The 56,652-nt window shown below is 67.9% G+C and carries 55 protein-coding genes, 1 tRNA gene and 1 pseudogene (1 of these 57 only partly in view); 26 read left to right on the top strand and 31 right to left on the bottom strand.

The features are described from left to right. The 7 genes from B0F77_RS29560 to B0F77_RS29530 all read right to left on the bottom strand — a co-directional run. Positions 1-24 carry the 5' portion of a hypothetical protein gene (locus B0F77_RS29560; RefSeq protein WP_086666271.1) on the bottom strand. The gene continues 432 nt to the left of window position 1, outside the view, so the window shows 24 of its 456 coding nt (coding positions 1-24); its start codon is at positions 22-24; the stop codon falls past the left edge of the window. Then, entirely contained in the window at positions 21-2,840 is a 2,820-nt protein-coding gene (locus B0F77_RS29555) for an FtsK/SpoIIIE domain-containing protein (RefSeq protein WP_086666270.1), read from the bottom strand. The genes B0F77_RS29560 and B0F77_RS29555 overlap by 4 nt, the downstream gene beginning before the upstream one ends. Then, positions 2,840-3,091, bottom strand: coding sequence for a hypothetical protein (locus B0F77_RS29550; protein ID WP_045311821.1), 252 nt, complete (start codon positions 3,089-3,091; stop codon positions 2,840-2,842). The genes B0F77_RS29555 and B0F77_RS29550 overlap by 1 nt, the downstream gene beginning before the upstream one ends. Further along, positions 3,091-3,351, bottom strand: a complete 261-nt coding sequence (locus tag B0F77_RS29545) for a hypothetical protein (RefSeq protein ID WP_030467713.1) — start codon at positions 3,349-3,351, stop codon at positions 3,091-3,093. Before B0F77_RS29545 ends, B0F77_RS29550 begins: the two co-directional genes overlap by 1 nt. A 240-nt stretch (positions 3,352-3,591) precedes the next feature. Then, on the bottom strand, positions 3,592-4,017 hold the full coding sequence (locus B0F77_RS29540) for a hypothetical protein (protein ID WP_086666269.1): 426 nt from the start codon (positions 4,015-4,017) through the stop codon (positions 3,592-3,594). A 13-nt stretch (positions 4,018-4,030) separates the two neighbouring features. Then, positions 4,031-4,507: an alpha/beta hydrolase gene (locus tag B0F77_RS29535; RefSeq protein WP_086666268.1), complete on the bottom strand. Its 477-nt coding sequence runs from the start codon at positions 4,505-4,507 to the stop codon at positions 4,031-4,033. Then, positions 4,508-5,092, bottom strand: coding sequence for a DUF4232 domain-containing protein (locus B0F77_RS29530; protein WP_086666267.1), 585 nt, complete (start codon positions 5,090-5,092; stop codon positions 4,508-4,510). Between the two features lie 168 nt (positions 5,093-5,260). Between B0F77_RS29530 and B0F77_RS29525 the strand changes: the two genes are divergently transcribed. After that, a complete protein-coding gene (locus B0F77_RS29525; protein WP_211294120.1) occupies positions 5,261-6,418 on the top strand; it encodes an RNA-guided endonuclease InsQ/TnpB family protein in 1,158 nt (385 codons plus the stop codon). A 66-nt stretch (positions 6,419-6,484) separates the two neighbouring features. Here the strand turns inward: B0F77_RS29525 and B0F77_RS29520 are convergent, their stop codons facing one another. Together B0F77_RS29520 and B0F77_RS29515 are read right to left on the bottom strand one after the other, a co-directional pair. Further along, the gene (locus tag B0F77_RS29520; protein WP_245848808.1) at positions 6,485-7,357 is read right to left on the bottom strand and encodes a gamma-glutamylcyclotransferase family protein; all 873 of its coding nucleotides are present in this window, start codon (positions 7,355-7,357) and stop codon (positions 6,485-6,487) included. Positions 7,358-7,712: 355 nt separating this feature from the next. Next, positions 7,713-8,057 (bottom strand): winged helix-turn-helix transcriptional regulator, encoded by a 345-nt coding sequence (locus B0F77_RS29515; protein ID WP_211294118.1) that lies wholly within the window; start codon positions 8,055-8,057, stop codon positions 7,713-7,715. A 75-nt stretch (positions 8,058-8,132) separates the two neighbouring features. Here B0F77_RS29515 and B0F77_RS29510 point away from each other — a divergent pair, with 75 nt between their 5' ends. Next, on the top strand, positions 8,133-8,903 hold the full coding sequence (locus B0F77_RS29510) for an SDR family oxidoreductase (RefSeq protein ID WP_086666264.1): 771 nt from the start codon (positions 8,133-8,135) through the stop codon (positions 8,901-8,903). On the opposite strand, the gene B0F77_RS29505 is transcribed toward B0F77_RS29510, so the two are convergent. The 5 genes from B0F77_RS29505 to B0F77_RS29485 all read right to left on the bottom strand — a co-directional run bounded on the left by B0F77_RS29505 (position 8,900) and on the right by B0F77_RS29485 (position 15,637). Beyond that, positions 8,900-9,850 (bottom strand): LysR family transcriptional regulator, encoded by a 951-nt coding sequence (locus tag B0F77_RS29505; protein WP_086666263.1) that lies wholly within the window; start codon positions 9,848-9,850, stop codon positions 8,900-8,902. The genes B0F77_RS29510 and B0F77_RS29505 overlap by 4 nt on opposite strands. Positions 9,851-10,059: 209 nt before the next feature. Continuing rightward, complete coding sequence (locus B0F77_RS50735) at positions 10,060-11,337, bottom strand: PhzF family phenazine biosynthesis isomerase (RefSeq protein WP_158102854.1); 1,278 nt, start codon at positions 11,335-11,337, stop codon at positions 10,060-10,062. 15 nt (positions 11,338-11,352) lie between these two features. Further along, the gene (locus B0F77_RS29495) at positions 11,353-12,747 is read right to left on the bottom strand and encodes a P-loop NTPase family protein (protein WP_086666261.1); all 1,395 of its coding nucleotides are present in this window, start codon (positions 12,745-12,747) and stop codon (positions 11,353-11,355) included. Further along, positions 12,744-14,555 (bottom strand): dynamin family protein, encoded by a 1,812-nt coding sequence (locus B0F77_RS29490; protein WP_245848807.1) that lies wholly within the window; start codon positions 14,553-14,555, stop codon positions 12,744-12,746. Before B0F77_RS29490 ends, B0F77_RS29495 begins: the two co-directional genes overlap by 4 nt. A gap of 176 nt (positions 14,556-14,731) precedes the next feature. Then, a complete protein-coding gene (locus B0F77_RS29485; protein WP_086666259.1) occupies positions 14,732-15,637 on the bottom strand; it encodes an IniB N-terminal domain-containing protein in 906 nt (301 codons plus the stop codon). A gap of 226 nt (positions 15,638-15,863) precedes the next feature. On the opposite strand from B0F77_RS29485, the gene B0F77_RS29480 reads away from it, so the two are divergent. The 3 genes from B0F77_RS29480 to B0F77_RS29470 all read left to right on the top strand — a co-directional run bounded on the left by B0F77_RS29480 (position 15,864) and on the right by B0F77_RS29470 (position 21,747). After that, the gene (locus B0F77_RS29480; RefSeq protein WP_143466961.1) at positions 15,864-17,072 is read left to right on the top strand and encodes an Hsp70 family protein; all 1,209 of its coding nucleotides are present in this window, start codon (positions 15,864-15,866) and stop codon (positions 17,070-17,072) included. 2 nt (positions 17,073-17,074) lie between these two features. Continuing rightward, positions 17,075-19,396: a helix-turn-helix transcriptional regulator gene (locus B0F77_RS29475; RefSeq protein WP_086666257.1), complete on the top strand. Its 2,322-nt coding sequence runs from the start codon at positions 17,075-17,077 to the stop codon at positions 19,394-19,396. 296 nt (positions 19,397-19,692) lie between these two features. Beyond that, entirely contained in the window at positions 19,693-21,747 is a 2,055-nt protein-coding gene (locus B0F77_RS29470) for a bifunctional diguanylate cyclase/phosphodiesterase (protein WP_143466960.1), read from the top strand. On the opposite strand, the gene B0F77_RS29465 is transcribed toward B0F77_RS29470, so the two are convergent. The 3 genes from B0F77_RS29465 to B0F77_RS29455 form a co-directional block, all read right to left on the bottom strand. Further along, positions 21,722-22,219 (bottom strand): DUF2165 domain-containing protein, encoded by a 498-nt coding sequence (locus tag B0F77_RS29465; RefSeq protein WP_086666255.1) that lies wholly within the window; start codon positions 22,217-22,219, stop codon positions 21,722-21,724. The genes B0F77_RS29470 and B0F77_RS29465 overlap by 26 nt on opposite strands. A 69-nt stretch (positions 22,220-22,288) precedes the next feature. Beyond that, positions 22,289-26,098, bottom strand: a complete 3,810-nt coding sequence (locus B0F77_RS29460) for an nSTAND1 domain-containing NTPase (protein ID WP_086666254.1) — start codon at positions 26,096-26,098, stop codon at positions 22,289-22,291. 251 nt (positions 26,099-26,349) lie between these two features. Next, positions 26,350-27,249 (bottom strand): LCP family protein, encoded by a 900-nt coding sequence (locus B0F77_RS29455; RefSeq protein ID WP_086666253.1) that lies wholly within the window; start codon positions 27,247-27,249, stop codon positions 26,350-26,352. Positions 27,250-27,401: 152 nt separating this feature from the next. On the opposite strand from B0F77_RS29455, the gene B0F77_RS29450 reads away from it, so the two are divergent. Continuing rightward, positions 27,402-27,884: a GNAT family N-acetyltransferase gene (locus B0F77_RS29450; protein ID WP_086666252.1), complete on the top strand. Its 483-nt coding sequence runs from the start codon at positions 27,402-27,404 to the stop codon at positions 27,882-27,884. Positions 27,885-27,948: 64 nt separating this feature from the next. On the opposite strand, the gene B0F77_RS29445 is transcribed toward B0F77_RS29450, so the two are convergent. After that, entirely contained in the window at positions 27,949-28,455 is a 507-nt protein-coding gene (locus B0F77_RS29445) for a hypothetical protein (protein ID WP_143466959.1), read from the bottom strand. 194 nt (positions 28,456-28,649) lie between these two features. On the opposite strand from B0F77_RS29445, the gene B0F77_RS29440 reads away from it, so the two are divergent. Continuing rightward, a complete protein-coding gene (locus tag B0F77_RS29440) occupies positions 28,650-29,129 on the top strand; it encodes a hypothetical protein (RefSeq protein WP_143466958.1) in 480 nt (159 codons plus the stop codon). Positions 29,130-29,192: 63 nt separating this feature from the next. On the opposite strand, the gene B0F77_RS29435 is transcribed toward B0F77_RS29440, so the two are convergent. Further along, positions 29,193-29,268, bottom strand: a tRNA-Arg gene (locus B0F77_RS29435). A gap of 241 nt (positions 29,269-29,509) precedes the next feature. Between B0F77_RS29435 and B0F77_RS29430 the strand changes: the two genes are divergently transcribed. Continuing rightward, positions 29,510-30,277 (top strand): hypothetical protein, encoded by a 768-nt coding sequence (locus B0F77_RS29430; protein WP_245848805.1) that lies wholly within the window; start codon positions 29,510-29,512, stop codon positions 30,275-30,277. Positions 30,278-30,287: 10 nt separating this feature from the next. Further along, positions 30,288-31,025, top strand: coding sequence for an FkbM family methyltransferase (locus tag B0F77_RS29425; protein WP_211294117.1), 738 nt, complete (start codon positions 30,288-30,290; stop codon positions 31,023-31,025). Between the two features lie 54 nt (positions 31,026-31,079). On the opposite strand, the gene B0F77_RS29420 is transcribed toward B0F77_RS29425, so the two are convergent. Further along, complete coding sequence (locus tag B0F77_RS29420; protein ID WP_086666248.1) at positions 31,080-34,277, bottom strand: penicillin acylase family protein; 3,198 nt, start codon at positions 34,275-34,277, stop codon at positions 31,080-31,082. Between the two features lie 406 nt (positions 34,278-34,683). Here B0F77_RS29420 and B0F77_RS29415 point away from each other — a divergent pair, with 406 nt between their 5' ends. Next, a complete protein-coding gene (locus B0F77_RS29415) occupies positions 34,684-35,331 on the top strand; it encodes a response regulator (RefSeq protein WP_030467690.1) in 648 nt (215 codons plus the stop codon). A 36-nt stretch (positions 35,332-35,367) separates the two neighbouring features. Here the strand turns inward: B0F77_RS29415 and B0F77_RS50605 are convergent, their stop codons facing one another. The 3 genes from B0F77_RS50605 to bluB are packed head-to-tail and all read right to left on the bottom strand — an operon-like array spanning position 35,368 to position 38,284. Then, positions 35,368-36,867: a GGDEF domain-containing protein gene (locus B0F77_RS50605; protein WP_086666247.1), complete on the bottom strand. Its 1,500-nt coding sequence runs from the start codon at positions 36,865-36,867 to the stop codon at positions 35,368-35,370. 44 nt (positions 36,868-36,911) lie between these two features. Continuing rightward, complete coding sequence (locus B0F77_RS29405) at positions 36,912-37,658, bottom strand: glycosyltransferase family 2 protein (protein WP_086666246.1); 747 nt, start codon at positions 37,656-37,658, stop codon at positions 36,912-36,914. Further along, positions 37,658-38,284, bottom strand: a complete 627-nt coding sequence (bluB, locus tag B0F77_RS29400) for a 5,6-dimethylbenzimidazole synthase (protein ID WP_086666245.1) — start codon at positions 38,282-38,284, stop codon at positions 37,658-37,660. The genes B0F77_RS29405 and bluB overlap by 1 nt, the downstream gene beginning before the upstream one ends. A gap of 84 nt (positions 38,285-38,368) precedes the next feature. Between bluB and B0F77_RS29395 the strand changes: the two genes are divergently transcribed. Then, positions 38,369-38,725, top strand: coding sequence for a hypothetical protein (locus tag B0F77_RS29395; RefSeq protein ID WP_143466957.1), 357 nt, complete (start codon positions 38,369-38,371; stop codon positions 38,723-38,725). Here B0F77_RS29395 and rpsR read toward each other — a convergent pair. From rpsR to rpmB, 4 genes are read right to left on the bottom strand one after another with little or no spacing between them, the layout of a single operon-like run. After that, a complete protein-coding gene (gene rpsR, locus B0F77_RS29390; protein ID WP_086666294.1) occupies positions 38,673-38,903 on the bottom strand; it encodes a 30S ribosomal protein S18 in 231 nt (76 codons plus the stop codon). The genes B0F77_RS29395 and rpsR overlap by 53 nt on opposite strands. Then, positions 38,903-39,196: a 30S ribosomal protein S14 gene (rpsN, locus tag B0F77_RS29385; protein WP_086666243.1), complete on the bottom strand. Its 294-nt coding sequence runs from the start codon at positions 39,194-39,196 to the stop codon at positions 38,903-38,905. Before rpsN ends, rpsR begins: the two co-directional genes overlap by 1 nt. A gap of 1 nt (position 39,197) precedes the next feature. Then, positions 39,198-39,365, bottom strand: coding sequence for a 50S ribosomal protein L33 (gene rpmG, locus B0F77_RS29380; protein WP_086666242.1), 168 nt, complete (start codon positions 39,363-39,365; stop codon positions 39,198-39,200). Beyond that, positions 39,365-39,595, bottom strand: a complete 231-nt coding sequence (rpmB, locus tag B0F77_RS29375) for a 50S ribosomal protein L28 (RefSeq protein WP_425435741.1) — start codon at positions 39,593-39,595, stop codon at positions 39,365-39,367. Before rpmB ends, rpmG begins: the two co-directional genes overlap by 1 nt. A 50-nt stretch (positions 39,596-39,645) precedes the next feature. Between rpmB and B0F77_RS29370 the strand changes: the two genes are divergently transcribed. The 3 genes from B0F77_RS29370 to rpmF are packed head-to-tail and all read left to right on the top strand — an operon-like array spanning position 39,646 to position 40,939. Next, positions 39,646-40,530 (top strand): GTP-binding protein, encoded by an 885-nt coding sequence (locus B0F77_RS29370; RefSeq protein ID WP_086666240.1) that lies wholly within the window; start codon positions 39,646-39,648, stop codon positions 40,528-40,530. Beyond that, a complete protein-coding gene (locus B0F77_RS29365) occupies positions 40,527-40,778 on the top strand; it encodes a type B 50S ribosomal protein L31 (protein ID WP_086666239.1) in 252 nt (83 codons plus the stop codon). The genes B0F77_RS29370 and B0F77_RS29365 overlap by 4 nt, the downstream gene beginning before the upstream one ends. Then, entirely contained in the window at positions 40,778-40,939 is a 162-nt protein-coding gene (gene rpmF, locus B0F77_RS29360; RefSeq protein WP_086666238.1) for a 50S ribosomal protein L32, read from the top strand. Before B0F77_RS29365 ends, rpmF begins: the two co-directional genes overlap by 1 nt. 26 nt (positions 40,940-40,965) lie before the next feature. Here the strand turns inward: rpmF and B0F77_RS29355 are convergent, their stop codons facing one another. Beyond that, positions 40,966-41,613 carry a histidine phosphatase family protein gene (locus tag B0F77_RS29355; RefSeq protein WP_086666237.1) on the bottom strand — a complete coding sequence of 216 codons (648 nt, stop codon included), beginning with the start codon at positions 41,611-41,613 and terminating at the stop codon, positions 40,966-40,968. 74 nt (positions 41,614-41,687) lie between these two features. Here B0F77_RS29355 and B0F77_RS29350 point away from each other — a divergent pair, with 74 nt between their 5' ends. The 8 genes from B0F77_RS29350 to lepB all read left to right on the top strand — a co-directional run bounded on the left by B0F77_RS29350 (position 41,688) and on the right by lepB (position 48,673). Next, entirely contained in the window at positions 41,688-42,005 is a 318-nt protein-coding gene (locus tag B0F77_RS29350; protein ID WP_086666236.1) for an EthD family reductase, read from the top strand. Continuing rightward, positions 42,002-42,817 carry a 3-hydroxyacyl-CoA dehydrogenase family protein gene (locus B0F77_RS29345; protein ID WP_086666235.1) on the top strand — a complete coding sequence of 272 codons (816 nt, stop codon included), beginning with the start codon at positions 42,002-42,004 and terminating at the stop codon, positions 42,815-42,817. Before B0F77_RS29350 ends, B0F77_RS29345 begins: the two co-directional genes overlap by 4 nt. Before the next feature lie 10 nt (positions 42,818-42,827). Next, complete coding sequence (locus B0F77_RS29340) at positions 42,828-43,985, top strand: GNAT family N-acetyltransferase (protein WP_086666293.1); 1,158 nt, start codon at positions 42,828-42,830, stop codon at positions 43,983-43,985. 111 nt (positions 43,986-44,096) lie between these two features. Beyond that, positions 44,097-45,035: a nucleotidyltransferase domain-containing protein gene (locus B0F77_RS29335; RefSeq protein ID WP_143466956.1), complete on the top strand. Its 939-nt coding sequence runs from the start codon at positions 44,097-44,099 to the stop codon at positions 45,033-45,035. A gap of 19 nt (positions 45,036-45,054) precedes the next feature. Beyond that, positions 45,055-45,666: a trimeric intracellular cation channel family protein gene (locus B0F77_RS29330; RefSeq protein WP_086666234.1), complete on the top strand. Its 612-nt coding sequence runs from the start codon at positions 45,055-45,057 to the stop codon at positions 45,664-45,666. Positions 45,667-45,745: 79 nt separating this feature from the next. Next, the gene (locus tag B0F77_RS29325) at positions 45,746-46,441 is read left to right on the top strand and encodes a response regulator transcription factor (RefSeq protein ID WP_086666233.1); all 696 of its coding nucleotides are present in this window, start codon (positions 45,746-45,748) and stop codon (positions 46,439-46,441) included. Beyond that, positions 46,438-47,823 carry a HAMP domain-containing sensor histidine kinase gene (locus B0F77_RS29320; protein ID WP_086666232.1) on the top strand — a complete coding sequence of 462 codons (1,386 nt, stop codon included), beginning with the start codon at positions 46,438-46,440 and terminating at the stop codon, positions 47,821-47,823. Before B0F77_RS29325 ends, B0F77_RS29320 begins: the two co-directional genes overlap by 4 nt. Before the next feature lie 22 nt (positions 47,824-47,845). Continuing rightward, positions 47,846-48,673 (top strand): signal peptidase I, encoded by an 828-nt coding sequence (gene lepB, locus B0F77_RS29315; RefSeq protein ID WP_245848803.1) that lies wholly within the window; start codon positions 47,846-47,848, stop codon positions 48,671-48,673. 177 nt (positions 48,674-48,850) lie between these two features. Here lepB and B0F77_RS29310 read toward each other — a convergent pair whose 3' ends face one another. From B0F77_RS29310 to B0F77_RS29300, 3 genes are read right to left on the bottom strand one after another with little or no spacing between them, the layout of a single operon-like run. Further along, positions 48,851-49,753, bottom strand: coding sequence for a carbohydrate ABC transporter permease (locus tag B0F77_RS29310; RefSeq protein ID WP_245848801.1), 903 nt, complete (start codon positions 49,751-49,753; stop codon positions 48,851-48,853). After that, positions 49,750-50,706: a carbohydrate ABC transporter permease gene (locus tag B0F77_RS29305; RefSeq protein ID WP_245848800.1), complete on the bottom strand. Its 957-nt coding sequence runs from the start codon at positions 50,704-50,706 to the stop codon at positions 49,750-49,752. Before B0F77_RS29305 ends, B0F77_RS29310 begins: the two co-directional genes overlap by 4 nt. Then, complete coding sequence (locus B0F77_RS29300; RefSeq protein WP_245848798.1) at positions 50,703-51,959, bottom strand: ABC transporter substrate-binding protein; 1,257 nt, start codon at positions 51,957-51,959, stop codon at positions 50,703-50,705. The genes B0F77_RS29305 and B0F77_RS29300 overlap by 4 nt, the downstream gene beginning before the upstream one ends. 315 nt (positions 51,960-52,274) lie before the next feature. On the opposite strand from B0F77_RS29300, the gene B0F77_RS29295 reads away from it, so the two are divergent. From B0F77_RS29295 to B0F77_RS29280, 4 genes and pseudogenes are all read left to right on the top strand, one after another. Further along, positions 52,275-54,257, top strand: coding sequence for a beta-galactosidase (locus B0F77_RS29295; RefSeq protein ID WP_211294114.1), 1,983 nt, complete (start codon positions 52,275-52,277; stop codon positions 54,255-54,257). A 1-nt stretch (position 54,258) separates the two neighbouring features. Continuing rightward, positions 54,259-55,056, top strand: a complete 798-nt coding sequence (locus B0F77_RS29290) for a DeoR/GlpR family DNA-binding transcription regulator (protein ID WP_086666230.1) — start codon at positions 54,259-54,261, stop codon at positions 55,054-55,056. Further along, entirely contained in the window at positions 55,053-56,141 is a 1,089-nt protein-coding gene (gene galT / locus B0F77_RS29285) for a galactose-1-phosphate uridylyltransferase (protein ID WP_086666229.1), read from the top strand. Before B0F77_RS29290 ends, galT begins: the two co-directional genes overlap by 4 nt. Positions 56,142-56,192: 51 nt before the next feature. Further along, positions 56,193-56,652: pseudogene (locus B0F77_RS29280) on the top strand (hypothetical protein); the annotation flags it as partial.

The following is a 56,652-nucleotide window of genomic DNA, read 5'->3' as shown; positions in this document are numbered from 1 at the left end:
CATCGTCGTCATCATCGGGTTCATGACGCTTCTCCAGTGTCGAACGGGATGATCACTTGCGGTCGCGAGTGCTCGAACCTGTCGAAGAACAGGCCGCGGCGGGGCCTCGGTGACCACGCCATCACCTGCTCCGGTCCGAGCGACAGCAGTTCCTTGCCCTGGACGTCGAACGCCACCCAGGCGCCGATGTCGTCGTAGACGCCAGGCGGGAGGCTCGCCTTGAGCCTCTGCACGCCGCGCCACCAGCCCAGTACGTGCGTGCGGTTCTCCGGGCCGTGCTTGAGCACCGTCCGCAGGCTGTCCACACCGGACATCCGCGTGGTCGGGTCCTTCTGCTCCAGCAACGTCTGTGCGGCGTCCACGCCGTACAGCACCAGGTAGTGCGGCGACGGCGGGGTGTCGGACGTGCCCGTGTTCAGCGACTGCAACCGGGCCGCGGTGCGGTCCAGCAGCTCGCGGATGCCGTCGATGCCGATCACCGAAGCATCATGACCGTCGGCGCTCAGGCGTTTTGCCAGATGCAACGCCGACGGCATCACCTCGTCGACCAGGCAGGCCAGCGTGAAGGCCGCCTCGTGCGGCTCGTGCTGCCTGCCCAGCGACGCGGCCGCTCCGCCGAGCACTGCGGCCGCGTCCTGGACCACGGAGCCGATCACCGCGATGTTGCGGCCCGGGGTCCGGGCGAAACGCACGCGGGCCGCGCTGCCCGCGACGTCGATGACCTGTCCTAGAAGAACGGTAGGTGATGCGTCGCCCGGCCGCAGATCGAGGAAGTCCGGCAGGGCGTCCAGGAACGGGATCTTGCTGCCGTCGAACAGGCCGGGCGCCTGGCCGGGTTCGCGGCGCCACAGCTCGTTCTGCAGGAAGTCCATGGTGCCCTTGGACGTCGAGTCCGGGATGCGGCAGATCTCGTTGCCGGGCTTCACACCCGACTCGTGGTTGATCACCGCGTGCCAGCGCGGCAGCTCCACCGCGGCGTCGTTCGCCGGCTCTGCCAGCACCCGGCGCGCCTTGGGCAGCGCGATCCGGACGGTGAACTGCTCGAAGATCGCCGACTTGCCCCAGAACCCCTCGATGCCCGAGACGTCCTGCGACGACAGCACGAGGTGGATGCCCTGCGAACGACCGCGCCGGGCCACGTCCTCCAGCAGCTGCGTCGCGGCGGCGGTGACCTGGTCGCGCTCGCCGAAGAGGTACTGGAACTCGTCGATCACCGCGACGATCCGCGGCCACCGCCCGGACGGATCCTCCGCGCGCAGGTGCTCCAGCTTGGTGACCTCGTGCTGCTTGGCCGCGTCCGCGCGCCGGCGCATCTCGTCGGACAGGAACCGGAGCAGGGCCACGCCGAACTCGCGGTCGGTGTTCACGTTCACGCCGACGAGGCGTGCGTGCGGCAGCCACGACGGGTCCTTGCGGCCCGGCGCGAACTGCGCGAACGACACGCCTTCCTTGAAGTCCAGCAGGTACAGCTCCAGCTCGGATGGCGAGTACCGCGCGCACAACGAACCGAGCATCGCGTACAGGAAGTTCGTCTTGCCGGAACCAGAAGGCCCGCCGATCAACGCGTGCGGCGAGGTGTCGCCGAGCTGCACGCAGACCGGTTCGCCGTCGTCGAACCCAACGGGCGCGATGACTCCGGCCGCCGAGTTCTCCGTCCACGGCCGTTCGGGCAGCAGATCGCCGAACGTGCCCATGCGCGAACGCCGTTCCTCGCGCTTCTCCGCGATGGCGGCACAAGCGCGCGGCACGAGAGTGCGCGGCAGAGCCGGATCCGGCGTCACCGTCACGTGCTTGCCGGTCATCGTGCAGAACGCCGTGCCGTCGCCGCGCAACGAGACGGTCTCCACCGGCGAGTTGATCGTGATCGGAATATCAACGATGAACAGCTGCACGCCACACGCCAAACCGTTGCGCGCCACGCGTTGCAGCTGCTGCTGGTGTTCTTCCCGCAACGCCTTGCGGTTGCCGAACAGCACCGCGATCCGCCACGGTTCGGTGCGACGGCCCTCACCGCTGACCGAACGCACGGTCAGGTGCCCGTCGACCAGAACCTTGGTGTGCACCTGACGAATGTGCTCGGACAGCTCATCGAGCAGCTCGTGCAGCCGCGCCGGGTCGTGCACCGTCAGCAAACCGGCACGGGTCAACGGATAGAGGCCCGGCAACGACCCGGTCAGCTGCCCGATGTCCCACACGTGCACGTGCACGAGACCCGGCTGGAAGTGCGAGAGCACCCGCAGCAACAGGTTCTCCACCAGCGTGTCCGCCAGCTGACGACTGTCCGAAGTGGACGAGATGTGCAGGTGTGCCTGGTCCAGCAACGGAACCGCGACGGGGAACGGCGTGGTCTCCGGCGCGGACGTCACCACGCCCGTGCCGATCCGCCACAGCTCCGGCACGCCCTCGCTGCCGTCGTGCGTGCCCGGCGTGCCGAGCCACGACTCGTGCGGCCACGACGCGGGGCCGGCCGCGACCGTGTTCACCAGCGCGGTCAGCTGGTCCGGACCCGACGTGGTCCACTCGTGGTACGACTGCTGCCAGTCGTGCTTGATCTGGGCGAGCCGCTCGGTGAACTCGGCCATCGAGAGCGGCGCCTGACGCGGGTTGTGCGGCCGCTTCTCGTCCACGGTCAGGAACGGGGTCACCTGGGCCAGCGCGACGTCCTGCAGAGCACGGTCGATGCCCATGCCGCGCACGGTGAACTCGAACATGTCCTTCGCGTGCTCGACCGCGAGCGCCCGGTGTTCGCGCGCCACGGAGCCCAGCGCGGCTGACACAGCGCGCTGGAACTCCGCGAAGGCCTCCTCGACCCTTCGCCGCCGATCGTCGCGCCTGCTCATCACAGCTCCACGGTGAGTCGTTGGATGCGCTCTAGGGTTCCCACCATCAGTTCCAGCTGATCAGGGAATCTTTCCTTCGCACGCACGAACTCCGGTGGAAGCAGCGACTCGTGGTGGTTCTCGCTCGACTCGGCGAGGATCGCCACCGCCTCGTCGAGCCCGTCCTGCGCGGACCGCACACTCCGGTACGACTCACGCAGGATCTCGCTCGCCTGCTCGAGCGCGGCACGAACCTCGGCGATGGATGCCATCAAAGCCTGCTGTTGATGCCCTCGGCGCCGGAAATGCCCGCCCCGAGGTAGTTCTGCAGCTCACTCACGCCGGAGACGACCTGGGCGAACTGGGCGTTCGTCGTTTCGACGTCCGCCTGCACAGAGCCCTGCGTGACCGATGTCAGCAGTTGCTGCGCGTCCTCGGCGAGCTCAGCCGCCTGTTGGAGGGCCGACTGGCTTTGGCTCGCCTTGTCGATCGCCTGGGCAATTGCGGCACGGACCTCTTCGATGCTGGCCATGTCGGCTCCCGAACCCTCCCGGAACAGGGCGGTCGTACAACCACCCTCAGTAGAGATTGTGGCGTGATTTTCACAGTTGAGAGCGAAGATCGGCTAACCGGGTGGATGCCTGAATCCACTCGAACGGGCCTTGATTTAATGATCAGTTGAGCGCGCCGCTGGCCCCTTGTGCACGCGTGTAGCAACTCTCACAATGCCGCCTACAGCCCGTTGTGTTGATCTGCCGACCAGCCGGGTGAATCAAGACGGCTTGTTGGGTGAGTTGTCACGCAAAGTGCCTGCACCGAACGGGTCATCTCCGGCCCACGCCTCCACCAGAACGCGCTCGGCACCCGGCACCAGTCCGCTGATCAGTTCGGGCTCGTCCAGCACGGTCCACGCGGTCGGGGGCGCGCAGGCCACCCTGGGCGTCGGGAAGCCGTCACCCAGCCCGCGCACGAAGGAGCGAACCGCCCGCGCCAGCGCCGCCGAGACGTTGTGGGTGGCCTTTTCCGGGCTCGGCAGGGTGATGACGACGGCCCAGCAGCCCGGTTCCTCGTCGGAGCAGTCACGGGCGTCCACGACCCGAGCGCCGGTAGCGCTGATGAGCGCGTCGCACGCGGCGAGCGCCTGTTGCTCGTCGGCAGCCTCGACCACGACGGTGATCAGCAGCACGAGGTCATCCACGTCCGAAATGGTGTCAGACGACCCGGCGGGCGAACTCCAGCACCCGAGTGACGGCCTCGGCGTCGGTCAGCAGTCCGTCGACGACGTGCTCCTCGAACGCGGACCCGCGAATCCGGTCGGTTCCCGCCCGAGTGTCCGAAATCGGCACGATCTCGTCGTGCGACCCGTGCAGCCACAACGTCGGCAGGTCGCCCAGCGCCGGCCCGAAGTTGACCTCGTCCATCAGATCGGCCAGCTCGTCGGACGCGCCGTCCCACATGCCGAGCACGGGCGACACCAGCACCAGCGCGGCGAGCCCGGAATGCGTTTGCGCGTACCGAACCGCGGCGGGCGCGCCGGTGAAGTGTCCAATGAGGACGACCGGCAGCTCGGCGGCCTTCACCGCGGCCTCGACGTCCTCGGTCACCACGACCGGAACAGCGGCGGCGCGCAGCAAAAAGGCGATGCGCTCGCCGTGCGGCAACACGGCGAGCCATCCAGGTGCGGGCATCTAGGAAGCGTAAAACGCGCTGATCTCGATCCGGCCACCGGAACACACAGGTCCGAGCGTCCACGGCACGGTCAGCGGCACCGTCTCGTCCGGCGGAATGGCCGCGGCCTTCGACGGCTCGGGCTGGCACGGCCCCTCGACGGGTTCGCTGCCCGCCGGCACGACACCCCAGTGCAGGTTCGCCGAGGCCTTCCCGCCCGGCGCGAGCGTCAGCGCGGCGGGAGCGGGGTCGGCCTTGCGCTCCAGCTTGGTCGGCACCGCACCGGAGGCGTTCTCCAACTGGAAACCGCTGTAGCCGTTCAACGTGCACGGCGCCGTGCTGGAGTTCGTCACGACGAACTTGCCGTACCTGTTGCCCGCACCGGCGTCGGTCGGGTCGACCTGACCCTTCAACACCGACGAGTCGCACCGCTTGGTGGCGGGCGTGGCCGCGCCGGAGTTGCCCGCGGGCGCGGAGGTGGGGGTCGACGACGGGGTCGACGGGGAGGTCGGCAGCGTCTGCGTGCCGTTGTCCGAGGTTCTGTCGCCGCAGGCCGTCACGCCAGCAAGCACCAGCAGTCCGCACGCGAGCAACCGTCGAGTCATGGGTGCACCTCCTACCAGTGAGGATGTGCCCAAATATCAACTCGTCCACACAACGTGCCAGAAGTTCACCTGATGGAGTTGGTGTCGGCCGAAACCTGATCGTTCGTGGCGGCGGCGGTTGCCGATGCCGTGGAGGCGACCGAACGTTTGTTCGGTACGGTCCTTTGTGTGAAGACGGTGGTGCAGGTGAAGCTGCTGCCGACGCCACAGCAGGAGTTGGCATTGGCTGCCACCCTGTATGCCTGCAACCAGGCGGCAGGCTTCGTCTCGCGGATGGCGTTCGAGCGGAACGTGATGTCCCGCAACGAGTTGCAGAAGCTGTGCTATCGCGAGATCAAGGATCGGTTCGGCCTGTCGGCGCAGCCCGCGGTGCGGGTGGTGAAGAAAGTCGTCAACGCCTACGCAGCCCTGTATGCGAACATCCGCGCGGGCAACCTCGGCAGCGAGAAGTCCCGGCGCTGGACCAAAGCGGTGTCGAAGCCGATTGGGTTCGGCGAACACGCGGCGCAGCCGTTCGACGATCGGTGTTTGTCGTGGCAGCTCGATGCACGGACCGTCAGCATCTGGACCACAGCAGGCCGGCTGAAGCACATCCCGTTCACGGGCTCGTCCAGTCAGCTCGAAACCTTGCGTGAGCATCGTCAGGGCGAATCGGACCTGATGTTCCGGGACGGCAGGTGGTTCCTGGTCGCTACCTGCGAGATCCCGGAGAAGCCCCAGTTCGAACCCGCCGACTGGATTGGTGTCGATCGGGGGATCGCCAACCTGGCCACCACGTCGGACCTGGACAACTTTCAAGGCCGTCGCCTTCAGCGGTATCGCCGCTGGCACGCCCGCAAACGCGCCGAACTGCAGGCCAGGCGCACCAAGTCCGCCACCCGTCGGCTGAAGAAGCGAGCCCGCAGGGAAGCTCGTCACGCCACGCACGTCAACCACCGCATTGCCAAGGACATCGTGGCTGTTGCCGAACGCACCGGCCGCGGCATCGCCCTGGAAGAACTCCGGGGCATCCGCGACCGGGTACGGCTCCACCGGCACCAGCGAGCCACCCAGTCCTCATGGCCGTTCCACCAGCTCGAACGGCACATCACCTACAAGGCCCGCAGAGCGGGTGTACCGGTGCTGCTGGTGGATGCTCACTACACCTCGCAGATGTGCCCGAGGTGCAAGCACACTGCTGGCTCGAACCGTCCCACCAGGGACCGGTTCTGCTGTCGCCGGTGCGGTCTCGCTGGACCCGCCGACATCGTCGCCGCTGTGAACATCCGTGACCGGGCACGGCGCGCGTGGGTACTCGTCAACGTGCCCTTACCCGCAGCCGCCTGAACAGCTGCCGGTAGATGCGGCCCGCACACCACAGCCAGTGGCGGACGAGGAACGCGAACTCAACCTTCAGGACTGAGTAGTTGACCGGATTTGGTGGACGTCCCAGCCGTCGGGCAGCTCGGACATGCCCTGCACGGCCGCGGTCCAGATGTACGTCCACGCGATCCGGCCGTCCGGCAGCACGACGCGCACGCGGCGGTAGTCCTCGCCCTCGTACTCGTCGAGCAGCGGCAGCGCCTGCTCCGGCGACTTCAGCCGCAGCACGAATCCGGGCACGCCCAGGCCGGCGCCGGGACGCAGGGCGGGGTAGCCCTGGCCGGTGTCGAACAACGTGCCGGGCAGGTGGGTCTCCTCGGACTCCACGACGTGCGGCTCCATCAGCTGCCAAGCGCTTGCGCCCGGCTGGAGCGTGCCGTAGACGAACAGCAGCTCGGGCCAGTCGTCGGCGGACGGCTCGCCGAGCACCTCGGTCACGTCCAGTCCGTCCGTCATGGCTGCCCTCTCGCCGAGCGTGAGGGCGCGTCGTTGCGAGACGTCCTCGCAACGGACCATACGGCCGTTGAAGAGCACGGGCATTCGCTTCTTGGAACCCGCCGTGTAGGCCAGCACGCTGTCGATGACGCCACCGTTGTAGAGCACCACACGGCCCGTGTGCAGGCGTACAAGGCGATAGCGCAGTCCGCGGCCCTCACAGCGGTCCAGCACGCGCAGCTGTTCGGGCGTGGCGAACCAGACGGAGTGCTCCTCGACGTGGCCGGGCTCGGCCGCGAGGGTGGCGGGACGCTGGCCGTCGCGTGCGCGCATGCCCGCCGCCCAGACAGCAGAAAAGCCCTCGCACCGTGCGCGCAGCACGACCGCGGGGCCTTCGAGACCGAGCTCCTCGCGGAGCCAGGTGACCTTGCTGGGATTGGCGTTCGAGCCGTAGCCGAGCACCGGCATTCGGGCTGCTAGCGGCGGCTCACCGTGGTTCGCGAGCCATTGGTCTAGGTCGATGTTCTCCGGCTCAACTCGCCATCCCGACTCCATCGTGAGGTCCGGTCGCACTGGCCAGCCCGTTTCGTCTACGTGGACGAAACAGTGGTCTGGACGAGTGCCCGGATAGGGCTCCGCCGGATGGCTTTCGTCGGTGAACGGTTGGGCCATTGGTCCATTGTGCCAGGCAGAGGGGCCAGATCGCGCCCCCTAATCGTGACCCATCCGATGTCATACCTGGGTTTCTAGGGGTTTAGTGAGAACGTTCACTGCGCATTCGAGTGACTGACCCGATGTCTATCTGTCGACACTCCGGCCGCACTCAGGAGGCGTCATAGCGCCGCTGCGCCTGGGCGACCTCCGGGTGGTTCGCGTTGATCCAATGCGCGAGTGCCACGAGGTGGTTCGCCGCGCCCTTGCCGAGGGGCGTCAGCGTGTACTCGACGTGCGGCGGGATGACCGGCTTCACCTCGCGGTGCACGAACCCGTCGCGTTCCAGCGTCCGCAACGTCTGGGTGAGCATCTTCTCGCTGACGATCTCCAACTCGCGCCGCAGGTCGCTGAACCGCCACGCCTCCCCGTTGGACAGCACCTGGAGCAGCAGTACTCCCCACCGGCTTGTGACGTGCTCCATGATCGACCGCTCCGGACACACCGTGACCTGCATGCTCACCTCCACGTAAGTACCCAACTCCAAAGTGGGTACTTTCCACAGGTTAGCGCTAACCATAGCTTTGTGCCTATGACGATCCTCATCACCGGTGCCACCGGCCAGTTCGGCGCAGCAGCCCTCCGTTACGTCCTCGACCGCACGGACGAGCAGGTCATCGTGTCCGTACGCGACCCGAAGAAGGTCCCCGCTGAACTGGTTGCTCGTGGCGTGACAGTCCGTCAGGGCGACTTCGACCAGCCCGAGAGCCTCGACTTCCGCGGCGTGGACAAGCTGCTGATCGTGTCCTCGGGCGCGCACGACTCGGCGGTCCGCATCCAGCAGCACGCCAACGCCATCGCCAAGGCGAAGGAACACGGCGTGGGCCACGTCTTCTACACGAGCGTGACCGACGCGGACACCTCCACGCTGGGCGTGGCGGAGGTGCACAAGGCCGCCGAGGAAGCCATCCGCGCGACCGGTCTGACCTTCACCTTCCTGCGCAACGGCATGTACCACGAGAACTACCTGGACTCGCTGGCCCAGGACGTGGTCGCCACCTCCACCAAGGACGGCCGCATCGCGAGCGCCCCGCGCGACGACTTCGCGCTGGCCGCCGCCGTCGTCCTCACCACCGATGGCCACGAGAACGCCGTCTACGAGCTGACCGGCTCGACGAACTGGTCGTTCCCCGAGGTCGCCGGCGACAAGTTCCGCGACGTGAGCGACGAGGACCTGATCGCGGCCGGCCTGCCGCCGTTCGTCGTCGACTTCTTCGTGGCCATCCGCGAGGGCGTGCTCGCCGAGGTCCGCCCGGACCTGGAGAAGCTGATCGGCCGTCCCACCCGCCCGATCGCCATCTAGGTGAACTCGGGATGCGCCTCCGGATGCGCGTCCCACCACCTGCGGTACTCCGGGTTCCGGTCCAGCACCGACCGGTAGGCGTCGGCGGCGCACGCGAACACCTCGTGCGCCCGCCCCGCCACCGGTGAGTCCCGCCGCGTGGCCACGAAGATGTCCGTCATCAACGGCATCCCGCGCAGCCGCCGGATCACGATGCCCTCCCCGGTCCGGGACGGCGCCGCCGCGAACGACACGCACCCGCCCGCCACCAGTCCGCGGGCCATGCTCGCCTCGCCGGTGTGGTGGGTCAGCCGCGGCACGAACCCCGCGTCCGCGCACGCCTGGAACATCTGGGTGCGGCTGCCGATGTGCTGCTTGGGCGGCGTCACCCAGTCGCGTTCGGCGAGCTCGGCCAGGTCGATCTCGTCCAGCGAGGCCAGCGGGTCGGTCTCCGGCAGCGCCACGAACGCCGGTTCGGTCACGAGCTTGCGCAGTTCGATGCCCGCCAGGTCACGGGCGTGCATGCCGTCGAAGAACTCGAACAGCGCCACGTGGACCTGGCCTGCTTCCAGCATGTCCACGATCTCCGCCGACGACGGCCGCACTTCCGCGCGCACGTCGTCGTTGAGCTGCCGCAGGCTCTCCACGAGCTTCGCGAAGTACAGGATCGGGATGCAGCCGAGGAACAACGGCCCGCACCGGTCCGTCGCGCGGGTGGTGCTCATCAGCTGGGCCATCTCGTCGAGCACCAGTCTGGCCGTGCCCAGCACGCGTCGGCCCAGGTCAGTGGGCACACAGCCGTTGCGCGTCCGGTCGAACAGCTGCCCGCCGACCAGTCTCTCCACCGTGCGCAACTGGGCGGACAGGGCGGGTTGGGTCAGTCCGAGCCGCGTGGCGGCCCTGGTGACGCTGCCTTCCTCGGCGATCGTGCGTACCGCGCGGAGGTGGCGGAGCTCCAGCTCGGGCATAAAGACCTTCTATCCCCGTTCTGAATGCGCCGCCACCCTTCGATCGGGGCATAGTGACATCGATCGATCTTCCGGCCCGGCGCTTGCGGCAGCGCTCACGGGTCCGGCGCGGGAGGGTGCGCACCCCTCGGTTCGACGCTGCTGCCGCGCACCCTGCGCTCCGCGGCGGCAGCGTCGAACCCATGGCGTCGAACCCATGGCGGTGAAGGTCAGGGGATGACGACCGCCGCGCCCGTCACCGACACACGGCGGTCTTCGCGCGTGGCGTCCACTTCGAGCCGTGACGGCCTGCCCATGTCCTCGCCCTGGCTGATGACGAACCGCTGCGGCCCTTCGAGGTCGCGCAGGTAGCCACCGAACGCGGCGGCGGCAGCGCCCGTCGCCGCGTCCTCCACCACGCCACCGACCGGGAACGGGTCGCGGGCGTGCACGACGCCCGCCTCGTCACGCCACCACAGGTGCACGGTCGTGAGATCGTGCGCCAGCATCAGGTCGCGCAACGCGTCGAAGTCGTAGTCGAGCTCTGCCAACTGTTCCCGGCTGCGCAGCGGGATCAGCAGATGGCGCGCCCCGCCGAAGCCGACGTGCACCGGCGCATCGCCGATCTCCTTGTACCGCAACGCTTCCAACGCCTGCCGCGCCAGCTCGGGCTCCGCCTCGGACGTGCTGGTCGGCACGCTGGTCAACGTCGCGCTGCCGGCACCGGTCTCGATGGTGATCTCACCGGCCGGCGTGTGGAACGTCAGTGGCCCGTCGCCGATCCGTTCGGCCAGCGCCACCGACGTCGCGATGGTGGCGTGCCCGCAGAACGGCACCTCCGCCTTGGGGCTGAAGTACCGCACGTCGAACTCGCGCGTGCCCGGCCGCGGCAGCACGAACGCCGTCTCGGAGTAGCCGAGCTTCGCGGCGATCGCGAGCATCACCTCGTCGGACAGACCGGTCGCGTCCAGGACGACCCCCGCGGGGTTGCCGCCCGCCGGATCCTGCGTGAACGCGCTGTAGCGCAATACCCCCGTGTCGCTCATACCTCGCTGCAACGCATAGCAGTGGTGAAGTCTTCCGCCCATGTACAGGCTGTCGAAGTACGTCAGCCCGGCCTTCTGGAGCACGCGGCCGGACGCGGTGTTCCCCGCCTGGTGGCCGGCGACGACCCGGTCGGTGAGAGCGAGCGCCTTGTCCCGCAGCTGAACGGCGATCTTCGTGGCGACCCCGCGCCCCCAGTGGCCGGGGTCCACCCAGTAGCCGATCTCGATCTCTCCCGGACCGGCTTCGATCATCTGCCCGATCCCGACGACCTCGCCGTCCTCCACGACGGCGTGCAGGCCGTAGCCGTGCTCTTCCCAGTGCCGCAACGCCTGTTCGTGGCGCTCGGTCACGTACTCCGGCGTCCAGGGATTCCCGTCCGCGATGTACACGGTCATCCGCGGGTCGGTCGCCCAGCGCAGCATGTGCTCGAAGTGCTCGTCTCCCCAGCGCACGAGTTCCATGAGCACCATCGTGCCTCAGCGGAACTGGGGGAGGAGCCCTTCGCAACTGCGGACGACGACCTGGGCCGCCTTGCGGTGGTCGTGGGACGCGTGCACGTCAGCGGCCTGCGCCTGCCACCGCACCAGCGCGTCGAGCAACGCCTCGCGCTGTTCGCGGGCGTCGGCCTCGTACTCGAAACCCAAGCGCGCCAACGGAGCTGTGCCCTCGGCGCCGATCAGCCGCAACGCCTCGGTCTGCAGCTCCGCCGGCAGCTTCGTGCGTCCGGACTGCAGCGCGGCCACGAGCCGGAGTTCGCGGAAGTCGTGCGCGGAGGCGACGACGCGTTCGAGATCGGTCATCAGCTTGCGGGCGTTCTGCCGCGGTTCCATCCGGAACAGCACGTCCATCGCCAGCAACGCCGACCGCGCCTTGAGGATCTCGCGGCGCTCGACGAAGTGGACCGCGATCGAGTCGCGCAGTTCGCCGAGCCCGCTGCGCTGCACGAGCTGGCCGGTCAGCTTCACCTGGGAGTCGAAGCCCTGCCGGATCAACGCGGTGATCAGCCGGACGCCGAAGATCCCGAACCGTTCCAGCAACGCCTGCCGCACAGCCGGTTCCATCGCCACGGGGAACTGCTCGCCGACGAACCGGTCCGCCGACAGCAGGTGGTCCTCGAGCTCCTCGCGGCCGAGCGACGCCAGCACCCGCAACGCCGCGAACTCGTCCTCGCGCAACGTCTTCGCCGCCACGGCCAGCAGTCCGGCGACCGAGACCACGTTCTGGCACAACGGTTGCACGGCCACGTCACGGCGGTAGCGGCGGGCGATCTGCTTGGCGGACGACAACGCGTCGATCCGGCCGGCCCCGATCTCGTCGGCACGCGCGAGCACCGCGACGGTGTGCACCGCGGCGGTCCGGGCGATCGGGTGGTCGTTGGCGGACTGCAGGAACTTCAGATCGTCGTCCTGCACGTGCCGCATCAGGTAGAGCAACGCGTCCGCGTCACCGAGCACCTGTTCCGGTGTGGCCTCAGACGGCGTGTCGATCAGCACGACGTCCCGCAACGTCCGTGCGGGCCACTCGACGACGACCCGGTCGGCGCGGTCGAACTGGCCGATCTCCACGTGGTTCCTGCTGCCCCGCCTGCCGATGGTGACCTCGTGCGGACGGCCGGGACCGGAGAAGACGTGCGCTCGCGACTCGGTGCCGCCGCGGTACCAGACGAACGAGCTCAGCGGCGCGAACTCGTCCCCGATCAGGGCACTGACCAGGGTGGACTTGCCGATGTGGGACCGGCCGGCCACCGCGATCCGCACGGGTTCGGTGTAGCGCTCGACGTGGGAGCGCAGCCACGCCGTGGCGCGCGGGCTGTCGCGGTAGACGGCCAGGGCTTCCTGCAGCATCGACCAGACGACGCGGTCCAAGGTCACGCGGTGAGCTCCATCGTGGGGCCTCCGAGTGCCTGCACCCGCTTGTAGAGCGTGACGAGTTTGTCCAGCTCCTTGCGGCCCTCACGCATGCGGCGCTCGCGCTCGGTCTGGTCGTCCTGCACCGCGCGCTTGGCGCTGCGGGCCGACTCCAGCAACGTCTCCTGCAGCTCCTCTGCGAGCGTGCTGAAGTGGTTGCGCAGCGAGCGTTGGATGTGGCGGCCGGAGTCACGGACGTCCTTGGAGAACTTCATGAAGAAGTCGTCCACGTGTCGTTGTGCGGCGGCCTTCGCGGCGGCCTGACGGCGCTTCAGCCGTTGGTCGCTCTCGTCCAGGATCGACTTGCCGCCGAACAACGCACCGGCGCCGAGCGAGATCACGTTGATCAGCGGCATGCCGGCCAGCGAGGTGACCAGGCCGAACATCAGCACGCCGCCGTAGGAGCCGCGCAGACCGGTGAAGAGCTTCTGCGGGACCGAGAACGGCTCGATCTTCGGCTTCTCCAGCCTGCTCGCCGGCTCCAGCAGGTCGTCCGGCAGCACCGAGCCCGGGATGAGATCTTCCCGGTACACGGGGAAGTTCTTGGCGACCTTCGCGGCGACCCACTCCGCGCGTTCCATCAGCCAGGCGAAGTTCGTGGTGGCGGCCTCGTTGAGGTTGTCCTCCAGCCACTGCTCGAACTTGTCCCAGCCGATCGCGGGATCGGCCTCGTCATAGGTCTTGTCGACCTCGCGCAGGATCTTGCGTGTGCGATCACGCAGGTCGTACTCGACGTCGGAGATCAGGTCGGCCATCTCGTCGTTGAGCACGTTCTGCCAGCGCGCGGACCGGCGCCGCAGTTCGTCGACGCGCCGTTGGGCTTCCTGCAGCGTCGAGATCGTGGCGACCGTGCGGGACGAGTCGTGCGCCGTCAGCTCTTCGCGCAACGGCGTGACGAGCTGGGTCAGGGCGGACGAAGCGACGACGGCGACGGCGCGGCGGGCCAGCAGATCGGCACTCGCCACGATGTCGCGTTGCACGCACGCCACGAGTTCGGGGAAGCCGGACTCGGTGTTGAGTCGCTGGTCGCCGGTCTTCGCGGCGCGCAGCCTCAGCGCTGACGAAACGGGGATGAGCTTGGCCCGGACGCCGGCGCGGGCGAGCAGGGCCCGGTTGCGCTCCACGACGGTGCGCCAGGCCGGCACCAGGTCGATCTTCGTCACGACCACGGTGACGTTCGGGCAGGCCTCCATGACCTTCTTGAGCAGCGTCATCTCGGCCGAGGTCAGCTCGCCGGTGGCGTCGGAGACCAGCAGCACGGCGTCGGCCTGCATCAGCGTCGCGAACGTGCTCGCGGTGTGCGCGGACCTGGTGTCGCCGACACCGGGAGTGTCGATCAGGACCAGACCGCTGTCGAGCAGCGCGCGCGGGATGCCGATCTCGGCACGCACGACGTGCTGCGCGGTGGCCTGTTTCGTCACCTGCTCGATCGGGACCGCGATCCGCTCGGTCGGGGTGTGGAAGATCGACCCGCGGGCGGACGCGTTGCGGACCAGCGCGGCCGACGGCGTGTCGGCGTGCTGGACGAAAGTCGGCACAGTCGTCGTGATGTCGTCGCCCACCGCACACACGGGGGCGTTGAGCAACGCGTTGACGAGCTGACTCTTGCCTTGTTTGGACTCACCGACGACGAGAACGCGCAACTTGGGATCGAGTTGCTGAGCCCGCTTTTCCCGCAGCCGGGCCTCCAGATCGGGCCGCCGGTGCGTGACGCAGGCCCCGATCGTCTCGTCGAGGACGTCGAGCCAGGGCGGTGCCATCACCTGACTCATAGTGCCGTGTTCACCCCCTTGGGTGAAAGCCTCGAACGCAAGACCGGTTCCGTTCGGACGAGACCGGGCTGTTCGGAGCGTCGGTGACGTTTCTCACCGGGTAGTGGTTTTCCCTGCTGAGACACCGAACCGGCCCTGTCCTGAGGACAGGGCCGGTCCGATTTCGGTCAGAAAGATCAGCCGAGCAGGCCGTGCAGGTCGAGGTCGCCGACGACCGGCGCGTGGTCCGCGACGTGCGTGACGTTGCCCAGCACGTTGCCGACACCGGCGACGTCGCCGGTCACGCCGGTCACCGAGTGGGTGACGCCGGTGGCGGTGTCGACCACGCCGGACGCGGTGTGCTGGACCTGGCCGAGGGTGTCGTCGGTCTTCAGACCGATGTTGCCGTCGGAGATGCTGTCCAGGCCGGTCACGTGGAGCGCGTTGAGGCTCGCGTCGCCGCCGCCCAGCACGCCCAGCGCGTCGTGGGTCAGGCCGGTCACGCCGCCCAGGTTGCCGAGGATGCCGTCGAGACCCGGAACGGTGTGCGAAACGCCGCCCAGGGACGAGTCGACGGTCGCGGTCGCGGTGTCGGTCACGTCGAGGACGGTGCCGGTGACCGGGGACGCGGTCTGGTCGAGCACCGAGGTCACGTCGCTGACGGCGGAGAAGTCACCGTCGAGCTTGAGGGCGCCCGCGCCGTAGGTGTCGGCGGTGTTCGTGCCGGCCCACACGGTCAGGGAGTTCTCGTCGACGGCGAGCAGGCCGGCGGACGAGGTGGTGAGGTTGTCGAGGGACAGACCCGACGAGGTCAGCTGAGACGCGACGGCCTGCAGCTGGCTGATGGCGCCGAGCGGCCCCTCCGCCAGGACGTCGTCCGCGACACCTTCCAGGTAGACACCCTCGAGGCTGGGCACGCCAGCGGGGGTCTCCGGCAGCAGGTCGATGACCAGCGGAATGACTTCCTGCACGTCAACGGCAGTGATGTCGGCCAGCCCAGCCTGCTCCAGGGTGCCCTGAGCATCGGTGGCGAACGCGGCCTTGAGGGACGGGTCGCTGAGCAGGTTGAGCACGAAGTCGTGGAGCGTGCTGGGCTGGATCATTAGAAGGAACTCCTGTTGAGGCGGTTGAGTCACGTGGCACGGGGTGTGTGTGCCAGAAAGCTATGAGAGCGGTCCGCCCCGAACATCGGGGATCACTCCCAGTGAATCCCCGTTCCCCAATGGGGTGACGCTCGTTGACCCCCTAGGGGATTAGGGGCGCTGCTTGAGCGTGTCTTGTTCACCCGTGTAGGTACTGGTCGCTGCTGCGAACAGGTGAGGAAGAGACTTGGCGTACGTACTGGGAGTCGATGTCGGGACCACCCGCACGACTGCTGCGGTGTGCCGACTCGACGGTGCCAGGGACGCGGAAATCGCGCTGGTGGTTCCGTCGTTCCTGCAGCTCACAGACGCTGGGACGTTCTCGGTGGGCGAGTTCGGGGTGCCCGGCTGGTCGGCCACCGGTTTCGCCCGCAGAGTCGGTGACGCGGTGCCGTTTTCGCTGGGCCCGGAGACGTGCCCGGCCGAGGAACTGACCGCGTTGCTGATCATGTGGGTCATCGGCGAGGTGGTCGCCCGAGAGGGTGAACAGCCCCGTCACGTGGCGGTGAGCCACCCGGCCGGGTGGGGCCCCTATCGCCGTGGACAGCTCTTCGCGGCGTTGCGGGCGGTCGGGGTGCACGACGTGACGCTCGTGCCGGAGCCGTTGGCGGCCGCCGAGAACCACGCCGTGCGCTCCCGTGTGGTGCCTGACGCGTCGCTGGCGGTGTTCTCGCTGGGCAGCCACGCGTTCTCGGCGTCGGTCGTGCGGCGATCGGAGTCGCGGACGTTCGAGCTGGTGAACCACGTCGAGGGCATCGACCACCACACCGGTGCCGACTTCGACGACCTGCTGGCGGGCCTGGTGCGCGGCCGGCTCGGCAAGGACGGGCTCGTGTCCGCCGCCGAGTGCGAGGCGGCCAAGCGGGCGTTCGGCGCATCCGTGGTGATCAGCGGGGTGGAGATCGGCCGCGACGAGTTCGTCGAGGAGATCCGCCCGTCGATCGACCACCTGGTCAGCACGTTCGTCCGGGCGGTGGGCACCGCGCAGCCCGACGCGGTGCTGCTCGTCGGCGGCGCCTGCCGGATGCCGGTGATCGGCGACGCGCTGTCGGCCTCCGTCGACTGCCGCGTGCTGGCCGAGGTCGCGCCGGAGCACTCGGTCGCGAAAGGCCTGGCGGTCGCTGCCCGGCTGGTCGTGGTGGGCCCCGAAGCAGAGCCGGAACCGTTCGAAACCTCGGTCCTGGTGCACACCCGTGAAGCGTCGTTGCGGTTCCCGGTCGGCGAGCTCGCCCGCACCGACGACGAGGAGTTCACCGCCCCACCGCCCCGCCCGCCGGTGGACGTGTCTCCCCTGGAGCTGCCACCGACGCGGGTGAAGCGCGTGGCGACCGCGCTGAAGCCGGCCGGACGCCGTTCCCGGAAAGACTCCCGATTCGACGATGAGGATGGCCGTTGAGCGTGACCACGCGAGCCAGGTTGGTGCTGGACCCCTCCGTGCGAGGTGTCCTCGACCGGATCAACGACGCCACGCCGGGAGACCGCCTGCGCGTTGTCGTTGCCGCGCCTGGTGGTTACGGCAAATCAGCCCTGCTTTCCGAGGTGACCAATTCCGCGGTGCGCGTGGTCGACGACGCGCACCTGCTGGACGACGCTGCGTTGCGTGCTTTGGGTTCCGAGCCCTTGCTGGTGCTGGCTTATCGGCCTTGGCCGCGCCGTGCGGTGCTGGCCGAGCTGACCCGTGGCGCCGTGGTCGTGCCGTTGGCGCCGTTCTCGCGGGAACAGGTTCGTGAGTTCCTGCACGCCCCGAAGCCGGTGGTGGACTTCGTCTTTTCCCAGACCGGCGGTGTGCCTGGGCTGGTGGAGCGACTGGGGGCCGTGTCCGAGGTTTCCGCTGACGCGCTGAGCGCGTTTCGCGCTGATCTCGACTGGATCGACCCGGACCTGCAGAAGTTCCTGCTGGCCGCCGAGGCCGGTGCGGCTCAGCGGCTGGATCTCCTCTCGACGTTGCTCGACAAGGACTTCGACGAGGTCAGCGACATCATCGAGGCCGCCCGCGCCACCGGTCTGCTGGCCGAGGACGGCACCCTGCACCCGCTCGCACTTCGCGCGGTGGGTGCGCTGACCCGTGCCGAGCGCCGGATCGCCGTCCGGCAGAAGCTGGCCCAACTCCAGCTCGACCGCGGTGGACCCGTGCTGGACCTCGTGCGTCCGTTGCTGGACACCGGAATCGGCGGCCCGGTGTTCGCCGCGGCCGCTCGCGAGGCGCTCTCCGCCGACCCTGCCTTGGCCGCCCGGTTGTTCAAGGCCTCGACCGGTGGTGGGACGCCCTCCGCCGAGACCGCCGCCCAGTGGGCCACGGCCTCGGCCATGGCCGGCGATCTGGACTCGGCGCTCCGGCTCGCTGACCAGGTGATTTCCGCCTCGGACACGCCGCATCGCCGCACCGCCGCCGAGGTCGCCGCGGTGGCGTTGGCCCACCGCGGGCAGCTGGCTCGGAGCACTGAACTGTTCCGATGGGCCGCCACGCCGTATGCGGCCGCGTTCGCCGGCATCGGGTTGATCGGCACCGGGCACCTGTTCGAGGAGATGCCTCCGCAGCCACCGACCATGCTCGGTGGCGCGGCTTCCCTGATGCTGCAGGGAGTTCGCCAGTCGGTCGCCGGCGCGGAGACCGCCGCACTGTCCACTTTGGTCCGGGCGTCCTCGATGCTGGAACCCGCCGGCGGGGCGGTGTTGCTGCCGGACAGCCCGGCCGCGCTGGCCGCGCTGGTGGCGGTGCACTGCGGCGAGCCGAACGTGGCCGAGTCCGTGCTGGATCGTGCGGTGGAGACCGGCACCGGCGGGGTGCTGATGTCGGTGCGGCACCGGTTGTTGCAGGCTTGGCTGCAGATGTTGCGCGGGAACCTGTCCGTGGCGCGCGAGACGTTGATGTCGGTGCGGGGGGCGTTCGAGCCCCGGGACTGGATCTTCGCGGTAGCACTTGAGGTCGGCGTTGCTCGGCGCAATTCCGATCTGGCCACGTTGCGACGTACCTGGGAGCAGGCGTGCGAAGCGGTGCTGCGGCACCCGGTGGACCTGTTCAGCTTGTTGCCGTTGGGGGAGTTCGCGGCCGCTGCTGCCCGGTTGCGGGATCAGGAGCGGTTGGCGCCGCACCTGGCTCAGGCTGCCGCTTTGTTGCGGTCGTTGGGGAATCCGCCGTTGTGGGCCACGCAGCTGCACTGGAGTTTGCTGCACGCGGCGATCATTGACGAGGATTCCGCTGCGGCTGAGGAGCACGCGGCTGCGCTGGCGGTGAATCGGGAACGGTCCCGGTACTGCGCGATCTTGTCTTCTGCCGCAGAGTGCTGGCTGGATGTGGTGGCCGGCAAGGTGGATGCGGACCGGGTCGAGGAGGCTGCGCGGAGTCTGCATGCCGTGGGGCTTTGGTGGGACGCGTCTCGGTTGGCCGGGCAGGCGGCTATTCGTACTTCTGACCGGCAGGCGATGGTTCGGTTGCTGGACTGTGCCCGGTTGTTGCAGGGGCGGCCGGTTTCGGCTCGGCGGGCTGGGGTGCCGGACGGGGACGCCGTGGTGGTGGTTGAGGACGCTGGGAAGTTGAGTGATCGGGAAAGGGAGGTGGCTCAGTTGGTTTTGGAGGGGATGACTTACAAGCAGGTTGGGGATCGGTTGTTCATCTCTGCCAAGACTGTTGAGCACCACATGGCTCGGATGCGGCAGCGGTTGGGGTCTACTTCTCGGTCTGATCTGTTGGCTCAGCTGCGGCACATCGTTGGGTCCTGATCTTGTCGGGGAGCGCATGCGAAGAGCAGCTCGCTCCGGCGTCGCCAAGGGCAGCTCGGCTCCGCCTTCGGTGTGATGGGCGCCACTTGGCGCAGGGGGTCTGCCGGTGGGCGCGTGTGGCCCGAACGAGGGGCTCTGGGTTGGGCCTTGCCGTGACAAAATTGCTCCGATTGAGCGAGTAAAGGTTGTAACGCTGCGAGATCGCTGTACGCCCGTTGGGGCGAACGTCCCCGCGCAATGGAGCGGTGTGGTTTGCTGGCGGTAGGCTTCCGCACCGTTGCTGCCGAGCAGGTCAGGTGGATGATTTGCCGAGCCAGGACGACGCCAGATCGTCGCGCCCGACGGGACGTGACGAGCTGGCGCGCGACTGGGCCATCAAGGTCAGCCGGACTGCTTACATACCGTTGTCGGCCGCGAAGCTGACTGAGGAACTGCACGAGTTGCTCAACGTGGTCGCTGAGGCCGTTGCTCAGGATCCCGCTCTTGCCTCCCAGGTTGGTACTCGCCTGGTCGAGCTCCACTGTGTTGGTGCGGAGAGCTTGCGGAAGTCGGTCGAGGTGCTTGTGCGGTTCGTCGTGCAGGAGGGTGCGGACGCTGAGCGGGCCGCGCTTGTCATCGGGGCCTTGTCGGCGGCGTACACCGGGGCGATTCAGGCGTTTGTGCTTGAGCAGCAGGAGAGTGTCAGTCAGGCGTTGTTGCGGGCGAACCGGGCCGTGCAGTTGGACTTGCAGGCCAGCGAGGAGCGGTTCGAGGACATTTTCGCGCACTCGTCGACTGGTATCGCGATGGTGAGTTTGTCCGGGGAGTTGGAACGGGCGAACCAGGCGTTGTGCACCATTCTTCGGCGCGAGGACGTTGCCGGGATGACGTTGACCGATCTTGTCGCGCCGGTGGATCTGCCGTTGATCAACGATGCGTTGGCCAGCTTGAAGTTCGGGCGGATGCGGCGGATCGAGGAGCGGCCCCGGTTGATCGACCGGGACGGCGAGCATTTTCGGGTGTTGCTCGCGGCGACTGTGCAGAGGGACGCCGAGGACAACCCGAAGCACTTCGTCGTGATGATCGACGACGACAGCCAGCTCACGTTGCTGGGTGGGCGGTTGCAGTACCAGTCGTTGCACGACGCGTTGACCGGGTTGCCGAACCGGCAGTACCTCACGACTCGGCTGGAGTCGTTGCTGCACAGCGATGTTGAGCACGGGGTGACGCTGTACCACCTTGATCTGGATGCCTTCGCGGTGATCACGGACGGGCTGGGGCGTGAGATCGGCGACCGGGTGTTGAAGCTTGTGGCCGAGCGGTTGAGTGCCGTGTTCGCGAGCGAGAAGGCCATGGTCGCTCGGCTAGAGGGTGACGAGTTCGCCGTGTTGGTCGAGAACGGGCCGGACACGCCGGACGTGGACACGACGATTCGGACGATCGAGCACGAACTGGCCGAGCCGGTCTACTTCGAGGGGCACGGGGTTGCGGTGTCCGCGTCGATCGGGGTGTTGCCGCGGTTGCAGTCCGGCGGGAATCCGGCGGAGGTTTTACGGGCGTCGGACATGACGTTGCGGCGGGCCAAGCGCAGTGGGCGTCGGCAGTGGGGGTTGCACGACGCCACGCTCGACAAGCGGGAGCAGGAGGAGTTCGCGCTCGCCGCCGTGATGCCGGGGGCCTGGGAGAGCGGCGACATCGAGGTCGTGTTCAACCCCGTCATGAGGCTCGACGGGGCGGCGCGGGTGTGTGTCGAGGCCGAGCTGAACTGGCGGCATCGGGATGCCGGGCTGATCACGCACGAGAAGTGCGTGTCGATGGCCGAGCACACCGGGCTGATGTTGCCGCTGGGCGAGTGGATGTTGCGCACGGCCGCGGAGACGGCGCGCGGGCACGACGAGATCCTCGCCGTGTGCCTGACCGAGAGCATGGCCAACAGCCCGGACCTGGTTCGGGACGTGCGGCGGGTGCTGGCGGACACCGGGTTGCAGGCGGGCAGGTTGTTGCTCGGCTTTCCGGTGCACGTGCTCGCGTCCGAGGACAGCGAGGCCGCCGACAACCTGGACCTGCTCTCCGACATGGGCATCCACATCGGGGCCCGCGACTTCAAGGGTTCCACGGCGGAGATCGAACTGGTTCGTGCGCTCGGCGTGAGGGCCGTGCGGGTGAAGGGACGGGCGCAGAAGCCGGACGACCTGGTGTCGCACGTGCTCAGCGACCTCGTCGGGTTCGTGCACGAGGCCGGTGGGCTCGTGGTGATCGACGCGATCGAGGACGCTGAGCAGTGCGACTGGTGGAGGGAGTTGGGCGCCGACGCGGGGGTCGGGCCGGTGTTCTGCGTGGAGCCGACTACTGAGTGGCCCGCCGCGGACTGAGGTGCACGAGGATCAGCGCGAAGCCCGCGATGGTCACGATGCGCAGGGCCGCGGGGATGCCGTTCCAGTCCTTCGACTGCCACATGGCGAACCACTCACCACCGATCGTCATGAACCCGCCGAGGAACAGCGCCACGATCATCAGCAGCCCGGCGGACGCGAACTTGCGCGCGCTGTCCTCCCGGTCGCGCAGGTAGGCGACGGTGCCGGCGGTCAGCAGGACCGCGGAGATCGCCTCCCACAGGATGATCAGGACGTAGACGATCGTGACGATCGCCGGACTGGTGATGGCACGCCACTTCAGTCCCTGTCCGAACGTGGTGTCCATGGCGAGGACGTGCTTCACGAACGCTTCGTTCGTGCCGTAGTCCGTGACGTTGCCGAACACCACGAGAAGCATGTTGAGAGCGATGAACCCGACGGTCACCGCGACGACCGCGCGCAAGCTGCCGACCCGAGCAAGAAGACGCATGGAGCGGACAGTAATCGATGCGGTGCGGCCGGTGAGGCAGTTGCGCGGACTCCCACCGGCTGGGCAGGGTCAGCACGGGTTCTGGAACGTCACCTGCGGCAGCCTCGCCTCCCACAGTTCCTTGGTGAGCGCTCCACGGCTGGCCGTGCAGATGCGTTCGGCCTCGTGCGCGACGTCGATGTCCCACAGGCGCAGCACGCCGTCGCCCGAAGTGATCATCAGGACCCGGCTGTCCGGTCTGAAGTGGACGAACGGCTCGGCCCCCGAGGCCAGCGCCATCGGCTGGCCCAGCGCGACCACCTCGGCGGGATTGCTGATGTCCCACAACCGGAACGTCTTGTCCGAGCTGCCACTCGCGAGCGTCTTCCCGTCCGGGGTCACCGTGAGCGAGCTGACCTGCTGAGTACCCCCGGTGAGCACGCTGAGCGCCACCGGCTTCTCCCGGTCGCGCACGTCGAAGAGCCGGATCGCCTTGTCGGTTCCGCCGGTGATCAACGTGCGACCGTCCGGGGTGAAGACGGCGCGCTGCACGGGATCGTGGTGGTCGTCCACCGGCTTGCCCAGCAGCCGCGGTTTCGCGAGGTCCGTCATGTCCCACAGCCGGAACGTGCGGTCACTGCTCGCGGTCACCATGGTCTTGCCATCCGGGCTGAACGTCACGTCGTTGACGTACCCGTCGTGCCCGGTCAGTGGACCGCCCAGCTGGACCGGGTGCGCGGGATCGCTGACGTTCCACACCCGCACCGACTTGTCGTCGTCGCCCGTCACCATGGTCCTGCCGTCGGGCGAGAACGCGAGCGGGTTCGTGAACCGGGTGTTGAGCGCGATCGGTGGTCCGAACGGGACGACGTGCGCGGGATCTGTCGCGTTCCACAGCCGCACCATCCCCTCTCCGGAGGCGGTGCCGAGCACCTTGTCGCCCTGCGAGAGTTTCACCCTGAGGCCCGACTTGTCCGGGACGGCCTGTGGCGCTCCGACGGGCTTGAGCGTGAACGGGTCCGTGTTGTCCCACAGCTGCAGCATCTTGCCGCCGTTGCCGCTCACGAGCAGCTTGCCGTCCGAGCTGAACGCGGGAGGTCCCACGTTCGTGCCGGCGATCGGCACCTGGTTCTGCGGCAACGACCACAGGCGCACGGAGTTCTCGCCCGCCCCGGTCGCGAGGGTGCGGCCGTCCGGGGTGAAGCCGACCGCGAACACGCCGCCGCTGGGCGCCGCGAGCGGTTTGCCGAACTGGTTCACGTTGGCCGGGTCGGTGACGTTCCACAACCGGGCGGTGGCGTCCGACGCGCCGCTCGCCAGGAGGTGTCCGTCGGGGCTGAACTTCACCGACCACACGCCGGCGGTGTGGCCCACGAGCGCGTCGCCGATCGGCGCCTGGGCCACCGGGTCCCACAGCCGCACCGTGTTGTCGTCGCTGCCGGACGCGAGGAGTTTGCCGTCGGGGCTGAACGTCACCGAGTGCACGCCGTTGGTGTGGCCGGTCATCGGCTTGCCGATCATGGTCCTGGTCGCGACGTCCCAGAGGCGGATGTTCTGGTCGTCGCCGGACGTGGCGAGCGTGTGGCCGTCCGGACTGAAGGCGAGCGTCCGGACCGCCGCGGTGGCGCCGCGCAGCGGTTCGCCGAGCGGCGTGGGGTTCGCGGGGTCGCTGACGTTCCACAGCCGCGCGGTCTTGTCCTCGTTCGCCGCGGCCAGGGCCTTGCCGTCGGGACTGAACTCCAGCAGGTAGCTGGTGCCGTTGCCGGTCTCGATGGTGTGCAGGAGCTTGGGATTCGTTCTGTCGGCGATGTCCCAGAGCTTGATCGTCTTGTCGTTGCCGGTGGTGGCCAGCACCTTGTCGTCGGGGGAGAAGACCGCGGAGGTGAGCCAGTCCTTGTGGCCGGTGATCACCGCGAGCGGCTTGGGGTTCGAGCGGTCGCGCACGTCCCACAGGCGTGCGGTGCGGTCGTAGCTCGCGGTCGCGAGGACCGTGCCGTCCTTGGTGAACGACGTCAGGTACACCGCGCCGGTGTGCCCCTTCAGCGGTACGCCCAGCGGCGTCTGCTGGTCCGCGACCAGTTTGGACGCCACGTCCAGGTCGCCCGGCCGCATCCGGTGCGCGGCGAGCAGCATCTGGGCGGCCAGCGACGGGTCGGTGTCGGCGATCCGGTCCGCCTCGGCCACGACCTGGCGGAACACCGCGTCGTTGCGCTGCCGCACGGCGATCACCGCGGCGCTGGCCGCGATCAGCGCGAACACCACCACGAGGGACACCGCGCTGCGGCGCAGCCAGACGCTCTTGCGGTGCTGGCGTTCGGAGGCCCGCACGAACTCCTTCGCGAGCGTGGTGACCTGCTGCTGCCGCGCGCCTTCCAGTCGTGCGCCGCGATAGAGCAACGACGAGTCGCGGTCACTTGAGGCCCACGCCGCCGCGTCCTCCTCCAGGCGCTGCCGGCTGAGGTTGCCGGCGCGGTCCTCGTCGATCCAGCTGCGCAGCCGCGGCCAGGCGTGCAGCAACGCCTCGTGCGTGATCTCCACGCTGCCGGCGTCGACCGTGATCAGGCGGGCGCGGGTGAGGACCTCGAGCGCGCGTTCCGTGGCGGTGAGGTTCGTGGCCGCTTCGAGGAGGTTGTGCCGGCTGGAACGGCGGCGGGTGTCCTGCGTGTCGTCGCCGACCCGGACGAGCCGGAGCAGCAACTGCCTGGCGGCGGCCTGGCCGGGTTCGTCGAGGTCGGACCAGGCGCGTTCGGCGGTGGTGGCGACCGCGCCCTGGATGCCGCCGGCCGCCCGGTAGCCCGCGATCGTGAGCCGGCCGGCCTGCCGGCGTTGCCAGGTGACCAGCAACGCGTGGCTGAGCAGCGGAAGCGCGCCCGCGTCGTAGACGTCCTTGCCGCGGCGGTTGTGCGCGCCGAGGTCACGCAGCATGAGGTCGACCAGGCCCGGTTCGAGCTGCAGGCCCGCCGCCCTGGCCGGGTTCGTCACCGCGTCGCGCACCTCGGCCGCCGACATCGCGCCGAGCACCATCTGCCTGCTCTGCAACGCCTCGGCGAGCTCGGGGAAGTCGAGACAGCGCGCGTAGAAGTCGGCCCGCACGCCGAGCACGACCGAGGTCTTCTCCGCCGCCGCGTGCAGGGCCTGCACGAAGATCCGCAGCCGGTTCTCGTCGCCGCCGAGCGTGAACGCCTCCTCGAACTGGTCGACGATCACCACCCGGCTGCCGACCGCGATCTGCACCTCGTGCGCGAACTCGGTCAGCACGTCGGAATCGACCGCTGATTCCAGCGTGAGAATCAGCTCCGGCACCTGGAGCGCCAATTCCTTCAGCGGATCCGTGCCAGGAGCGATGATGATGGTGTCCTTGTCGAGGCGGGGCAGCACGCCCGCTTTCATCAAACTCGACTTACCGGCGCCGGACGCGCCGACCAGCATTGTGATGCCGTTTTCGTTCAACCGCTCGAGAAGAGCGTTCGTCGCCCTTTCCCGGCCGAAGAACCAGTTCGCGTCCTGCGGTCCGAACGCGCTGAGGCCCATGTACGGGCAGACGGCGCTGTCTTCCTGAGGGGGTGTGTCCGTGTCGGTGACGGGGCTGGCGAGCGCTTCCTCCCAGAGGGTGCGCCACGCGTCCAGGTCGTACAGGCGGTCGATCGCCGGCTGGGGCCTGCGCTTGCGGGCCTCGCCGACGAGCACCTCGAGGACCGCGCTCAGCCCGCTGAACCTGGCAGGCACGTTGCGCCCGCGCCGCCAGTCGCTGACGCGTTGAGCGGGTACGCGAACCGGTCTGCCCTGTTCGTCCGTTCGGCGGGCACGGGCGACCGACTCCGTGACCCGCTTCAGGGGTGGGTCACCTGCCTCCGCGTAGAGCAGCGCAAAGCGCTCCGCGAAGACGCCACGGGGTCCCAAGTGGCCTCCACCTCGTCCGGACCGGAAAACGTGGACCACCCGTCTGAGCTGCGGCGCACGCACCGGACAGGAGGTCAGAAGCCCACCCTAACGAGGTGGTCTGACAACCTCGACCCCACGTCCGTCACGAGACCGGGAGACCGTCGCAGTGGTAGTGGCTAACTGGGGCAAATCCTCCACGGCTGAGGAGCGCTGGGGGTCTCCTCAGCCGTGGCCCGGACCGAGCGAGTGGCAGGGCGCCGCCTGCTAGCTCAGGCGGCGGCCCAGAGCGCGTCCGCCTCGGGTTGCTTGGGCTGGACCCGGTTCGGGTCGGGCAGGTAGGACTCGGTCGGCAGCGTCACGTAGGTGATGCTTTCCGGTTTCAACGCGGTGAGTTTGCCCGCGAGATCCGCCAATTTCGCGATTGACCCGATCTCGGTGTCCGTCACGATCGACTTCGTCAGCATGTCGGCGAGTTCGAGCGTTTTCTGCGGACTGGCCAGCCAGTTCTCGTTCGCGAGTTTTTCGCTCAACGCCCGCATGAACAGCTGCTGGTTCCTGATCCGGTTCAGGTCGCTGCCGTCACCGATGCTGTAGCGCGTCCGCACGAATGCGAGCGCCTGCGTCCCGTCGAGTTTCGCCGGCCCGGCAGGCACGTGCAGCCCGCTCTTCTCGTCGTCGATCGCCTCGGGCATGGTGACGTCGATTCCGCCGAGCCGGTCGATGACGTCGCGGAAGCCGTTGAAGTCGATCTGCACGAAGTGGTCGATCCGGATTCCGCTCATCTGCTCGACCGTCGCCACCGTGCACGCCGCCCCACCCGTGGAGAAGGCGCTGTTGAACATCGCGATGGCGGCCGGAGGGTTGGTCCCGCACTGCGGCCTCGGCACCATCGTGTCGCGCGGGATGCTGACCACGCGGGCCTGGTCGCCCTTCGCGTTGAGCTGCACGACCATCGTGGTGTCGGACCGCCCGTCGTCCTTGCCGATCAGCAGGATGTTGAGCGGGCGGCCGGGTGTCGCCGGAGGCCTGGGGTGGGTGATCTCCTTCGCGAGATCGACGGTCCTGAGATTGCTCTCCAGCCGCCAGTAGGAGCCCCCGACCACGACGCCCGCCGTGATGACCACGGCGGCCCCCGAGACCGCGAGCCATCGTTTCAAGTGGACGTTCATACCTCTGACGGTCCCGGCTGTTTGTCCGGATCCCGTCGGCGGTTTGTCATGGTTGTGTCACAGCGTGCCTGAGCTGGTCGAGTATTTCGGTGTCGGGCCGCGCGCGGAGGTAGTACAAAGCAAGGGCATCATCGATGCCATTGGGGGATGACATGACAGTCCGTCGCGCCGTTGTTTCCGACGCTCCCGCCATCGCGTCGGTGCACGTGCGCACCTGGCAGGACGCGTACCGGGGGCTGGTCCCGGACTCCGAGCTGGACGCGCTCTCGGTGGGAGCGCGCACCTCGATGTGGGAGCGCAGCATCCCGGCCGGTGGCGTGTGGGTGGGGTTGATCGACGACGAGGTGGTCGGCTTCATCGCCGTCGGTCCGTCGCGTGAGCCTGATGCCGACTTCCAGCTGTACGCGATCTACGTGCTGCCCTCCGCGTGGGGCACTTCGGTGGGTTACGAGCTGACCGAGGCCGCTCTCGCCGGCCAGCAGGACGTGATCGTCTGGGTGTTCGACGAGAACCCGCGGGCCCGGCGCTTCTACGAGCGGTTCGGCTTCCGCGCCGACGGTGTGGCGAAGACCGAGACCATTGGCGGGGCGGAGTTGAAGGAGATCCGCTACCGGCTCAAGCGCGTCGCAGGGTGATCTAGTCGATCAGCACTCCGTCCTCGTCGAGCGCGCGGACCTCCTCCGGTTGCGTCCTGGTCGGCTACCGCACAGCCGTGATCACCAGTACCGAGTAGACCTCCCCGAGGTCGATCACCACCACCTCGACCACGCCGGCGCAACCCCCGCCAGGCAGAACTACATCGGCCCTGAACCACAACCCACCCGAGATCCGCGACGACCGCACATCCCTCAGCCGAGCGTCATCCGGCCACTCCCGCCGAAGAAACTCCTCTGCCTCCACCATCGCCACGACGGGAGGCTTGTCTCCTTTGGGAACCTCGATCACGTCCCACACAGCTCCCAGCGCGGGCTCGACGGTGTTCATGACACCCGAATCACCACGCGGCCCGGACAACGGCACCCCGGACACAGTCACCATCTCAGGCCGCCTGGCCACCGAGACCAGCACCAGACCGACAATGGCGAACACCAGCGCCACGCCCGTCATCGTCGCCCCGCTCATGTGCAGTCCACCGTGGACGGTGCGCACCTGAGCGGCGAACCGAGCCCTGCCGCTCAGTTCGTTGCGCCCGCCTCTGCCGGCCACGTCGCCTCCCGCCCGATGAACGATGTGCTTAAAGAAATACGCGGCAATTCTGAGAGCAAGGTTCAGGAAAGACTGAGAATGTCAACGGTCCTCTCAGCATGGAATAGCGCCCTTCAGAGCCCCACCCGCGAAACCCGGCGATCACCACGCTCGTTGTCTAACATCGTGCCTCCGCCGACCTGCGAGGTGCTGTGGTGTTTCGCCCCGTGTTCCGCCGCGATCTGGAGTCGCGCGAGGCCTCGATAGCCCGCCAGGTCTTCGGCGACGCCCTGGACATCAGCGCCCTCCACCTGGCCGAGGGCGGCCTGCTGGGCAGCTTCGGCGTGGCCCGCACCCTGCCGCGCCTGGTGACGTTCCCTCGCGGAGTCCTCACCACGCCGCAACACCAAGCGCGCTACGAACGCTGGCTGGTGCACGAACTCACCCACGCCTACCAGTACCAGCACGGCCGCAGCGTCCTCAGCATGCTGCCGACCGCCCTCGCCGGGTTCTTCGCGAAGGGTCTCTACGACTACGGCGGCGCCGAGGGGTTGCGCGGGAAGACGTTCGCCGACTTCAACACCGAGCAACAGGCCAACATCGTGGCCGACTACTACTACCTGAGCACCTACGAGCCGCACCACGACCTGTCCGCGTACAAGCCGTACATCGACTTCGTGCGGTCGGGGGCGTGACCCAAAAGATCAAGCTCTGACCGCGTTGCCGCTGGTCAGAGCTTGATTTCACCCGGCGAAAGGTGGTGCCCCAGGCAGGATTCGAACCTGCGACACACGGTTTAGGAAACCGATGCTCTATCCCCTGAGCTACTAGGGCTGGCGACAGCAGTCTACCGGGGTGCCGCCACCGAGTTGACCAGCGCCCCCGGCAAACGGGACACAGCGCTCGCTCACGCTCGGTGAGGGATCGGGCAGGACGTGTGCGGCCGTTGGAGGGAAGTGAGGCAGGCCACCTTCTGTTGGGTAGAAACGTCAGGTACGCAAGGCGTGTGAGCAGACCTTGGCCTGACTTCCGTCCTGGACCCCTTGGCGCCCTCAAGGCTTGGTGGCGCCGGCGGGTGCCCAAGCGCGCTGAGGACTTCACGTTCGTGCCGCCGGTGAGCAGTCATCAGCACGAGTTCGAGACGCCGTTGCCCAGCGCCGTGTACGGGCTGGACTTTCAGATCAGGCTCACGGTCGTCTGGCGGCTCGATCTTGCTACCGGACTGCGGCACAACTCGCCGAAGAACGCTGCCATCCATCACGTGTTGCAGCGGGCCAAGGAGATCAGTGGCAAGGCGATGTTGGTGCATCACGCGGCCTTGCAGGTGCAGTTGGGGGATGAGCTCGCCACTGAGCGGCAGGTGCCTGGGACGCATGTGTGGGCTCGGGCGGAGCAGGTGAAGATCAGTACGAACGAGGACGATCTTGAGATGGCTCGCAAGCACATCGAGCTGCTCCGGAACTCCACGTTCAAGTTGGCTGAGCGGGATGTGGAGCGCGCGGAGATTCGGTATCTGCGGGACGAGGTGTTGACGGACGTTGGCACGGCCACGATTTGGTGGTTGCAGCGCAACGGGTACCGGGTTGAGGAGGCCGTCAAGTTGTCCGGGCACCTCGCTGAGCTGGTGAAGATCGCGCAGCTCGAGCCGACCACGCATTGGGCCGAGTCGCTGGTCAGCAGTGTTGAACGGGCGTTGCCTGAGCTGGAGGATCGGCATCGGAAGGACCTCAGACAGCACCTGGCCAAGGCGTTGAGCGTTTATGGCGGGTCACGGGTTGCCGCTGAGTTCGCTGATCAGATCGGGTTGCCAGCGGGCGAACAGCACACCAACGGGCACGTCTAGGCTGGTCCGGGTGTTGACCGAACTTCGCAGTGCCGCGGTGGTTGCCGGGTTGCGGGCGCTCGCCCGGCTCACGCCTTATGCCGAGGCGGAGCTTCTTGGGCTCCGTAAGATCATCAAGCCTGGGGACGTCTGCGTTGACGTCGGGGCGGCTTTGGGGTTGTACACGGTCACGTTGTCCAGACTGGTTGGTCCACAAGGGACTGTGCACAGCGTGGAGCCGTTGGTGTTCGCGCATCCTGCGTTGTCGTACGTCCTGAGGCCGCGGGAAGGGCGCAACATCAGGAGGCACTCGGTTGCTCTTGGGGCGCAGCGGCAGGGGCGCGAGGTCATGAGCGTGCCGGTGCGGCACGGGAGTCCGGTCACCGGGCGGTCGTTCCTGACGGTGGGGGCCAACGGGCTGGGGTCCAACGAGGAGTTCGACCAGCACCTGGACGTCCTGGTCAAGACGGACACGCTCGACCACTTCGTCGAGGAGAACGGGATCGGGCGGCTCGACTTCGTCAAGGCGGACGTCGAGGGGGCCGAGCTGCGGGTGCTCGAGGGGGCGAAGGAGACGATCGAGCGGTTCAAGCCGGCGTTCCTGCTGGAGATCGAGGAACGGCACGTCGAACGGTTCGGGTACCACGCGAAGGACGTCGCGGACTTCCTCACGGAGCGGGGGTACCGGATGAGCGTCTGGCACGGGGGCGCGTGGGTGCCGACCGGCAACATCGGCGACGAGACGCGGAACTACCTGTTCCGGGCCTGAAAAAGTAGAGGACGCCGACCCCTGGGGGTGGATCGGCGTCCTCATCTCGAAGGCCTACAAGCTGTAGACCTCAAGCTCATACAGGGAGTATCCGTAACGAGTGGCCCGTTGGGTACCCGTCAGACGGAGGTATCTCGCGTCCTGTGGCGTGAACGCTACGACATCGTCGCCGCCATCGCCAGCACTTGTGGAGAAAACGTTCCGCCAGTTCGTGCCGTCATTGGAAACTTCGATGCGGTAGCCGCTGCCGAAGGCCGACTCCCAGTGCAACACTGCGCGACCGATTCGTTGCACAGAGCCAAGGTCCACCTGGATCCATTGGTTGTCGTTCCAGTCGCTCGCCCAGCGCGACGTGGGGTTTCCGTCCAGCACGTTCGACGGCGGGAGGTTGTTGGCCCCCGTTTCGTGGGACGACGCGGTGGCGGTTTTGCGGGCTGCCAGGTTGGTGATGTTCTGGCTGCGGCGGGACGGGAACTGCACGACCTGCTGGAAGGTCGGGCGGTTCTGCCAGTGGATCTTGTCCTGGGTGACGCCGCCCATGGCGCGGTGGATGATCGTGTCCGCGCACCACTGGTCGCCTGCGGCGCAGTCGGCGTCGCCGGGGTAGACCTGGTTGGCGGGCTTGGCCACGGCCGCGGTCAGCGAGTCCAGCAGGGCGGTGCGGCAGCCGGACAGAGTGCCGCCGCCGCAGTAGGTCTGCGGGAAGGCGCCCTGGACCGGGTCGCCGAGGACCTTGCGCAGGTCCTTGTCCACGTAGCCCCACCAGCCGTACTGGAACGACGAACCCTTGTGCGGTGCGGCACCGTGCGCGTCGGACGGAGCCTCGTCCACCTGCTGGGCGCCCACGATGGCGTCGTACAAACCATCACCGAGCGATGGTTTGAACTCCGCCTGCACCAGCAGGGGCCACCAGGCATCGAGAACTCGAATGGCCTCGGCGTTGGCGTAGGTCTTGCTGCCCTTCGCGGTCTCCTTGCGCAACGAACCGGAACGCTGCCACTCCTTCAGCTTCTGGACCACCGGAGCCAGCGTCGCGTCGACGGGTGACGACTCGATGACGCGCAGCAACTCCGGCAGCACCTCCTGCGCCCGCAGGTCGGCCACCGCGGCCTCGGCCATCGCCTTGGTCAACGACGCCCGCGTGACCTTCTGGCCGGACGTGACCAGTGCCTTGACCCGCACGTCCAGCAGGTTGCCGCGGTGCACGGCGCTGTGGCCGAAGCCACCGAAGGTGAAGTCCTTGGCCTGCTTGTTGTTCCAGGAGATGTAGTAGTCCTGGTTGATCGAGTTCGGGTGGCCGGCGAACGGCATGTAGGACGCGATGTTCTCGTTGCCGTCCCAGTCGACCCACTCGTACTCGGCGCGGCCCCACGTCGGCAGGTTCGGGTCCACAGTGGAGCGACGCACCGGGTTCAGGCCCGAGTTGAAGTACGCCACGTCACGGGAGTCCGCGTAGAACCAGTTGAACGCGTAACCGATGTTGTTGGCCGCGCGCTGGAAGTCCGTCGCCGAACGGATGGCACCAGGATCGTTGAGCTCCTGGAACCCGATGATCGAGTCGACCTCGTGCATGTAGGTCGAACGCAACGTCGTGTACGCCACGACCTTGCCGCCCACGGTCGCGCGAGAAGTCACCAGGCCGTACTTGGTCCGCCACATCACCAACGTGTAGGAGCCGGCGGCCGTGCCGTCGGCGACCGTGGGCTTCCAGGCGTTCTTGCGCTCCAGGCGTTCCATCGGCGTGCAAACACCGTGGAACAGGTAGGACGTGGACGCCTTGGTAGGAGCGGAACCGTCTGCGTTGCACAACTCGACGGCGTAGGTGTCGACGATGTCCTGCCCGGAAGAAGTGGCGCTCCACGAGTAGTCGACACCACGGCCGAGCTGCACGTACATCGAGACGCCGGCGAACGACACACCGCGCGAACGGACGCCGGGACCGTTGAGCTCCTGCAGCATCAGCAACTGCGGCGCGAAGTAACCGGTCTGCGGGCCCCACACGGCGATCGGGTTGCCGGTGTCGGTGAACGCACCGGAAACCGCCAGCGCGTTGGACATGCCGTGCTTCTTGTTCAGCAGATCGGCGGGAAGAACGCCGTCCTCGAAGATCCCGCGCGCCTTCGCCACATCCGCGGGAGCAGGCACCGACGCGGCGGCACCCGTGCCACCCACCTCGTCGTAGACCATCCGCTCCGGCGTGATGCTGCCGGAATCAGGAAGTGCCACGCCCTGGGGAGAAGCGGGAGAAGCCGCGTACGGGAAGGACTGTCCGTTGTGGAGGGTGAGAACGGCCTCGGGGTCGTTCTGCGCCCGGAACGCCTTCCACACCTGCTCGCCGACGGTGGCGCCGTACTTGTTCTGCGCGGCCAGCTTCACCAGCGCGGACTGCACCTCGCCGCCACCGCCGGCGCCGAACAGGCCACCGACGACCGAGGCGATCGCCACCATGTCGGTCGCCTTGAACGGCTGGATGTCGTTCCAGTTCGTGATCGAGTCGGCGTGCCCGGTCAGCACGTACTCACCGGGGAAGTTCCGCGCCGCGATCGACTGGGTCACATAAGCGTTGATCCCGGAGATGTAGTCGTTGACGTCGGCCACCGCCTGCTGCCCGCGAGCACCGTTCCTCGCGGCCGCGGTGTCGATCTGCTTCTGCAGATCAGCCTCGGTGTACGGGATCTGGTTGTAGAAGCTCTGCTCCAGGACCCGGTTCGACGGCGCACCGCCGGCGAACCCGGAGAGCTGCCCGCGACCGAGGTGGCGGAACAGGTCCATCAGCCACAACCGGTCCTGCGCGGCCGCGAAACCGGCGCCGAACATCGTGCCGGACCGCGTGGTGCCGGTGATGTGCGGCATGCCGATCTTCTTGTCGCGCACGATCGTCACGTCCGCGCGCGGCTTGATCGTGCTCTCGACCTGGTCGGAGGCCACGCCGAACGACGCGTCGTTGAAGAAGTTCGTGAGCTGGTCGTTCGTGAGGCTGCTGTAGCCGTTGACCAGGGCGTCGTACTTGCCGAGCTGGTCGGCGGAGTGCGCGGGCCGGGTGCCGAACGCTTTGTGGGTCAGGATCTCGGCCAGCGTCGCGTTGCCGTTGTTACCGGGCGGCACGATGTCGCCGCACTGGCCGAGGCAGTAGTCGTCGGCGGCGAACGCGGCCGCGCGGGACTCCTCGGCTTGCGCGGACGGGACGAGAACGAGGGAGGCGGTGACGGCGGCGGTCGCCAGCAGGGACGTCACCGGATTGGCTCTCCGCATGGCGCGAAGCTCCTCTCCGTGCAGGGCAGGGTTGCTGTGACGGACGTTACTTTCCGGTAGGGCTATCGCGAAAGACCTTCGCGTTTGCGGTTCGGTCACGGTTCGGCTGCATCGATCCAGAAGTGTCCAGGCCGATTTCTGGGTCGTATCCGTGTTTCTGGTACGTCATTCCACTCAGTGGGATTTCGATGTTTGGTTACTCAGTGTTCTGGTGTCACCGCTTAAGCCCTGGTGGCATGCCTACGCAGCGAAGTCGGACCGCTATTCCGGTAACTGTGAACGTCGTCTTCGATCTCGAAAAACCGTTACCACATGATGAGATAACTGAGAATTAACGTGGTCTTCGGCGTGCGTACGCGAAGATCACGAACATGAGGGAGCACGGAACGCCAATGCGGGAGGCGTCGTGATCAAGGTTCTGCTGGCCGACGACGAGGACCTCGTCCGTTCCGGCCTTCGCATGATCCTGAGCAGCGTCGGGGACATCGAAGTCGTCGCGGAATGCGATGACGGGCATCTGGTGGCCGACCTGGCCCGCCAGCACCGTCCTCACGTGGTCCTGCTCGACATCCGGATGCGCACGTCGGACGGTCTCGTGGCCCTGCGGAGGCTGCGGACCCTGCCCGACCCTCCGAGAGTCTGCATCCTGACCACGTTCGACGTCGACGAATACGTGTCGGAAGCACTGCGGCTGGGTGCGGCGGGCTTCCTTCTCAAGGACACCGAACCGGAACAGCTCGTCAAAGCCGTGCGCGACCTCGCGCGCGGTGGCGCGGTCCTCGACCCCGGTGTGGCGGCACGGGTGCTCGCGGCCGTCGCGGACGGCGAGCGCATGGCCGAGCCGGCACGCAGGCTGCTCCAGAGCCTGTCCGAACGCGAGCGCGAGGTGCTCGTGCTGATCGGCCAGGGCATGTCGAACGCGGAGATCGGCGGCACCCTGCACCTGTCGGAGGCGACGGTGAAGGGGTACGTGTCGTCCGTGCTCGGCAAGATCGGCGCGGTCAACCGCGTGCAGGCCGCGCTGGTGGCCTACCGCGGCGGCCTGATCGCCTAGAAGCCTTCAGGAACCTTCGGAAAACCCCGGAAAACCTCAGGTCCCCGAGACGATCTCGGGGACCTCGTCGACCGAGGGCTCGACCTCGACCCTGTTCCGGCCGTGCCGCTTGGCGCGGTACAGCGCCATGTCCGCGGCCGCGAACAGCTGGTCCAGCTTGGCAGGTCCCGCCGCGACCCCGATGCTCACCGTGGGCCGGCGGACCGCGCCGAGCACCATCGTCCAGTCGTGGCCGTCGACGGCCGCGCGGATCCGCTCGGCCACGTTCGGGCCGACGTCCATGTTCGGCCCGGTGTCCCCGAGCAGCACCACGAACTCGTCACCGGCCCAGCGCGCCACCAGGTCGTCCGACCGGCACTCGCGCCGCAGCAACGCCGCGATCTCGCGCAACGCCGCATCGCCGGTCGCGTGCCCGGCGTCGTCGTTGACGTTCTTGAACCAGTCCACGTCGACCAGCACCAGCCACGGCACCCGCCCGCGCGCCGCCGTCGACTCCAGCAACGCCTGAGCGGCGCGTTCGAGCCCGAGCCGGTTCGCCAGGCCCGTCAACGGGTCGCGCGCCGCGGCCTCCTGTGCCGCCACCGCGAGCCGTTGCGCCTGCACGGCGACCCGGCGCTGTTCCAACGCCTGGCCGAGGCCTTCCTGCAACGTCTCCGTGGCCGTGCGCGACGCCGTCATCGACCGGCGCAACGCCTCGGCCTCGCCCACCGCGTCACCCAATGCGTGGCAGATGTCCGCCAGCTCCGTGGAGAACCGCAGCAGCAGTGAGGTGTCGTTGATGCGTTCGGCGTTGCACACCGCGCGAGAGGCGAGTGTGCGCGCCTCGTCGAGATCGTCCTGTTCGCGACGCACGACGGCGAGAACCCAGTTTCCGACCGAGATGCCCCACAGGTCGGTGGCGTCCGTCGCGAGACGCAACGTCTCCGAGCCGAGCTCCTCGGCCTTGTCCAACTGACCGACACCCGCCAGGGAACGGCCGAGAGCGCCCATCAACGCCCGGCGCATGATCTCGTCCTTGGCCAGCGAGAGGCCCTCGTCGAGGTACGCCAGCGCTTCCTCGAAGATCGCCGGCGCCGCCGCGGGAGGCCCCGAGCAGGCGCGGAAGTTCAGCGAACCACCGAGGCGCTGCAGGCAGTGGGCCAACGTGTCGGTGTTGCCCGCACGGCGCGCCACCTGCACGGACAGCCGCAGCATGTCCAGCGCGGCCCGACGGTTGCCGATGCCCTCCATGAGATAGCCGAGCGAGCCCATCGTCTGGGCCACGGCCGGGCTGTCCGAACGCTCGGCGTCGAGGTCGGTCCACCCCTCGGCGGCCAATTCCAGGGCGAGTGGAATGCGACCGAGCCGCCACGCCATGACGGCGCGGTTCACCAGTACGGCTGATCGAACCCAGCGGTCGGCGCCGGGTGACACCTTGGTGACCACCTCGTCGAAAAGACTGTTCGCCTCCGGCAAACGGCCAGCGTTGAGCAACGCGCGGACCTCTCGGTCCAGCCGCGGAATCTGGCCCGCTACCAGCGGATCACGCTGCTCCACTCGTTCATCGACTCCGTTCCGACTCGCCGAGCGGCTTGCACAGGCTACCGGGCCGGTTGCGTGCACATGTGGCGCAGTGCCTGGGCTCGATCGACGATCATTCCGTAGCGCAGCTTCTTGTCAACGGGGTCGTTGTGGATCTTCCCCGCCGTCGCCTGTACGCCGTGCTTGCGGTAGAGCATGCTCGGCGCCGCGACGAAGTACCCGGCCGAGACAGTTTGTAGCGCCATCAGCAGACCGGTGTCCTCGGATCGCGGCAACGCCATCCATCCGCCGAGCGCGAGCAGCAGATCCCGCCGGACGCACATCGTGCCCGGCACGACCGGCAGCCGCCATTCGCCGCTGGTGAAGACGTCGAGCATCCAGCCGGGTTCCAGCACGCCCTCGTCCGGATCGCCGGACGCCCACGAGACGACCTCCCCGTCCGGCAGGAGGTCGAGCGCGGCGGAGGTCACCCAGCCGACGTGCGCGTGCCGCAGCAGAACCTCGATGTCCCGCCGCAGGGCGCCTTCGACCAGCAGGTCGTCGGCGTCCAGGTTCCGGACGAACTCTCCGCGGGACCGGGCGAGGGCCAGGTTCCGCGCGCCCGCCGCACCTGCCGCCGGAGACGCGGAAAAGGTGACGCGGGGGTCGTCGAAGGACGGTTCCGCCGCCGCGTCACCGTCGTGCTGGATCACCCATTCCCAGTCCCACCCCTCCGGCAGTTCCTGCGCGCGCAAAGATTCATACGCCTCGGCCAGGAAACGCACGTGAGGTGGATGCACCGGGGTTACCACGGAGATAGTTCGCATCAGTTCTTTCGGCCGTACGAGTCGTAGTGCAGCACGTCCTCAAGGGGCATCCGGTTGCGCCAGCCGTGCCGTTCCAGATCGGGCGTGTCCGGCAGCGATCGAACCGGTCCAACGCACAGCCACGCCACCGGACGGACCCTTGTGGGGATGTCCAGCAGGCGGCGCAGCACATCTTCCCGGTAGAAGCTCACCCACCCGACACCGAGGCCCTCCTCGGTCGCCGCGAGCCAGAGGTTCTGGATGGCCAGGCACACGGAGTACAGGCCCGCGTCCGCGATGGCGTGCCTGCCGAGCACCGCCGGCGAGCCGCGGTCGGGGTCGTAGGTGACGACGATGCCGAGCGACGACTCCATGACGCCCTCGACCTTGATGCGGGAGAACGTCTCCGCGCGTTCCTGGTCGAGCTGGGCGGAGAACACGCTGCGCTCGGCCTGGACGTGATCCCGGAACGCCCGCCGAATCGATTCATCACGCACCAGCACGAAATCCCACGGCTGGGAAAGGCCGACGCTCGGCGCCGCATGAGCTGCGGTCAGCACCCGCCGCAGCACGTCGGGCGGGATTTCCGCGCCGGTGAACTCGGCACGGGTGTCCCTGCGGCGGTGCACTACTTCGTACAGGTTCATTCGTGCGATCGTGCCTCACTCGAAAGCACCAACTTCACGCTGCAGAGGTGGCGCTGATCTCATCTGAGGCGATAGACCGATCGGATGAGAAGAATGAAAGGTGGTTACGGCTCCGCGCTCGGATTCGGCGGCGGAGTCGGCGTGGCCACGTTCACCGGTGCCTGGCCGCTGCTGTCCCTCATCCTGCTCGCCGCTGTCGTCGTGATCGTGTCGCTCCGCACGACGATCATCGGCGCCGGGCTGGCCGCACTGCAGTGCTGGGGCCTCTACGCGACCTTCTTGGTCGGTGTTCGTGGCGATCTCACGGTCGACGAACACACGACCTGGGCGCTCGCGTTGCTGGTGCAGCTCGCCGTGCTGGCCTTCCTGGCCAGCACGGCGGTCCGCGTCATCGCCCTTGTGACGGGTACGGCAGCAGGGCCATCTCCCGTGCGTTCTTGATAGCCGTGGCGACCTGACGCTGCTGTTGCGGCGTCAGACCGGTCACCCGGCGGGACCGGATCTTGCCCCGGTCCGAGATGAACTTGCGCAGCAGCGTGACGTCCTTCCAGTCGACGACCGTCACGCCCTCCTTCGCGAGCAGGTTCACCCTGCGCTTCGGCGGCCTCTTCTCGCGCATCACCAGCTCGCCTTCGAGACGCCGGGCAGCTCACCGCGGTGGGCCATCTCCCGCAACCGGATGCGCGACAGGCCGAACGCCCGGTTGAAGGCGCGCGGACGGCCGTCCACCACGTCCCTGTTCCGCAGCCGGGTCGGCGACGCGTCGCGCGGCAGCTTCTGCAGGCCCCGCAACGCTTCCGCGCGCGTCTCGGGGTGCCGCAGCATCTCCTTGAGCTCCGCCCGCCGTTCCGCGTAGCGAGCCACGACCTCCCGGCGGCGCCGGTCCGCGGCGATCTTCGACTTCTTCGCCACGTCAGCGCTCCTCTTTGAAGTCGACGTGCTTGCGCGCGACCGGGTCGTACTTGCGCAGGACCAGCCGGTCCGGGTCGTTGCGGCGGTTCTTGCGGGTCACGTAGGTGTACCCGGTGCCGGCGGTGGACCTCATCTTGATGATCGGCCGGACGTCGGTGCTCTTGGCCATCAGACCTTCACTCCCTGCGCGCGGAGCCGGGCCACGGTGGCCTCGATGCCCAGCTTGTCGACGGTCTTGATGCCCTTCGCGGACAGCGTCAGCGTCACGAACCGGTTCAGCGACGGCACGAAGTACCGCTTGCGCTGGACGTTCGGGTTCCACCGGCGCCGGGTCTTGCGTTGCGAATGCGAGACGCGGTTGCCGAAGCCCGGCTCACGGCCGGTCAGCTGGCAGCGCATGCACACCTCCTGTTTGAAACGACATCCATTTTCAACTACGGTACCTCAACATGGAAACCGTTGTCGTCATGGTGGCGGGGCTGGTGGACCACGACGTCGCCGTGCGGGTGTGGCGCGACCGGCCCGGTTCGGTGCTCGTACGTCACGTAGCTGCGGAAACGTGCGTCCGGCGCTGGGTCGACGGCATCGCGACCGAGGTGGACCTGCTGCACAACTGTGTGTCGTGCACCGTGCGAGAGGACCTGAGGGAACTCCTCGAGACGCTCGCCGGGCACACGGTCGTGCTGCACCTGGACCCGTTGCTCGAACCAGACGCCGTGCGCCGCAACCTCGGCGTGGACGTCGAGTGCGTGATCACCGTGATCGACGCGGAGAGCTGGCTGGACGACGCGCTGAGCGACGCGTCCATGACCAGTGACCAGCGCACGGTGGCGCAGGTGGTCGTCGCACAGGCCGAAGCGGCGGATGTGCTGGTGCTGCAAGGAGATGCGGACGAACGGACGCTGGCCGTGCTCGACCGGCTGGCACCCGGAGCGCATCGCTGCACACCCGAGACCGTGGTCGTGTGCAAGAGCACGCGCCCGCGGATGATGCCGCTCGCGCCCGAATGCGGTGTCTCGACAGCGGTTTTCACGGCGGATCGGCCGTTCCACCCGGCCCGCCTCAACGACGCGCTCGACTCGTTGCTCGACGGCACGGTCGTGCGCTCGCGCGGCCGGCTCTGGGTCGCGGACGAGCCGGAGATCGCGCTGCACCTGGAATCGGCGGGCTGCGGCATGCACGTCGGCGAAGGCGGCCCGCGTGACGGCAAGACCACGCAGATCGTGGCGATCACCTTGGGCGAACCGGACACCATCACCGGGGCCTTCGAAGGCGCGCTGCTCACCGACGACGAACTGTCCTTCGTGGACTCGATCCGAAAGCTGGAGATGTGAAGCCCGGAATCCACCCCGACTACCACCCCGTCGTCTTCCAGGACGCGTCCACCGGCAAGACGTTCCTGACCCGCTCGACGGCGACGTCCAGCCGGACCATCGAGTGGGAGGACGGCAACAGCTACCCGCTGCTGGTCGTCGACATCACCGCCGACTCGCACCCGTTCTGGACGGGCACACAACGACTCGTGGACACCGCGGGCCGGGTCGAGAAGTTCAACCGCCGCTACGGAAAGCGAGAGCGCTGATGGCCGTCCCCAAGCGCAAGACGTCCCGGTCCAACACGCGTCACCGGCGTTCGCAGTGGAAGGCCACCGCGCCGGACCTCGTGACCGTCAGGACGTTGGACGGCAAGGAACTCCTCGTACCTCGACGGCTGGTCGCCGCCTACAAGCGCGGCCTCCTCTGACCGTTCATGGACAAGCGAGGACTGCTCTAGGCCGGGCGCTGGACCGTCCCGTCCGGTGAGTCGCGCCACTGGTCGAAGGGGCGGTCCAGCCTCCACCCCGTGCCGTCGTGGTCGAGCACGCGGTTCTCGCAGGTGTCCACGTTGGACAGTGACTCGAACAGCTCGATGCTCCAGTCGAACAACCTGCGGCACAGCAACCTGATCGTCAGACCGTGCGACACGATCAGCACCGTCTTGGGATGCGCCTCGTCCTTGTGCAGCCGGACTTCGAGCCCGTCGATGAACGCGGCCAGCCGGTCGTCCACGTCCGCGCCCGACTCGCCGTTGGGCAGCCGGAAGAAGAAGTGCCCGAACGCGTGCCGTTGGTGCTTGAGCATCTCCTGCTCGGTCGGGTCCTGGAGGTTGCCCCAGTCCTGCTCTCGCAGCCGTGGCTCGTGCACGATGCGTTCGGCTCGCACGCCGAGCAGGTCGAACGTCCGCCGCGTGCGCGTGTAGGGCGACACGTAAGCCGCCACCGGTCCGGTACCGATCAGCTCCCTGATCGTGGTGCCGGCCGCCGTGGCCTGCTGTTCGCCCAGCTCGGTGAGCGGGAGGGCGTGGTCGGGGACGCGGCAGTAGGCGAGCTCGTCGACGTTGCCGAGGCTCTGACCGTGGCGCAGCAGGATGATCCGCACGTCACCATCGTGCCTCAGCCCGCCGGGTGCTCCGGGCGTTACAGTGCTCGGCGAGTCGAGGAGGACGGTGTCACATGATCAAGTACATCGCGCTGTACAAGAAGCCCGCCGACCCCGAGGGCTTCGACGAGAAGTACTTCGGCACGCATCTGCCGATCGCCGACTCGGTGCCGGGACTCGTGCGCGCCGAGGTCGCCAAGGTGCAGCGGGTCTTCCTGGCCGGGTTCCTCGGGGACACCGAGCCGTACCTGATCGCCGAGCTGTACTTCGAGTCCGTGGAATCGATGAAGGCCGCCTTCCAGACGCCCGAGTGGGCCTCGTCCGGCGCCAACCTCACCGAGATCGGCGGCATGGAGCTGGTGGCGATGTTCAGCGCCGAGGTCGTCTCGTGAAGGCTGTCGTCATCGGCGGCGGCACGATGGGCGCGGGCATCGCCCACGTCCTCCTGGCCAACGGCCACGAGGTGACGCTCGCGGAGGCCGACGCCGACCGCGTCGAACAGGGCAGGCTCGCCGTCCGGCGGTCGCTCGACAGGGCGCAGGAGAAGAGCAAGCTCGCCGACGCCGAGGCGGCGTTCGCGAATCTGCGGACCGGCGAGCTGCCGGCGGACGCGGAACTGGTCGTCGAGGCCGTGCCGGAGAACGTGCCGCTCAAGCAGAAGGTGCTGGGCGACGCGGCGGCGAAGTGCCCGCGGGCGATCCTCGCGTCCAACACGTCCTCGCTGTCGATCGCCGAGATCGCCGCCGGTCTGCCCGGTGAACGCGTGCTGGGCATGCACTTCTTCAACCCCGTCCCGGTGCAGCAGCTCGTCGAGCTCGTGCACCACGAGGGCGTCGACCCCGCGAACGTGGCCAAGGTGCGCACCTGGGCCGAACAGTGGGGAAAGACCGTCATCGAGGTGCGCGACGCCCCGGGGTTCGCGACGTCCCGGCTGGGTGTCGCCGTTGGCCTGGAAGCGATCCGCATGCTGGAGGAGGGTGTCGCCTCCGCCGCGGACATCGACACCGGCATGAAGCTCGGTTACCGCTGGCCGATGGGCCCGCTGGAGCTCACCGACCTGGTCGGGCTCGACGTCCGGCTGGCGATCGCCGAGCACCTCGCGGCCGAGCTGGGACCGCGGTTCTCCCCGCCGCGGTTGTTGCGGGACAAGGTCGCCCGCAATGAGCTGGGAAAGAAGACGGGTCAGGGCTTCTTTTCCTGGTAGATAGTTGTCCGTGCACATCCGTGAATACACCGAGGACGACCGCGACGCCGTGTTCCGGCTGCGCAAGGTCGCGTTCAACGGGGCAGAGCCGTCCGGACCGTTGCTGAGGCCCGGTACGCACGGACTGGTCGCCGAGATCGACGGACGGGTCGCCGGTGTGCTCGGCATCGGTGAGTACGCACAGTTCTACGGCGGCGCCGCCGTTCCCATGGGCGGGATCGGCGGCGTCGCCGTCGACGGGGCCTACCGCGGGCGGGGGATCGCGAACGCGTTGCTCGACGCTTCGCTGTCCGCCATGCGAGAGCACGGTCAGGCGCTGTCGGTCCTCTACGCGACCGTGCCGACGCTCTACCGGGGACGCGGATGGGAGCGGGCCGGAGTCTTCGAGTGGGTCGAGCTGCCGATGGACAGGTTGCTGTCGGTTCCCCGGCCTGCCGAGCGGATACCTTCGCGCCCGGCGGACAAGAGCGATCTCACCGCGCTGCACGACTGCTACCTGGAGGTGGCGCGGACCATCGACGGCATGGCCGATCGCCGCCCGCCGAGGATCGACGTCGCGAAGGTGCTCGAGATGGACCTGGTCAGCGTGCTGCCCGGCCCGAACGGCCTGCGCGGGTACCTGACCGCCGAGCGTGCGTCCGGTGGGGACATGGGCCGGTTGAAGGTCTACGACCTCATCGGCGTCGACGTCGAGGCCCAGCTGAACCTCCTCGCCTCGCTGGCGTCCTGGGCGGGCACGCTGGAGGCGATCGACCTGCGGATCACCGATCCGGCGACGCTGAACTTCCTCGGGGCCACCCCGTTTCGCTACTCGGTGTGGACCTCGACCTGGATGCTGCGCGTCGTCGACCTGCCCGCCGCCGTGGCCGCCCGCGGCTGGCCGCGCCTCGCGAACGCCGCCGTGGACCTGGAGGTCATCGACGAGCACGCGCCGTGGCACGCGGGCCTGCACCGGATCGTCGTCGAGGGCGGGGCAGTGCGCGTCGAACCCGGCGGCACCGGTGCCGTGCGGCTGCACGCGCGGGCGCTCGGCCCGTGGTTCTCCGGCGCGCAGAACACGCATGCCTTGCGGCGCGCGGGTTTGCTGGAGGGTGACCCGGCCGACGCGGTGGTGCTGGACCAGCTCGTCGGCGCGTCCGGCGTGCCCCGGATGGCCGACTTCTTCTGACGATCGTCCACAAAGGACTGAACGGCTGAATTCGTGTCAACGCTCCCGCCGGGTAAGAATGAAGGCGTGGCGGGGGACCAGGACGAGGTAAGGCATGCCTATGGCGACAACATGGGTTGGCGCCTGAAGGGCTATGCGAAACGGCGCAGCGGGCCGCCGGTCAGCGTGCGGGACATCTCCCGCGCGCAGTTCCTGGCGATCAGACCGCTCTTCGCCGCCGAGGACAACCCGTGGCTGGTCGACCTGCACGAGGTCGGCCAGGAGATCCGCCCGCAGGTCGAACGGGTGCTCGGCCCGCTGGACCCTGACCAGGACTACTACGTCACCGGGTATCCGCTGGACTGGGACAAGGACCCGGTGCAGGTCGCCCGTGACCTGCTGGACATCCGGTACCCGCTGGCGACCGCGGCGTTCCTCGGCGGCAGCGTGGCGGCCGGCACCTACACGGCGAACTCGGACCTGGACATGGTCGTGATCGTCGACGACCTGCCCGGCGCGTTCCGCGAGACGCTGGAACACCGCGGCTGGCCCGTCGAGCTGTTCTGCCACACGATCGAGTCGTTCCAGGACTTCGTCGCCCGTGACACGGAGGGCCGGCGTCCTCCGTTGCTGCACATGTGCGCCGAGGGTTTCCTCATGCTCGACGCCGACGGCACCGGTGTGCGCATGAGGACCGAGGCGCGCGCTCTGCTCGATGCCGGCCCTCCACTCGCGACCGTCACGGAGCTGGAAGACCGCCGGTACGGCACCACCGACCTGCTGGAAGATCTCATCGGGGCACGGGACGAGGACGAACGGCTTTTCGTCGCCGCACGGCTGCTGACCTGCGTCGGGGAGTTGGCGCTGGTCGTCGAGAACAGGTGGCTCGGGCACGGGAAGTGGCTGCTGCGGCGGCTGCGCGATGCCAAGGAGGACGAGCTCGTGGACTCCTACCGCGCTTTGGTGCGGGGCGAGGGCGCCGAGCGGTTCATCAGGGTCGTGGAGCGCGTTCTGGAGTCGGCGGGCGGCCGCCTGGAGGCCGGTTACCGTCGAGCGGCGCCACCGCGTTGAGCAACTATTCTCTCTGTTCGTGCTGCTCATCGTCCTGGAGCTGATCGGGATCGCCGTGTTCGCCGCCTCCGGGGCGGTGGCGGCGGTCCGCGCTCGCCTCGACGTGTTCGGCGTGATCATCCTGGCGCTCACCACGGCGCTGGGCGGCGGCATCATCCGGGACGTCCTGCTGGGCGTGCACCCGCCGACGAGCCTGCGGAACTGGCCGTACCTGCTGGTCGCCGGCGGTACGGGCCTGATCGTCTTCTGGTTCCACCCGCAGGTCGCGAAGCTCCGCCGGTCCGTGCTGCTGCTGGACGCCGTGGGGCTCGGTCTGTTCGTCACGTCGGGCACCACCACCGCGCTCGCTCTCGGTGCGACCCCGTACGCGGCGTGTCTCATCGGTATGACGACAGGTATCGGTGGTGGCGCAGTGCGTGACCTCCTCCTCCGAGAAATTCCACTGGTTCTGAGGAGAGAGATCTACGCTGTCGCAGCCCTTGCCGGTGCGGTCGTCGTCGCAGTGGGTGAATGGGCGAAACTGCCGAAAGACCTGGTCGCGCTGACCGGTGCGTCAATAATCATCACCATCAGGCTGATTGCGCTCTGGCGTAAGTGGAACGCACCTGTCGCGCGTGGCTTGGAGGGCTAGCAGAAACTAACGCTGCACTCACACCCGCAGTTGAGGCCCTTCTCAGGCGCCTCTCAGATCCCTCGGCAAGACTGCCCCCATGCGCATCCTCGTTGTCGACGACGACCGGGCGGTCAGGGAGTCACTCCGCCGCTCGCTCCAGTTCAACGGCTACCAGGTCGAGACTGCCGGCGACGGCATGCAGGCCCTGGAGTCGGTGACCGCCGCCAGGCCGGACGCGATGGTGCTCGACGTGATGATGCCGCGGCTGGACGGTCTCGAGGTGTGCCGCAGGTTGCGCAGCACCGGTGACGACCTGCCGATCCTCGTGCTGACCGCGCGGGACGCCGTGAGCGACCGCGTGTCCGGGTTGGACGCCGGTGCCGACGACTACCTCCCCAAGCCGTTCGCGCTGGAGGAGTTGCTGGCGAGGCTCCGCGCCCTGCTGCGCCGCGCCGCCCACGACGACGACGCCGCTCAGCAGTCCGCCGCCGTGCTCAAGTTCGCCGACCTGGAGCTGGACCCGTCCACCAGGGACGTCCGCCGCGGCGAACGCTCCATCAGCCTCACCCGCACCGAGTTCGCGCTGCTCGAGCTCCTGCTGGCGCACCCGCGCCAGGTGCTGACTCGCAGCCGCATCCTGGAGGACGTGTGGGGATACGACTTCCCGACCTCGGGCAACGCACTCGAGGTCTACGTCGGCTACCTGCGCCGCAAGACGGAGGCGGATGGCGAGCCGAGGCTGCTGCACACGGTGCGGGGGGTGGGCTACGTCCTGCGGGAGACCCCTCCGTGATCTTCGAAACCCAGGGGCGGCTGCAGAGGGCGTCGCTGCGGGCTCGGGTCACCTGGCTCGCGGCGTTCTGCGTCGCCGGAGCCGTCGCGCTGGTGTCGTTCGGCGCCTACATGATCGTCCGCAAGGGCGTGTACGACGCCTTGGACGACAGCCTGCGTTCGCGCGCGGCCACCGTGGCGACCGGCGGCAAGGTCACGACGCCGGACGAGGTCGAGAACTTCCCGGCGGCGTTCCTCGCGGCCGGTGACGTGAAGATGGGCCTGTTGCAGGCGAGCACCGGGCAGATCCTCTACCCCAAGGGCTCCGAGCGGCCGCCGACGGTCGAGGAGGCCTGGGACGTCGCGCAGGGCGAGCGCTCCGACTTCCTGTGGACCGACCACAAGACCGAGTCGCGGGTCATCGCCGTCAAGTACGCGCCGGGCCAGGCGGTGATCATCGCCCAGTCGATGGAACCGCAACGGACGACGCTGGCCAAGCTCAGCGTGGTGCTGCTGCTCATCGGTGGTGCCGGCGTGCTGCTCGCGGCCATCGCGGGCACGGCTGTCGCGCGCACGGGTCTGCGTCCGGTGCAACGGCTGACAGAGGCCACCGAACGTGTCGCGAACACGGGTGACCTGACGCCGATACCGGTTTCGGGTGACGACGAGCTCGCGCGCCTTACGCACAGCTTCAACGCCATGCTCGGCGCGGTCGCGGAGTCCCAGGAACGCCAACGCCGGTTGGTCGCCGACGCGGGCCACGAGCTGCGCACGCCGTTGACTTCCATGCGCACCAACCTGGAGCTGTTGCTGGCGTCGGAACGTCCGAATTCACCCACGCTGTCCGAAGAGGACAAGCAGGAGATCCAGTCGGACGTGCGCGCCCAGATCGACGAACTGACCACACTGATCGGTGACCTGGTCGAACTGGCCCGTGAGGACGCCCCGCAGGTGGTGCACGAGCCCGTAGACCTCGTCGAGGTGGTAGAACGGTCTCTGGACCGCGCGCGCCGACGCGCCTCGAACGTCACGTTCGACGTGCAGCTGCAACCGTGGACACTTCTGGGTGATTCCAGTGCTCTCGAGCGCGCGGTGCTGAACCTCCTCGACAACGCGGTGAAGTTCAGTCCCTCGGGTTCAGCGGTGCGGCTGAACGTCCGTCAGGTGGGCGACGGCAGTGCCGTGCTGGAGGTGGCGGACGCGGGTCCCGGTATCGCGGACGCCGATCTACCTCACGTTTTCGAGCGGTTCTACCGATCGTCCGAGGCGCGGACCCTGCCGGGTTCCGGCCTCGGACTCGCCATCGTCAAGCAGGTGGCACAACGGCACGGCGGCACGGCCACGGCGGGCAGAGCCCCCGAAGGCGGGGCCCTGTTCACGTTGCGCCTACCCGGTCGTCCGTAAGGTGGGGCGTGTGAGTCATCGCGTGAACGACGATTCTTCGTCGACTTGGGAGACGACGCCTCCCAACGGAGACGGCCCCGCTGAACCCACGACGCGCTTCTCGACGTCCGGTTCGCGGTCTTCGTCCCCCTCCTACGACGAAGAGACGGCGCCGAGGTTCTCCAAGAAGAAGGTGAAGAAGAAGCAGCCGTTCTGGAAAGAGCTGCTGGTCATCTTCAGCGTGGCGCTACTGCTGACCGTCGTCATCCAGACGTTCGTCGCGCGCGTGTTCGTCATCCCGTCGGCCTCGATGGAGACGACGCTGCACGGCTGCACGGGCTGCGTGAACGACAAGGTGCTGGTCGAGAAGATCACGTACCTGTTCGGCGACCCCCAGCCGGGCGACGTGATCGTCTTCCGCGGCCCGCCGAACTGGACCGGTGGCAAGCAGCCCCCGAACTTCATCACGGGCACGCTGCAGGACCTCGGCTCGATGGTGAACCTGTCCGAGCCCAGCGGCACCGACTTCATCAAGCGCGTCATCGCCGTCGGCGGCCAGACCGTCGAGTGCTGCGACGACCAGGGCAGGGTGCTGGTCGACGGCAAGCCGCTGGACGAGCCGTACCTGAACTTCGGCGGCGGCCCGCGCCAGCAGGACTCGTTCGAGAAGGTCACCGTCCCCGCGGGCAAGCTGTGGGTGATGGGCGACAACCGCAACAACTCGGCGGACTCGCGCAAGCACGGCGACCCGACTCCCGCGGACGGCGCGATCCCGATCTCCAACGTGGTGGGCAAGGCCCGCGTGATCGTGATCCCGGTGGGCCGCTGGGGTTCGATCTCGGACTACAACCCGCAGACCGGCGGCAAGTAGCCACCACGTGGTGGCGCAAGCGTTTGGGACGTCTGCAAGTACCACCAACCCATGATCGAACCGCCTATAACTACACCCAACCTGTTCGGTGAGTGCCGAACAGGTTGGGTGTAGTTGCGAGCTTGTTGATGTTGAGTTGGTGGTACTTGCAGACGCCGTGAGGGCAACGCGGGTGGGTCAGCCCTTGGTGGAGCCGAGGGTCAAGCCGCCTACGAACTGGCGTTGGAGCACGAAGAACACGACCAGCGTGGGCAACGCGACCAGCAGTGAGCCCGCCGCGATCAGGTTGTTGTCCGTGAAGAACGTGCCCTTGAGGTTCTGCAACGCCGAGGTGACCGGCATCTTGTCGCCGTCCTGGATCAACACCAACGCCCACAGGAAGTCGTTGTAGATCCAGGTGAACTCCAGGGTCGCCAACGCGGCCAGCACCGGCCGGCACAGCGGCAACGTCAGCTGCCAGTACTGCCGGAACACCGACGCGCCGTCCACGCGCGCGGCCTCGGTCAGCTCGTACGGGATCGTCTTCATGTAGTTCGACAGCACGAACGTGCAGAAGCCGGACTGGAAGGCGATGTGGATCAGGATCACGCCGAGCTGCGAGTCGATCAGCGAACCGCTCGCGCTGATCCACTCCGGCACCTCGATCAGTCGGTACAGGCGCCACAACGGCGTCACGACCACCTGCTGCGGCAACAGGTTGCCCGCGGTGAAGATCATGAGCAGTGCCAGGTTGAACTTGAAGCTGAACCGGGACACGCCGAACGCCACCATCGAGCTGAGCAGCAGCGTGATCACCAGCGCGGGGATGGTGATCAGGAACGTGTTCCAGTAGAAGTGCGGCAGGTCGCCGACTTCCCACGCCTTCGCGAAGTTCTCGAACGTGAGCGACTTCGCGATGGAGAAGTAGCCGTTGACCGACGTGTCGTCGTACGTGCGCAACGACGCGTAGACCGCCCACAGCAGCGGTGCCAGAGTCATCAGGCACGTCAGGATCAGGAAGGCGTGCAACGCGACCCCGGCAGGGGTCACCGTCTTCTTCTTGACAACCGGCACCGAAGGCCGTTCCAGCGTGGCCGTCACGTCCGGTTCTCCTTGCTGAACGTCTGGTACAGGTACGGGATGATCACGCCGAGCGAGATCGTCAGCAGGATCACCGCCACCGCGGAACCACGGCCGATGCGTGAAGCCTCACCGATGATGTTGTCGGTCACCAGCACCGACAACAGCTCCAGGCCGTTGCGTCCCTTGTTGATGACGTAGACGATGTCGAACGCGCGCAGCGCCTCGATCACCGTCACGACGGCCACCACGATGTTGACCGGCTTCATCACCGGGAAGGTGACGCGGAAGAAGGTCTGAGTAGCCGAGGCGCCGTCCAGCGCGGCGGCTTCCTTCAGCGACGGGTCGACGCCCTTCAGGCCGGCCAAGTACAGCAGCATGATGTAGCCGGTGTGCCGCCACGCGGCCGCGATGAGCACCGCGTAGAGGTTGATGTCCGAGTCGCCGATCCAGTCGACCGGGTTGTCGCTCAGGCCCAGCAGCGAGTTCAGCAGACCGCCGTCCGGCGTGTAGATCAGCTGCCAGATGAAGCCGATCAGCGCGAGCGACAGCACCATCGGCATGTACAGCGCGCTTTGGTAGATCCGGCTGAACTTGAGCTCGCGGTCGAGCAGCACGGCCAGCAGCAGGCCCGCGCAGGTCGGCACGACGAGCAGGAACGCCAGCCAGATCAGGTTGTGCTGCACCGCCGGCCAGAACCGCGGGTACTCCGAGAAGATCTCGACGTAGTTCCCGACACCGATCCACTCGATGTCCTCGAACCCGCCGATGCCGTTCCATCTGCTGAACGACAGCGCGATCGAGCCCAGGGTCGGGATCCACACGAACAACACGTGCACGATCGTGGGGATGCCGAGCATGAGTGCCAGCACGAGCTTGTCCGTGCCGGCCAGCGCAGTGGCACGTTTTCCACGCCGACGAGGCGGCGGCCCCTGGGGGGCCACCGCCTTCGGCTTCTCCTGCAATGCGGTCACTTGAAGATGTTCTTCGCCTGGTCAGCCATGCCCTTGAGCACGGAATCGACGCTGTTGGGGTCCTTGATGAAGGAGATGAGGCCGTTGGTCGCCGCCTCGCTCGCGAAGCCGGGGTCGGTGTCGCGGTCGAGGAACTGGGTGATGTGCTTGGCGTTCTTGATGACCTCGGCCGCCTTCTTCTGCAGCCCGTTGTAGCCGGACGTGTCCGCCTTCTGGTTGGTCGCGACCGCGGTCGGGTCGGCCTTCAGGTAGGCGAGCTGCGGCTCGGGGCTCGCCAGGTACTCGAGGAGCTTGAGCGCGCCCTCGGGGTTAGCCGGCTTCTTGGCCATCATGTAGCCGTCGATCGGCGCCTCGACCGTGTCGGTGCCGTGCGCGGGGTTGATCTCCGGGAACGGGAAGAAGTCCAGGTCGTCCTTCTCCGCGTCCGGGAACTGCTGGCCCACGAACGCACCCAGCAGGTACATGCCGGACTTCTTCTGCTGCAACGTCTGCGCGGCTTCCTGCCACTCGCGGCCGAGCGCGTTCTCCTGGTGGAACGGCAGCAGCTGCTTCCAGGTGTCGAAGACGTCCTTGACCTTCTTGTCCTGCCAGTTCTCCTTGCCCGCCAACAGGTCCACGTGGAACTGGTAGCCGTTGACGCGGAAGTTCAACTGGTCGAACGTGCCCATGAGCGGCCAGCCCTGCTTGCCGGCGGACGCGATCGGGATCAGGCCGTCGGACTTCATCTTCGTGGCGAGCGCGACGAGCTCGTCGAGCGTCTTCGGGATCGCGTAGCCGCGCTCCTGCCAGACGCTCTTGCGGTAGAACATGCCCCACGGGTACTGCGAGAACGGCACGAAGTACTGCTTCTTGTCCGAACCCGTCGAGGCCTGCTTGAGCGCGTCGGAGTAGTTCCCGCCGATCTTGCCCCACAGGTCGGTGAGGTCACCGGTGAGACCCTGGTCGGCGAAGAACCGCATGCGGTAGCCGGCGAACCAGGCGAGCACGTCGTCCGGCTTGCCCTGCAGGTAGTTGTTGATCTGCTCCTGGTACTGCTCGTGCTGCTTCGTGTTGATCGTGACGGTCATCCCGCCCGACATGGACTCGAAGCCCTTGAGCGCCGCGGTGATGGCGTCCTTCGGCACCTGGTCGGACAGGTTGTTGCCGAAGGTCACGACCTTGGAGCCGCTGCCGGAGCTCGACCCGCCGCTGCCGCACGCCGCGAGCCCTCCGGTCGCGGCGACACCCGCACCGGCCAGCATGATCCGCAGCATCGCGCGCCTGCCGAAATGTGGTAACGGAGTGGGACCGGACGAGTACCGCACCATCATCGCTCCTACGGGTGACGCTCGGCCTTGCGAACCGAACAGGACTCCAACAAAGTTGCGCACAATGTGGTCCCAGGCACACACCATGTCAAGTCCCGTTACGCAGCTGTTAACCCCGATGCACGCGGCGTTTAGCCCTGTGCACGCGGCGTTTCCGGGTTGTGCCGGGACAAGTGCCGGTCAACCGCCGAACAGAGCTAAACGCGAAATCGTGTTTGCTTGTGTTGACGTTGGGGGTTGTTGTCGGCCACGCTTGCCGCCGTGACGACATGGCCGACCGGCATGCAGGGACCCGCCTGGGGTGCTGACTACAACCCCGAGCAGTGGCCTGAGCACGTGTGGGCCGAGGACGTCGAGCTCATGCGACGGGCCGGGGTGAACCTGGTCAGCGTGGGGATCTTCAGCTGGGCGAAGATCGAGGTCAGCAAGGGTGAGTACCGGTTCGACTGGCTCGACCGGGTGCTCGACCTGCTGCACGCCGGTGGCATCCGGGTCGACCTCGCGACCGCCACCGCAGCGCCTCCGCCGTGGCTGACCGCCCAGTACCCCGAGATGCTGCCCGTCCGTGCGGACGGCGTGCGGCTCTCACACGGCTCGCGGCAGGCTTACTGTCCGTCATCGCCGATCTACCGTGACCGTGCAACCGCGCTCGCGGCCGAGATGGCCACGCACTATCGCGACCACCCCGCGCTGGCCGCGTGGCACGTCGGCAACGAGTACGGCTGCCACGTGTCGCGCTGCTACTGCGACACGTGCGCCGAGTCGTTCCGCGAGTGGCTGGCCGCCCGCTACACGCTCGACCAGCTCAACGACGCGTGGTCGACCGCCTTCTGGAGCCAGGGCTACACGGACTTCTCGCAGATCCTGCCGCCGCGCGTCACGCCCACGTACTCGAACCCTGGGCAGCTGCTCGACTACGACCGGTTCAGCGACGACGCGCTGCTGGAGCAGTACAAGGCCGAGCGCGACGTGCTGCGGATGATCACGCCCGATGTCCCGATCACCACGAACTTCATGGCGAACTGGACCTTCCGCGACCTGGACTACTGGAAGTGGGCGCGCGAGGTCGACTTCGTCTCGAACGACCACTACACCGAGGCCCAGTCACCCGACCGGCACGTCGAGCTCGCGATGTCCGCGGACCTGGTGCGCGGCCTGGCGGGCGGCAAGCCGTGGCTGCTGATGGAGAACTCGACGTCGGCGGTGAACTGGCAGCCCCGCAACATCGCCAAGCTGCCGGGGGAGATGCGGCGCCACTCGTACCAGAACATCGCTCGCGGCGCGGACGGCACGCTGTTCTTCCAGTGGCGGCAGTCGCGCGGCGGTGGCGAGCGCTACCACTCGGCGATGGTGCCGCACGCCGGTGCGGACACGAAGGTCTACCGCGAGGTCTGCGAGGTCGGCGCCGAGTACGCGAAGCTGGCCGACGTCCTGGGCTCCACTGTGGACGCCAGGGTGGCGGTCCTGTTCGACTTCCAGTCCGGCTGGGCGTTGCGGCAGGACGCGCACCCGACGGCGGACTTCGACTACTACCGGCACGTCCTCGGGTACTACAAGGCTCTCTGGCAGGCCGGTGTGACCGTCGACTTCGTCGCGCCCGGCACGAACCTGTCGGCGTACTCGATGGTGGTCGTTCCGGCGTTCTACGCGGTGTCCGACGCGCACGCGGCCGTGATCGCCGACTACGTGGCAGGCGGCGGTCATGCCGTGGTCACGTACTTGTCCGGCGTTGCCGACCAGCACACGCGGGTGCGGCTCGGCGGGTACCCCGGGGCGTTCCGGGACGTGCTCGGCGTGTGGTCCGAGGAGTTCTATCCGCTGCGTCAGGGCGAAACCGTTTCGTTGACTGACGGGTCAACCGCCGCGCTGTGGACGGAGCACCTGCACGTGCGCAGTGCTGACGTCGTTGCCTCGTATGCCGATGGGCCGTTGCCCGGCGTGCCCGCCGTGACACGCAACGCGTTCGGCAACGGCGTCGCCTGGTACGTGGCTTGTGATCTTGACGAGAACGGTCTCGGCCGAACGGTGGAAAACGCGCTTTCCGGTGCGGGCGTTGCGGTGTCTCGTTCGTCGATTGAGCTTGTGAGGCGCAAGGGCGACGTATCGTGGCTCTTCGCCGTCAACCACACCGACACCGACGCGCAGATCGAGGCGTCCGGTGTCGACGTGTTGTCCGGCACGCAGGTCTCCGGACGCCTCACCGTGCGAGCCGGGGACGTCGTCGTCCTCAGGGAAGAGGTGTGAGGTGCTGGCACGTCAACGGCAGGCGGTAATCATCGAAGAGGTCCGCAGGACGGGAGCGGTGCGCGTCAGCGACCTCGTCGTCCGGCTCGGCGTCTCGGACATGACCGTGCGCCGTGATCTTGACGTGCTCGCCTCGCGCGGCCTGGTGGAGAAGGTCTACGGCGGCGCGACGTCCGTCGTCGGGCGCTCGACCGACGAGCCCGGTTTCGAGGCCAAGTCGGTCCGGCAGCTGCCGGAGAAGGAAGCGATCGCGGCAGCGGCGGCGGGGCTCGTGCGTCCCGGAACCGCCATCGGTCTGTCCGCGGGCACGACGACGTGGACGTTAGCCCGCTTCCTCGACGACATCCCGGACCTGACCGTCGTGACGAACTCGATCCGCGTCGCGGACGTGCTGCAGCAGAGCGGGCGCACCGACCGCACGGTCGTGCTGACCGGTGGTGTGCGCACGCCGTCCGACGCGTTGGTGGGACCCGTGGCCGTGCAGGCGTTGCGGTCGCTGCACCTGGATGTGGTGTTCCTGGGCGTGCACGGCATGGCCGAGCGCTCCGGTTTCACCACCCCGAACCTCAACGAGAGCGAGACGGACCGCGCGCTCGTCGACGCCGCCGGCCGCGTGGTGGTGGTCGCGGACCACGAGAAGTGGGGCACCGTCGGCATTTCCACGATCGCGGACCTCGACGAGGCGCACGTCCTGGTGACGGACGAGGGTTTGCCGGACGACGCGAGGGCGATCCTCAGCGAGCAGGTCGGCGAGTTGGTGTTGGCTCATGTACCAGGAAGTGGCGAGGAGTTGGCGTGAGGCGTACCGCGGGGAAGCTGGCGGACGGCCGGGAGATCATCTACTTCGACGACAGCGCTGAGGCACCACCGCGAGTCGCGGTGGACACCAGGGATCTTCCCGAGTCGCAGCCGATGTCCGAAGTCCGGCTGGACCCGTTGACCCGCGAGTGGGTCGCGATGGCGGCTCATCGGCAGACGCGGACCTACAAACCGCCGGCGGACCTCTGCCCGCTGTGCCCGTCGACGCCGGGCCGGCCCACGGAGATCCCCGAGGCCGACTACGACGTCGTCGTCTTCGAGAACCGGTTTCCCTCGCTGGCGCAGAACGTTCCCGATGTGCCGTCCACTGTGGATGGTGAGGAGCTGTTCGCCCGCGCACCGGGGCTTGGGCGGTGTGAGGTCGTGTGCTTCACGTCCGACCACAACAAGTCGTTCGGTGAGCTCTCGGTGTCGCGCGTGCGGACCGTCGTCGACGCCTGGGCGGACCGGGTTGCCTACTTGTCAACGTTGCCAGGCGTGGAGCAGGTCTTCCCGTTCGAGAACCGCGGCGAAGAGATCGGCGTGACGCTCTCGCACCCGCACGGCCAGATCTACGCGTACCCGTTCGTGACGCCCCGGACCGAGCGGATGGTGGAAGCCGCGCTGGAGTACTACGCGGCACACGGGCGTCCGCTGTTCGGCGACGTGCTGGAAGCCGAGCTGCGCGCGGGCACGCGCGTGGTGGAAGAGTCCGCGCACTGGGTGGCCTTCGTGCCCGCCGCCGCGCGCTGGCCCGTCGAGGTCGTGCTGGCACCACGCCGGCAGATCGCGGACCTGGCCGGTCTGTCCTCTGTGGAGCGTGACGACTTCGCGTCGTTGTACCTGAAGGTGCTGCACCGCCTGGACGCCCTGTACGACCGTCCGCTGCCGTACATCGCCGCGTGGCACCAGGCACCGGTGCGCGTCGGCCGTGACGAGATGTGGCTCCACCTGCAGGTCTTCTCGGTGCTCCGGACCAAGGACAAGCTGAAGTACCTCGCGGGCTCGGAGTCCGGCGAGGCCGTGTGGATCAACGACGTGACGCCGGAACAGATCGCGGAACGCCTCAGAGGAACACACAAGTAGCTCCCAGGCTGGCTTAAGGGTTCTCTCAGGACGGGCCGCGAGACTATGGCCATGACCGAGAGCAACCAGCCAGCGCAGCAGCCGGAACAGCCCAACTCCGCGCCGCCCACCGCCGGTCAGACCGACTCCGGCGCGCGGGAGCAGGGCCCGCAGCAGCCGGATCCCGGCCAGCCGGATCCTTTGCAGGGGGGATCCGGCCAGGCTGGGGCATCGGACGTGCCTCACGGCCTCGGCAGCGTGCCTGCCTCCTTCACTTCGGCCCAGCCGCAGGTGCCCACACCTGACGCGGGCCAGGCGCAGCTCGGCGGGTCCGGACCCGGCCAGCAGCTTCCTCCACCTGGGTCCGGCCAACTCCCCCCAGGTCACCCCCTCGGCCTGGGGGCCCCTACCTCCCAGTTCGGCGCGGAACCCCCGTCGACGGGCCAGTACTACCTCCCACCCGGCTACCAGCCCCCGCCCGGCCCGCCGCAGCCCAAGGGCCGTGGCAAGGTCGTGGCAGGCGTCGCCGCGC

The sequence above is a fragment of the Lentzea kentuckyensis genome (assembly GCF_002150765.1).
In the GTDB taxonomy this organism is placed as follows: domain Bacteria; phylum Actinomycetota; class Actinomycetes; order Mycobacteriales; family Pseudonocardiaceae; genus Lentzea; species Lentzea kentuckyensis.
Note: the sequence above shows the minus strand (reverse complement) of the source record. Positions and strands in the feature narration are given on the sequence as shown.

What these genes read in the sequence shown, in the direction of transcription:
- rpsR (WP_086666294.1), bottom strand. Translation starts at nt 38,903, where the DNA reads ATGCGCGAGAAGAGGCCGCCGAAGCGCAGGGTGAACCTGCTCGCGAAG.
- B0F77_RS29515 (WP_211294118.1), bottom strand. Translation starts at nt 8,057, where the DNA reads ATGCAGGTCACGGTGTGTCCGGAGCGGTCGATCATGGAGCACGTCACA.
- B0F77_RS29490 (WP_245848807.1), bottom strand. Translation starts at nt 14,555, where the DNA reads ATGAGTCAGGTGATGGCACCGCCCTGGCTCGACGTCCTCGACGAGACG.
- rpmB (WP_425435741.1), bottom strand. Translation starts at nt 39,595, where the DNA reads ATGCGCTGCCAGCTGACCGGCCGTGAGCCGGGCTTCGGCAACCGCGTC.
- rpmG (WP_086666242.1), bottom strand. Translation starts at nt 39,365, where the DNA reads ATGGCCAAGAGCACCGACGTCCGGCCGATCATCAAGATGAGGTCCACC.
- B0F77_RS29450 (WP_086666252.1), top strand. Translation starts at nt 27,402, where the DNA reads ATGACAGTCCGTCGCGCCGTTGTTTCCGACGCTCCCGCCATCGCGTCG.
- B0F77_RS29370 (WP_086666240.1), top strand. Translation starts at nt 39,646, where the DNA reads ATGGAAACCGTTGTCGTCATGGTGGCGGGGCTGGTGGACCACGACGTC.
- B0F77_RS29485 (WP_086666259.1), bottom strand. Translation starts at nt 15,637, where the DNA reads ATGATCCAGCCCAGCACGCTCCACGACTTCGTGCTCAACCTGCTCAGC.
- B0F77_RS29510 (WP_086666264.1), top strand. Translation starts at nt 8,133, where the DNA reads ATGACGATCCTCATCACCGGTGCCACCGGCCAGTTCGGCGCAGCAGCC.
- B0F77_RS29420 (WP_086666248.1), bottom strand. Translation starts at nt 34,277, where the DNA reads ATGCGGAGAGCCAATCCGGTGACGTCCCTGCTGGCGACCGCCGCCGTC.
- B0F77_RS29350 (WP_086666236.1), top strand. Translation starts at nt 41,688, where the DNA reads ATGATCAAGTACATCGCGCTGTACAAGAAGCCCGCCGACCCCGAGGGC.
- B0F77_RS29550 (WP_045311821.1), bottom strand. Translation starts at nt 3,091, where the DNA reads ATGGCATCCATCGCCGAGGTTCGTGCCGCGCTCGAGCAGGCGAGCGAG.
- B0F77_RS29530 (WP_086666267.1), bottom strand. Translation starts at nt 5,092, where the DNA reads ATGACTCGACGGTTGCTCGCGTGCGGACTGCTGGTGCTTGCTGGCGTG.
- B0F77_RS50735 (WP_158102854.1), bottom strand. Translation starts at nt 11,337, where the DNA reads ATGGAACTCGTGCGCTGGGGAGACGAGCACTTCGAGCACATGCTGCGC.
- rpmF (WP_086666238.1), top strand. Translation starts at nt 40,778, where the DNA reads ATGGCCGTCCCCAAGCGCAAGACGTCCCGGTCCAACACGCGTCACCGG.
- B0F77_RS29555 (WP_086666270.1), bottom strand. Translation starts at nt 2,840, where the DNA reads ATGAGCAGGCGCGACGATCGGCGGCGAAGGGTCGAGGAGGCCTTCGCG.
- B0F77_RS29520 (WP_245848808.1), bottom strand. Translation starts at nt 7,357, where the DNA reads ATGCCGGTGCTCGGCTACGGCTCGAACGCCAATCCCAGCAAGGTCACC.
- B0F77_RS29535 (WP_086666268.1), bottom strand. Translation starts at nt 4,507, where the DNA reads ATGCCCGCACCTGGATGGCTCGCCGTGTTGCCGCACGGCGAGCGCATC.
- B0F77_RS29545 (WP_030467713.1), bottom strand. Translation starts at nt 3,351, where the DNA reads ATGGCCAGCATCGAAGAGGTCCGTGCCGCAATTGCCCAGGCGATCGAC.
- B0F77_RS29325 (WP_086666233.1), top strand. Translation starts at nt 45,746, where the DNA reads ATGCGCATCCTCGTTGTCGACGACGACCGGGCGGTCAGGGAGTCACTC.
- B0F77_RS29395 (WP_143466957.1), top strand. Translation starts at nt 38,369, where the DNA reads ATGAGAAGAATGAAAGGTGGTTACGGCTCCGCGCTCGGATTCGGCGGC.
- B0F77_RS29455 (WP_086666253.1), bottom strand. Translation starts at nt 27,249, where the DNA reads ATGAACGTCCACTTGAAACGATGGCTCGCGGTCTCGGGGGCCGCCGTG.
- B0F77_RS29405 (WP_086666246.1), bottom strand. Translation starts at nt 37,658, where the DNA reads ATGCGAACTATCTCCGTGGTAACCCCGGTGCATCCACCTCACGTGCGT.
- bluB (WP_086666245.1), bottom strand. Translation starts at nt 38,284, where the DNA reads ATGAACCTGTACGAAGTAGTGCACCGCCGCAGGGACACCCGTGCCGAG.
- B0F77_RS29505 (WP_086666263.1), bottom strand. Translation starts at nt 9,850, where the DNA reads ATGCCCGAGCTGGAGCTCCGCCACCTCCGCGCGGTACGCACGATCGCC.
- B0F77_RS29335 (WP_143466956.1), top strand. Translation starts at nt 44,097, where the DNA reads ATGGGTTGGCGCCTGAAGGGCTATGCGAAACGGCGCAGCGGGCCGCCG.
- B0F77_RS29465 (WP_086666255.1), bottom strand. Translation starts at nt 22,219, where the DNA reads ATGCGTCTTCTTGCTCGGGTCGGCAGCTTGCGCGCGGTCGTCGCGGTG.
- B0F77_RS29300 (WP_245848798.1), bottom strand. Translation starts at nt 51,959, where the DNA reads ATGCTGCGGATCATGCTGGCCGGTGCGGGTGTCGCCGCGACCGGAGGG.